This is a genomic window from Actinomyces sp. HMSC08A09, assembly GCF_001807465.1.
GTDB classification, from domain to species: domain Bacteria; phylum Actinomycetota; class Actinomycetes; order Actinomycetales; family Actinomycetaceae; genus Actinomyces; species Actinomyces oris.
Window position 1 is genome coordinate 52,424 of the sequence record NZ_KV789159.1, and the last position, 42,267, is coordinate 94,690.

The 42,267-nt window shown below is 71.3% G+C and carries 35 protein-coding genes; 12 read left to right on the forward strand and 23 right to left on the reverse strand.

Annotated elements, in window-relative coordinates:
* Window positions 1–64 precede the first annotated feature (64 nt).
* The 4 genes from HMPREF3165_RS12360 to ilvA form a co-directional block, all read right to left on the reverse strand.
* Complete coding sequence (locus tag HMPREF3165_RS12360) at window positions 65–1,015, reverse strand: PDDEXK family nuclease (protein ID WP_070513948.1); 951 nt, start codon at window positions 1,013–1,015, stop codon at window positions 65–67.
* Window positions 1,016–1,133: 118 nt separating this feature from the next.
* A complete protein-coding gene (locus HMPREF3165_RS12365; RefSeq protein ID WP_070513949.1) occupies window positions 1,134–3,128 on the reverse strand; it encodes an ABC-ATPase domain-containing protein in 1,995 nt (664 codons plus the stop codon).
* A 143-nt stretch (window positions 3,129–3,271) separates the two neighbouring features.
* Window positions 3,272–3,826 carry an NADPH-dependent FMN reductase gene (locus HMPREF3165_RS12370; RefSeq protein WP_003787469.1) on the reverse strand — a complete coding sequence of 185 codons (555 nt, stop codon included), beginning with the start codon at window positions 3,824–3,826 and terminating at the stop codon, window positions 3,272–3,274.
* 204 nt (window positions 3,827–4,030) lie between these two features.
* Window positions 4,031–5,596, reverse strand: a complete 1,566-nt coding sequence (gene ilvA / locus HMPREF3165_RS12375; RefSeq protein ID WP_070513951.1) for a threonine ammonia-lyase, biosynthetic — start codon at window positions 5,594–5,596, stop codon at window positions 4,031–4,033.
* A gap of 148 nt (window positions 5,597–5,744) precedes the next feature.
* Here ilvA and HMPREF3165_RS12380 point away from each other — a divergent pair, with 148 nt between their 5' ends.
* The 3 genes from HMPREF3165_RS12380 (at window position 5,745) to HMPREF3165_RS12390 (ending at window position 7,114) form a co-directional block, all read left to right on the forward strand.
* Window positions 5,745–6,104, forward strand: a complete 360-nt coding sequence (locus HMPREF3165_RS12380; protein ID WP_370991914.1) for a type II toxin-antitoxin system RelE/ParE family toxin — start codon at window positions 5,745–5,747, stop codon at window positions 6,102–6,104.
* Window positions 6,101–6,424, forward strand: coding sequence for a helix-turn-helix domain-containing protein (locus HMPREF3165_RS12385; protein WP_003787474.1), 324 nt, complete (start codon window positions 6,101–6,103; stop codon window positions 6,422–6,424). Before HMPREF3165_RS12380 ends, HMPREF3165_RS12385 begins: the two co-directional genes overlap by 4 nt.
* Before the next feature lie 156 nt (window positions 6,425–6,580).
* Window positions 6,581–7,114, forward strand: a complete 534-nt coding sequence (locus HMPREF3165_RS12390) for a DUF4242 domain-containing protein (RefSeq protein WP_009407354.1) — start codon at window positions 6,581–6,583, stop codon at window positions 7,112–7,114.
* A 158-nt stretch (window positions 7,115–7,272) separates the two neighbouring features.
* Here HMPREF3165_RS12390 and HMPREF3165_RS12395 read toward each other — a convergent pair whose 3' ends face one another.
* The 8 genes from HMPREF3165_RS12395 to HMPREF3165_RS12430 form a co-directional block, all read right to left on the reverse strand.
* Window positions 7,273–9,018, reverse strand: coding sequence for an ABC transporter permease subunit (locus HMPREF3165_RS12395; RefSeq protein WP_256275310.1), 1,746 nt, complete (start codon window positions 9,016–9,018; stop codon window positions 7,273–7,275).
* Window positions 9,015–10,571: an ABC transporter substrate-binding protein gene (locus tag HMPREF3165_RS12400; protein ID WP_070513954.1), complete on the reverse strand. Its 1,557-nt coding sequence runs from the start codon at window positions 10,569–10,571 to the stop codon at window positions 9,015–9,017. Before HMPREF3165_RS12400 ends, HMPREF3165_RS12395 begins: the two co-directional genes overlap by 4 nt.
* A gap of 63 nt (window positions 10,572–10,634) precedes the next feature.
* Window positions 10,635–11,585, reverse strand: a complete 951-nt coding sequence (locus tag HMPREF3165_RS12405; RefSeq protein ID WP_070513956.1) for an ABC transporter ATP-binding protein — start codon at window positions 11,583–11,585, stop codon at window positions 10,635–10,637.
* On the reverse strand, window positions 11,582–12,433 hold the full coding sequence (locus HMPREF3165_RS12410; RefSeq protein ID WP_070513959.1) for an ATP-binding cassette domain-containing protein: 852 nt from the start codon (window positions 12,431–12,433) through the stop codon (window positions 11,582–11,584). The genes HMPREF3165_RS12405 and HMPREF3165_RS12410 overlap by 4 nt, the downstream gene beginning before the upstream one ends.
* An 82-nt stretch (window positions 12,434–12,515) precedes the next feature.
* A complete protein-coding gene (gene ilvD, locus HMPREF3165_RS12415) occupies window positions 12,516–14,402 on the reverse strand; it encodes a dihydroxy-acid dehydratase (RefSeq protein ID WP_070513960.1) in 1,887 nt (628 codons plus the stop codon).
* A gap of 257 nt (window positions 14,403–14,659) precedes the next feature.
* The gene (locus tag HMPREF3165_RS12420; RefSeq protein ID WP_070514005.1) at window positions 14,660–15,163 is read right to left on the reverse strand and encodes a DUF2992 family protein; all 504 of its coding nucleotides are present in this window, start codon (window positions 15,161–15,163) and stop codon (window positions 14,660–14,662) included.
* A 365-nt stretch (window positions 15,164–15,528) separates the two neighbouring features.
* Entirely contained in the window at window positions 15,529–15,936 is a 408-nt protein-coding gene (locus HMPREF3165_RS12425) for an FKBP-type peptidyl-prolyl cis-trans isomerase (protein ID WP_070513962.1), read from the reverse strand.
* A gap of 190 nt (window positions 15,937–16,126) precedes the next feature.
* Window positions 16,127–17,104, reverse strand: coding sequence for a Bax inhibitor-1/YccA family protein (locus HMPREF3165_RS12430; RefSeq protein ID WP_070513964.1), 978 nt, complete (start codon window positions 17,102–17,104; stop codon window positions 16,127–16,129).
* A 437-nt stretch (window positions 17,105–17,541) separates the two neighbouring features.
* Here HMPREF3165_RS12430 and HMPREF3165_RS12435 point away from each other — a divergent pair, with 437 nt between their 5' ends.
* From HMPREF3165_RS12435 to HMPREF3165_RS12450, 4 genes are all read left to right on the forward strand, one after another.
* Window positions 17,542–18,513 (forward strand): ABC transporter ATP-binding protein, encoded by a 972-nt coding sequence (locus HMPREF3165_RS12435; protein WP_070513966.1) that lies wholly within the window; start codon window positions 17,542–17,544, stop codon window positions 18,511–18,513.
* 67 nt (window positions 18,514–18,580) lie between these two features.
* Window positions 18,581–19,483, forward strand: a complete 903-nt coding sequence (locus HMPREF3165_RS12440) for an ABC transporter permease (protein ID WP_070513969.1) — start codon at window positions 18,581–18,583, stop codon at window positions 19,481–19,483.
* Window positions 19,484–19,520: 37 nt separating this feature from the next.
* A complete protein-coding gene (locus tag HMPREF3165_RS12445; protein ID WP_256275311.1) occupies window positions 19,521–21,422 on the forward strand; it encodes a sensor histidine kinase in 1,902 nt (633 codons plus the stop codon).
* A complete protein-coding gene (locus HMPREF3165_RS12450) occupies window positions 21,404–22,141 on the forward strand; it encodes a response regulator (protein ID WP_020991814.1) in 738 nt (245 codons plus the stop codon). Before HMPREF3165_RS12445 ends, HMPREF3165_RS12450 begins: the two co-directional genes overlap by 19 nt.
* A gap of 11 nt (window positions 22,142–22,152) precedes the next feature.
* Here HMPREF3165_RS12450 and pth read toward each other — a convergent pair whose 3' ends face one another.
* The 3 genes from pth to HMPREF3165_RS12465 form a co-directional block, all read right to left on the reverse strand.
* Window positions 22,153–22,755 (reverse strand): aminoacyl-tRNA hydrolase, encoded by a 603-nt coding sequence (gene pth, locus HMPREF3165_RS12455; protein ID WP_070513971.1) that lies wholly within the window; start codon window positions 22,753–22,755, stop codon window positions 22,153–22,155.
* A gap of 99 nt (window positions 22,756–22,854) precedes the next feature.
* Complete coding sequence (locus HMPREF3165_RS12460; protein ID WP_070513973.1) at window positions 22,855–23,466, reverse strand: 50S ribosomal protein L25/general stress protein Ctc; 612 nt, start codon at window positions 23,464–23,466, stop codon at window positions 22,855–22,857.
* A 391-nt stretch (window positions 23,467–23,857) separates the two neighbouring features.
* The gene (locus HMPREF3165_RS12465) at window positions 23,858–24,445 is read right to left on the reverse strand and encodes a hypothetical protein (RefSeq protein ID WP_083303324.1); all 588 of its coding nucleotides are present in this window, start codon (window positions 24,443–24,445) and stop codon (window positions 23,858–23,860) included.
* 252 nt (window positions 24,446–24,697) lie between these two features.
* On the opposite strand from HMPREF3165_RS12465, the gene HMPREF3165_RS12470 reads away from it, so the two are divergent.
* Entirely contained in the window at window positions 24,698–25,195 is a 498-nt protein-coding gene (locus HMPREF3165_RS12470; protein ID WP_070513975.1) for an NTP pyrophosphohydrolase, read from the forward strand.
* A gap of 100 nt (window positions 25,196–25,295) precedes the next feature.
* On the opposite strand, the gene HMPREF3165_RS12475 is transcribed toward HMPREF3165_RS12470, so the two are convergent.
* From HMPREF3165_RS12475 to HMPREF3165_RS12500, 6 genes are all read right to left on the reverse strand, one after another.
* Window positions 25,296–26,168 (reverse strand): type I 3-dehydroquinate dehydratase, encoded by an 873-nt coding sequence (locus tag HMPREF3165_RS12475; RefSeq protein WP_070513976.1) that lies wholly within the window; start codon window positions 26,166–26,168, stop codon window positions 25,296–25,298.
* Window positions 26,165–27,190, reverse strand: coding sequence for a Ppx/GppA phosphatase family protein (locus HMPREF3165_RS12480; protein WP_070513978.1), 1,026 nt, complete (start codon window positions 27,188–27,190; stop codon window positions 26,165–26,167). The genes HMPREF3165_RS12475 and HMPREF3165_RS12480 overlap by 4 nt, the downstream gene beginning before the upstream one ends.
* 55 nt (window positions 27,191–27,245) lie before the next feature.
* The gene (locus tag HMPREF3165_RS12485) at window positions 27,246–27,761 is read right to left on the reverse strand and encodes a DUF501 domain-containing protein (RefSeq protein ID WP_070513980.1); all 516 of its coding nucleotides are present in this window, start codon (window positions 27,759–27,761) and stop codon (window positions 27,246–27,248) included.
* On the reverse strand, window positions 27,758–28,450 hold the full coding sequence (locus HMPREF3165_RS12490) for an FtsB family cell division protein (RefSeq protein WP_070513982.1): 693 nt from the start codon (window positions 28,448–28,450) through the stop codon (window positions 27,758–27,760). Before HMPREF3165_RS12490 ends, HMPREF3165_RS12485 begins: the two co-directional genes overlap by 4 nt.
* A gap of 234 nt (window positions 28,451–28,684) precedes the next feature.
* Window positions 28,685–29,971 carry a phosphopyruvate hydratase gene (gene eno / locus HMPREF3165_RS12495; protein WP_070513984.1) on the reverse strand — a complete coding sequence of 429 codons (1,287 nt, stop codon included), beginning with the start codon at window positions 29,969–29,971 and terminating at the stop codon, window positions 28,685–28,687.
* A gap of 210 nt (window positions 29,972–30,181) precedes the next feature.
* Window positions 30,182–31,075, reverse strand: coding sequence for a hypothetical protein (locus HMPREF3165_RS12500; protein WP_070513986.1), 894 nt, complete (start codon window positions 31,073–31,075; stop codon window positions 30,182–30,184).
* Window positions 31,076–31,578: 503 nt separating this feature from the next.
* Here HMPREF3165_RS12500 and HMPREF3165_RS12505 point away from each other — a divergent pair.
* The 3 genes from HMPREF3165_RS12505 to HMPREF3165_RS12515 are packed head-to-tail and all read left to right on the forward strand — an operon-like array spanning window position 31,579 to window position 34,291.
* The gene (locus HMPREF3165_RS12505; RefSeq protein WP_070513988.1) at window positions 31,579–32,529 is read left to right on the forward strand and encodes a hypothetical protein; all 951 of its coding nucleotides are present in this window, start codon (window positions 31,579–31,581) and stop codon (window positions 32,527–32,529) included.
* Window positions 32,526–33,617 (forward strand): hypothetical protein, encoded by a 1,092-nt coding sequence (locus tag HMPREF3165_RS12510; RefSeq protein WP_070513989.1) that lies wholly within the window; start codon window positions 32,526–32,528, stop codon window positions 33,615–33,617. The genes HMPREF3165_RS12505 and HMPREF3165_RS12510 overlap by 4 nt, the downstream gene beginning before the upstream one ends.
* Window positions 33,614–34,291 carry an ABC transporter ATP-binding protein gene (locus tag HMPREF3165_RS12515; protein ID WP_070513991.1) on the forward strand — a complete coding sequence of 226 codons (678 nt, stop codon included), beginning with the start codon at window positions 33,614–33,616 and terminating at the stop codon, window positions 34,289–34,291. Before HMPREF3165_RS12510 ends, HMPREF3165_RS12515 begins: the two co-directional genes overlap by 4 nt.
* 34 nt (window positions 34,292–34,325) lie before the next feature.
* Here the strand turns inward: HMPREF3165_RS12515 and mfd are convergent, their stop codons facing one another.
* The gene (gene mfd / locus HMPREF3165_RS12520; RefSeq protein ID WP_070513993.1) at window positions 34,326–38,075 is read right to left on the reverse strand and encodes a transcription-repair coupling factor; all 3,750 of its coding nucleotides are present in this window, start codon (window positions 38,073–38,075) and stop codon (window positions 34,326–34,328) included.
* A gap of 10 nt (window positions 38,076–38,085) precedes the next feature.
* Window positions 38,086–39,459 carry a hypothetical protein gene (locus tag HMPREF3165_RS12525; protein WP_070513995.1) on the reverse strand — a complete coding sequence of 458 codons (1,374 nt, stop codon included), beginning with the start codon at window positions 39,457–39,459 and terminating at the stop codon, window positions 38,086–38,088.
* 511 nt (window positions 39,460–39,970) lie between these two features.
* On the opposite strand from HMPREF3165_RS12525, the gene HMPREF3165_RS12530 reads away from it, so the two are divergent.
* On the forward strand, window positions 39,971–42,217 hold the full coding sequence (locus tag HMPREF3165_RS12530; protein WP_070513997.1) for a chain-length determining protein: 2,247 nt from the start codon (window positions 39,971–39,973) through the stop codon (window positions 42,215–42,217).
* The last annotated feature ends 50 nt before the right edge of the window (window positions 42,218–42,267 follow it).

Consider the following 42,267-nt stretch of genomic DNA (forward strand, 5'->3'; position numbering starts at 1 on the left):
GCGGCTCCGGGTCGTTTCTGAAGTTTTGGTCGAAGTGTGTGAGGGAGTAGGAGGGAGGAGGGGCTCACCAGCGTCGGCCAGTAGGCCTGACCCCGGCAGCGGCCAGTCGTCGCAGCATCTGCGCCCCGGCGTCACCCCAGGCCTGCGCCCACGTCCAGCGGGCCACCGCCAAGCCCGAGGCCCGCAGCGCGTCCTCCCGGAGCTTCTCACGCCACACAACATCCTCCGGGTCCTTCCCGAAAGAGGCCGACCGGTACTTGACCCGACCGTCGAACTCCCCGACCACCCCATGATCCGGCCAGTAGAAGTCCAGGATGTAGAGCTCCGACCCGACCCGCACACTGACCTGCAGCTCCGGCCTGGGAAGCCGGTGCTCCCACATGCGCACGCGGGACATCGACTCGCCCGGCGACTCGGAGCGGCCGTCGGCCAGACGCACAGCCTGCCGAGCACGAGGACCGCCACCTGCCGTCTCGGGCAGACGCTCCAGCGCCTCTTGCAGTCCCTCCGCGGAGCACAACCCGTTGTTCAGGGCCGCATCCATGGCGGCGACTCCCGCCATGAGGCCGTTCCACCGAGCCAGGTCAATGAGCGCGTCCGGCAGTGCGACGGCGAGATGCCCGCCCACTCTGACGACCTCAGTGCCGGGGCGACGCACGTGGCGCCTCAGCAAGGAGGTCCGTACCCGGCCAGGGTGCCCGTCCACGACCTCCACCCGGCGCAGGACCGTCCCCACCAGTGGCAGCCCGTAGGCGGCGACGGCGGAGGCGCCCGCCAGCATCAGGTCCTCGCCGTACTTCCGGTGCGCCGCCTCGAGCAGCAGCTCGTAGCGCTCCATCCACGCAGCCTCCTGCCAGGCCGCACGAGGCGCGTAGACGCCGGCGGCGACGCGCAGCCAGTCGTGGCTGAGGTCCGGGCGCGCGCACGCGGCGCCGTCGAGACCGGTCTCGTTCCACATCAGCGGGTGCAGGGCCCCGCCGTCGGACAGGGGCGGGGAGGAGATCGTGGTGGTCATGCCCCCATGCTGCCCGCAACGCCCCAGCCCTCACTCAGTCCGCTTGCCGTCCTGTGGAAACAGGGCGCCGACGACGCAGTTGTGGACACCGAGATCGCCGATCACTTCGACCGAATCTTCAGAATCGACGCGGCTCCGGGTCGATTTTGAAGTTTTGGTCGAAGTGTGTGTGGAGGGAGGCCAGCTCGAGCTTGCGGTAGCGGCTGACGGCCGCGGCGACGTCGACCATGCGGGGGCGCACGAGGAAGGCGGGCCGCTCGCGCTCGTCGGTCAGGGCGTCCAGGCCCTCGTCGTCGAGCAGGGCTTCGAGGTCGTCCAGGCACTCGCGCAGCGGGGATACCCCGTCGAAGCGTTGCTCCAGCAGGGCGCGCAGGGCGTAGGCGATGGCCTCGGCCTGCCCCGGATCGGTGACGCCGCCGACGTCGGAGATGTCGATGTCCTCCCGGTCAAGGACCAGGGTGGAGGTGCCGTGGGCGCGGGTGCGCACCGGCCCCCGGCGGGTGCGCGGCGGGGCGGGCTCGGGGACGCGCTGGCGCGGCTCGGCGAAGTCCTCCAGGCCGGTCAGGGGCCGGGGCTGGCCGGCGACGACCCGGCGGGCCTGCTCGGTGACGTCGCGCAGGTGGTAGGCGTCCATGAGCAGGACCCGGTCGGCCACGTCCAGGTAGTCCCCGGAGCCGCCCATGACCATGACCGTGGAGACGCCCCTCCTGCGGAACAGCGCGGTGATGCGGTCCACCAGGGGCGTGATGGGCTCGCGCTCGGCGGCCACGAGCTCGCGCATGCGCGAGTCGCGGATGAGCAGGTTCGTGGCGGAGGTGTCCTCGTCCAGCAGCAGCGTCGTGGCGCCGGCCTCGACGGCCTCGATGATGGAGGCGGCCTGGGAGGTGGATCCCGAGGCGTTGCGGGTGGTGAAGGAGGCGGTGTCGCGCCCGGCCGGCAGGTGGGAGATGAAGGGGGTCAGGTCGACGCCGGTCACGGCGCGCCCGTCGGCGGCCCGCACCTTGACGGCGTCGGGGACCGTGGCGACGAGCTCGCGCCCGTCCCCGGGCACGTGCGGGTAGACGCCGCGCTCAATGGCGCTCAGCAGCGTGGACTTGCCGTGGTAGCCGCCTCCGACGATGACGTTGACGCCCGCCTCGACGACGGTGCCGCGCACCGTCCCGGCGTGCGGGAGCTCCACCGTGGCGGCCATGGACTCGGGGGCCTGGAGGGGAACGCCGCCGTCCAGGGGATCGTCGCTCACCCCGGAGCGGCGCGGCAGCACGGAGCCGTCGGCGAGGAAGGCCACCCAGCCGTTGCGGGCCACCATCGCGGTCAGGGCCCGGTGGTCCTCAAGAGTGGCGACGTGGCGCACGAGCCGGTCGCCCCGCTCGCCGGTGAGGTCCATGGCCTCCTCCAGCTCGCGCACGAGGTCGCGCCCCACGATCCGGGAGGCCTCGTGGCCCTGGATGGAGCGACCCTGGGCGGGCAGGGCCAGGCGGGCGCGGACCTCCAGCACCCAACCGGCCCCCTCCTTCTTCTCCTCGGGGCGCAGGATGATGCTGGAGCGCTGCAGGATCTCCTGGCCCGGGGAGGCGATGGACAGCGCCGTGCCGCGGAAGCCCGCGTGCAGCTCGCGGGTGAGGAAGTCACCCACGGCCAGGCGGCGGTCTGCGTCGGCCAGCAGGTCGGCCTCGTCGAGCAGCTCCAGGCCGTGCAGGTCAGTGGGCACGTCCACATGGATGCGCGTGGGCGGGGCGTAGGGGTCGGACTGGACGCGATCAATGTGCAGGAACCAGCCGGCGGGCGCCCGGTAGCGTCCGACGATCGCCTTGTAGGCGGCGTAGGAGCGTCCGTCGAGGGCGTGGAGGTGGCCGACGAGGTCTGCCAGGAGGCCGTCGCGGGGCTCATCGTCATAGACACGGCGCGAGCGGCCGCCCTCGCCATCCCGGTAGCCTCGGCCGCTGCCGGAGCCTCCCCGGTAGCCTCGGTCTCCTCCGCCGCCGCCTCCCGAGTTACCTCGGTAGCCGCGGTAGCCTCGGTCGCCACCGCCGGAGCCTCCCCGGTACCCGCGCTCGCCGTATCCGCCCCTGTCGTCCCGGCGGGAACCGCCTCGCTCGCTGCGCTCAGTCATGGGGAAACCCTACCCACCCGCCATACCGCTCCCGCCAACCCCGGCACGAACGACGTCGCCGCCGGAGCACCCGCAGGTGCCGCCGACGGCGACATAATGGACTGGCGTCCTCCGGCTCAGCCGAACGACCGAGCTCGACGTCCTCAGCGCAGGGAGGCCAGGGCGTCGGAGTGGGCGACGACGTCGCGCACCATGGCCGGGACCTCGGCGTCGTGGAAAGCGGCCGGCGAGAAGGCGCCGTCGGCGAAGTCGGTGTTGAGCGAAAGGAACACGTTGGAGGCCACGACGGTGGCACCCATGCCCTGAAGGATCTGCTGGAGGTGGCTGACGGCGCGGATGCCGACGCTGTAGGAGTAGCCGACCACGCCCACGCCCTTGTTGGCCACGGCGCCGGGCTGGAGGAAGTCGATGGCGTTCTTCAGGGCGCCGGGGATGGAGAAGTTGTACTCGGGGGTGACGAAGATCAGTGCGTCGAAGGACTTCAGGGCCTCATCGAAGGCGGCGCCGGCCGGGTCGCTGGGGACGGCCATGCGCGGGGGGATCTCCTCGGCGAACAGGGGCAGGTTGAAGGAGGCGATGTCGACGATCTCGGCCTCAACGCCCTCGATCTCGTTGGCCTGGTCGACCACCCACTGGGCGATGGTGCCACCCACGCGGTTGGGGCGGACGGAACCGACGACGACGGCAAGACGGGTCATGTTTCTCTCCTGGTCGAGATGAGCCGGGGCGGGGTCAGCGTCAGGCGAAGACTCCGATGGCGCACCCGGCCGCGACAATTGATTTACCAACAACCTTATGGGAGTTTCGACAGAACGAACTCCCCCTTATTGCATGATACCGGCCACAATGCCCCGTCTCCGCCCTTCCGGTGAGGGCACATGGAGCCGCGAACTCGTCACGGACTATCGGGCCAGGAAGAAGCGGAAGGCGGGGTCGGCGGTCTCCTCGTTGTAGGAGTAGCCGAGGCGGTCCATGTGCTCGGTCAGCTCGACGTCGTCGGGCCCGGCCGCGAAGGCGCACAGGATACGGCCGTAGTCGGCGCCGTCGGTGCGGTAGTGGAACAGGGTGATGTTCCAGCGGGTGCCCAGCACCTCAAGGAAGTGAGCCAGCGCCCCGGGCGACTCGGGAAAGAGGAAGGAGAAGAGGCGCTCGGGCACGCCAGGGGTGGCGCGCCCACCAATCATGGAGCGCACGTGGACCTTGGCGAGCTCGTCGTCGGTGAGGTCGATGACGTCGTAGCCGGCCTCCTCCAGGTCCGCCACGATCTCGGCGCGCTCCTGGCGCCGGGCGATGCGCACACCCACGAAGATGCGGGCGGGGTCGGTCTCGGCACGGGCCGCGGAGAGGCGGTAGTTGAACTCGGTGACCGAGCGGGCCCCCAGGACCGAGGCGAAGCGCAGGAAGGAGCCCTGCTCCTCGGGGATGGTGACCCCGAGGATGGCCTCGCGCTGCTCACCGATCTCGCTGCGCTCGGAGATGTAGCGCAGCTGGTGGAAGTTGAGGTTGGCGCCGGACAGAACGAAGGCGAGGCGCTCGCCGGACAGGTGGTGCTCGGCGACGTAGCGCTTGAGTCCCGCCAGGGCCAGGGCGCCGGAGGGCTCGGAGATGGCGCGCACGTCGTCGAAGATGTCGCGCACGGCGGCGGAGGTCTCGTCGGAGGAGACGGTGACGACGTCGTCGAGCAGGGCCCGGCACATGCGGAAGGTCTCCTCGCCGATGCGGCGCACGGCCACCCCTTCGGCGAACAGGCCCACGTGGTGCAGGGTGATGGGCTCCCCGCCCAGTAGGGCGGCCTTGAGGCAGGCCGACTCCTCGTGCTCGACGCCGATGACCTTGATCCCGGGCATGAGCTGCTTGATGAGGACGGCGACGCCGGCGGCCAGCCCGCCGCCGCCCACAGGTACGAAGACGCGGTCGAGGTGGGCGTCCTGCTGGATGAGCTCCAGGCCGATGGTGCCCTGGCCGGCGATGACTCGGGGGTCGTCGAAGGGGGCGATGTAGGACAGGCCCTCGGCCTCGGCCAGGCGGGTGGCCTCGGCCTTGGCGGCGTCGAAGTTGTCCCCGTGGAGGCGGACCTCGCCGCCCAGGGCGCGAACGGCGTCGACCTTGATCTGAGGGGTGACGGTGGGCATGACGATGATGGCGCTCATCCCCAGCAGGGCGGCGGAGCGGGCCACGCCCTGGGCGTGGTTGCCGGCCGAGGCGGTGACGACGCCGCGCTCGCGCTCGGCCGGGCTCAGGGAGCGCATGGCGTTGTAGGCGCCGCGGATCTTGAAGGAGTGGACGGTCTGGAGGTCCTCGCGCTTGACCTCAACGGTGTTGCCCAGGCGGGCCGACAGGGCCGGCATCTCCTGCAGGGGCGTGTGCTCGGCCGCCTCGTAGACGGGGGCCTTGAGGATCTCCCGCAGGTAGCGGGCGCTGTCCCAGGCAGGGGTTCCGTTGCTGCTGACGCTGTCGAGCTCATTCACGAGTGACAGCGTAACGGGCAAGGCGCCGCCCGGCTCAAGCCGGTGGTGGCGCGCGCTGATCGCGATGCCCTGGCATCTCCGAGGCAGGTGGCACCGCCAGAACAGACATCCTCTAGAGAGGATATCATCTTGATGATATAGTCATGGCGTGAGTGTGAGGTGGTCGATTGAGTTCTCCGAGGAGGTGCGCATCTGGTATGCGGGACTGACTCCCACCGGCAAGGCCTCGACAGACCGGGTCCTCGAACGGCTTGCCCTGCAGGGCAATCTGCTCCGCATGCCACACTCCCGACCACTCGGTGACGGGCTACATGAACTGCGGTTCTCCTGCGAGAACGTCAACCGCCGCATCACGTACGTGTTCGACCCGGACCGCCGAGTCGTCACTCTCACGACGTTCCGCAAGCAACGTCAGAACGAGCGAACCGAGGTCCTGCGCGCCAGACGAGCGCAAGCCGCTCACGAGGCCAGTCGGCACGCTGAAGAGAAGAACGGGAGAAGATCATGAGCACCGCCACAAACAGCTCCACCGTCACCACCTCGTGGGAGCAGATCAGGCAGGAGTCGCTGGCCGCCATGACCGAGGCCGAGCGAGCCGAGTACAACCGGGCTGCCATCGAGACCGAGGCCCGCCTCCAACTTGCCGAACTGGTTTACAACGCACGTGCGGCCGCAGGAATCTCCCAGACAGAACTGGCCCGACGCGCAGGAACACGTCAGTCCGTCATCTCTGCGATTGAAAACGGAGCTCAAGCGCCCGGTGGCGTCATGCTCGCACGTATCGCTCACGCCCTCGGTGGAACTCTCGGGATTCACGTCGCCGCCTAATACATACGTCATGCTCCCACCTCCTCATCGGGTCTCACGATGCTGCGCCATACGATGTGTCCGCAGAGCGAGCAGGTCATCAGTTCACCGGAGCCGGCGGGAATAATTCGGCTGGACCGCAAGGTTGGTATGCACACCCTACGGAAAGGAGCCGCCATGTCGCTCCAGCTCTTCGAGCTCGTCCCCACCACCCCGTCGCGCGAGGCCGCCGAGGCCCTCATCGCGCAGGTCTCCCAGGCCGTTGAGGCCGCCGGCGCCTCCGTCCTGGAGTCGCAGGTCACCGCCAGTCACGAGCGCATCTTCACCATCGTCGAGCTCGGCTCCGACGACGTCGCCGCCCTGACCGAGGCCGTCCGGTCCGCTGCGGCCGACGCCGAGGTCACCGGCCCCGACGAGGTCCGCCTCGTGGGCGCCGAGCTGGAGGACGTGCGCGCCCTGGCCCGCAAGGCCGACTACCTCGTGGAGTGGGACATCCCCGAGGAGATCTCCATGGAGACCTACCTGGCGCGCAAGAAGGCCAACTCCCCCAAGTACGCCCAGGTGCCGGAGGTGAGCTTCCTGCGCACCTACGTGCGTGAGGACACGGTCAAGTGCCTGTGCTTCTACGACGCCCCCGATGAGGAGGCCGTGGTGCGCGCCCGCGAGGCCGTCTCCACCCCGATCGACCGCCTCCACGCCCTGGAGGGCTGAGGTCCCGGTCCGCTGATGAGGCGGGCGCCAACCCATTGCGCGGTTGGCGCCCGCCTCGTTGTCTGTGCCCGACGGCGCAGCCCTCGCGCCCGGCCTGGGCCGGGCCGGAGCCGGGCCGCTGCCACCGGGCCTCTACGGCTCCTGCGGTCTCTGCGGTCTTAGCGCCGCATGCTGCGGGAGGCGGCGACCGATGTGATCGACAGGACCACGAGGGCGGCGGCGGGCGTGGCCACGGCCCAGGGGGCCCGTTCGATGTAGGGCAGCGCGTCGGACAGGACCAGTCCCCACTCCGGTGCGGGGCTCTGGGCGCCCAGGCCGAGGAATCCTAGGGCGGCCAAGGCCAGGGCCTTGCCGGGCAGCCTCAGGGCCGCGTGGCGCGCCAGGGGGCCGACGACGGCGGGCAGGACCCGGGTCAGGGTGATCCGCACGCGTCCCTCCCCCAGGACCGGGGCGAGGAGGACGTCGGGGCGCTGCCGGTTCTCGGCGACGAGTCCGGCGGCGTGGGAGGCCAGGGGCGCCCAGCCGACGCCGGCCACGGCGATGGCGGCGCCCGTGGCGCTGGGCCCGGAGACGCCGGCGACGATGAGGCCGGCCAGGATCGGCGGGGCGGCGTTGGCGACCTCAATGAATCCTGTGGCCGCCCGCGGCGCCAGCCCCACCAGCATGGCGATGACGAAGCAGACCACCGTGACGATGACGGCGCCGCTCACGGTGGACACGGCCCCGTGAGCCACCCGTGCCAGCACGTCGCGCCCGAGCGAGTCGGCGCCCAGTGGGAGGGCGGCACTGGGCTGCGCGAGCTTGTCCGCGACGACGGCGTAGGGGTCGCGCCGAATCCCGACGGCCACCATGAGGGCCAGCAGGGCGGCACCGCTGACGGCGATGACGCGGGCGGCCCGCCCCGGGTGCTCCACCGGGGGCGGCGCCGTGAGACCGCCCGCCCCGGCGGCCCGCCCCATGAGGAGGCGCCGGACCGCTCCGGCGATGACGCCGGCGGCCAGCGCCAGGGCGAGCAGCAGCAGGATCTGGGCCTGAAGGGCCGGCACGTCCTGGGCGGAGGCGGCGTCCAGGAGCTCGCGCCCCAGCCCGGGGATGGCGAAGATCTTCTCCACGGCGACCGCGCCGCCGGTCAGGGCGACGACGACGAGCGCCACCTGCCCGGTCAGTGGTGCCAGGGCCCGCCGCAGGACGGCTCCGGCCAGGGTCCGGCCACGGATGCCGGCGGTGGACCAGGTGGCCACCCAGCGTTCGGAGAAGGTGGCGGTGACGGCGTCGGAGACGAGTCCGCCGAGGTAGCCGCCGGTGGGCAGGCCCAGGCTGAGGGCCGGCATGATGACCTTCTCGGGGCTGCCCCACCCGAAGGGCGGCAGGATCCTGAGGTAGACGGCCAGGACGAGCATGAGGATCGGGGCCAGGAGGTACTCGGGCAGGGAGATGAGGATCGCGGAGGCGGCTCCGCCGCGGGGCCGGGGTCGCCCTCGCAGCCCGTCGCGCAGGGCGGGCAGGACCAGGGCTGCGGCCACGATGACTCCGACGCCGAGCGCGGCGACCATGAGGCTCAGGGAGACTCCGAAGGCGTCCACGGCGTCCGGGCCGACGTCGGCTCCGGAGACCCAGGAGCGGCCCAGGTCGCCGCGGGCCACCCCGGCCAGCCAGTGCCCGATGACGTGGAGGGGGCCGCCGTCGATCCCGATGCTCGTGCGGATGGAGTCCAGGATTTCCGGTGTGGGCTCCCGGTCGGAGGAGGTGGCGCGCAGGATCGTCAGGGCCGGGTCCTTGCCCGAGAGCCAGGGCAGCATGCCCACCAGGCCGACGAGGCAGGCCAGGGCGAGCAGGCGCGAGATGCCGGTGACAAGGTCGCCCGTGCGCAGGCGCCCGGCGAGCCGGGTGAGCACGCCGCTCACTTCTTCACGGTCGTGGCCGAGGTGATGAGGGCGCGCTCGCCCGGGTCTCGCTCGGCGCCGGTGACCCCGGAGGCCTCGCCCTGGATGACGCGCTCATGGGCGAGCGGGATGGCGGCGCCGGAGGCGAGGATGGCCTGCTCGGCAGCCATGATGGCCTTGCGACGCTCGTCGCCGGGCTGCGCGGCGGCGGCCTTGGAGATGGCGGCGTCGACCTTCTCATCGTGCAGGCCGCTCATGGAGAAGGAGCCGGAGGAGGAGAAGTCGGCGGTCATGTAGGCGACGGCGTCGCCGGAGTCCTGGACGGTGGAGCGCGACACGAGGACGGCGTGGAACTTGCCGGCCATGGCCTCGGACTCGATCTGGTTGTACTCGCGGACGTCCTGGGTGACCTTGAAGCCGGCGGCCTCGAGCTGCTGGGCCAGGAGGGGGACCATCTCGCCGAGCTCGGGGCGGTCGGTGTAGGAGGCCAGGGTGATGGCGGTGCCGGCGGGGACGGTCCCGGCGGCGGTGGCGCCGGGGACCTTGCCGGTGGCGGCTGCGCCCGTGGCTCCGGGGTAGGTCTCCTTCTTCCAGGCGCGCAGCTCGGCGGCCCAGGGCACGGCCGGCCCCAGGAGTCCGACGGGAGAGTCGGCGTGGCCCTCGAAGACGGTCTTGATGAGGGCGGCGGGATCGACGGCGTTGCGGGCGGCGGCGCGCAGGGCGGGGTCGGCGAAGGGGCCGGAGCGGGTGTTGAGGTAGAGGGTGGAGGTGCGCGGGGTGGCTACCTCGTGGAGAAGGTTCTTGTCGATGTTGCCGACCTGGGCGACGGGGACGGCCTCGACGATGTCGGCGGTGTCGGTGCGCAGGGCGTTGGCGCGGGCGGCGCCGTCGGGAACGTAGGTGACGTCGATGCCGGGGGCGGTGGCCTTCGTGCCCCAGTACGTGTCGTTGCGTTCCAGGGTGGCGCCGGAGGAGCCGTTGGCCTGCTTGAGGATGAAGGCGCCGGTGCCGTGGCCGACGGGGTCGATGGCGCCGTCGGCGGAGCCGGGGTAGGCGGCCGGGGACAGGATGACGAGCTGGGGACTGGACAGGCGCTGCGGCATGAGGGGGTCGGGGGCCGCGGTGGTCAGGAGGAGGTCCTTGCCGTCGGCCTTCGCGGTGAGTTGGATTCCGTCCAGGACGCGTGGCGGCTTGGCGGCGGTGGCGGCGAAGGTGAGGGCGGCGGCCGCGTTCTCGGCGCTCAGGGCGGTGCCGTCGTGGAAGGTGACGCCCTCGCGCAGGGTGAGGCGCCAGGTGGTCTCGCCCTCGCGCTTCCAGGAGGTGGCGAGCAGCTCCTGGGCGTCGCCGTCGGCGTTGAGCGTCGTGAGGCCCTCAGCGCAGGACCACCGAGTGAGCTTGAGGCCGTCGTTGGTGAGCGGGTTGAGCTTGCTCTCGGGGGCGTGGAACATGGCCAGGCGGATGCGGCCGTCGCCCGAGGAGCTGCGCGAGCAGGAGGCGATGGCGGCGGCGCCGGCTCCGACGCCGAGGGCGGCGAGGACCTGGCGGCGGGTGACGGCGGGGGTGGGCATGGACATGGATGCTCCTTCGGGCCTGTGTCGGAGTGTCAGCTGTCGGGGTGTCATCGGTCGGGGAGGTCGTCAGTCGGTGGCGGTCGGCAGGGTGGGGACGGCGTCGCGCAGGGCGCGGGTGGCCGGGTGGGCGGGTTCGGTCAGGAGGCGGCGCATGGGGGCGTCCTCGACGATGGCGCCGCCGTCCATGACCAGGGCCCGCTGGCAGACGCGGGCGACGGCGGCCAGGTCGTGCGACACCACTAGCAGGGCTGGGGCGGGCACGGCGCAGTAGCCAGCTGGGGCGGGCACGGCGCCGGAAGCAGCTGGGGCGGGCACAGCGCCGGAACCAGCCGGGGCGGGCTCAGGCTCACCACTCGCGCCGGACTTGGCGGGGGGCGTTCCCTCACCGCTCGTGTCGGCGTCGGGGCCAGTCTCGGGGCCGGCCTCGATGGCGGCGAGCAGGTCGAGGGTCTGGCGGCGCAGGGCGGGGTCGAGCCCGGAGACCGGCTCGTCGAGCAGGAGGTAGCGCGGGGACAGGGCCAGGGCCCGAGCGATGGAGACCCGCTGCGCCTGGCCGCCGGAGATCTCGTGGGGCCGGTTCTCCCAGATCTCGCGGTGAATCTCGAGGCCCTCCAGGATCTTCCGGGCTCGGCTGACGGCCTCCTCGCGGTCGCGCACCACGCCCAGGGTGCGCAGCGGAGTGCTCACCTGCGCCAGCACTGAGCGGCGCGGGTGGAGGGTGGCGGCGGCGTCCTGGGGCACGTACTGCACCGCCCGCCGGAAGGCCCGCAGCACTCGGACTCCGCCTCGGCGCACGGGGCGGCCGTCGAGCAGGATCTCGCCGGCGTCCTCCGGGCCCGGGGAGTCGAGCAGCAGCAGGGCACGCAGCAGCGTCGTCTTGCCGCATCCTGAGCGTCCGATGAGGGCCACGTTCTCCCCCGGCTCCAGGCGCAGATCCACGCCGCGCAGCACCTCTCGCCGCTCGCCGCCCGCCCCCGGGTGGGAGCGCCTCAGTCCACGGGTCTCAAGCCCGCTCATGCGGCGGCTCCCGCTGCGGCCAGGGCCCCGTCGATGGTCTCCTCGGCGCCGGCCTCGCACATGGCGGCCGTGACCGGGTGTGCGGGGCGGGTCAGGACGGCGAGGGTCTCCCCCGACTCGATGATGGCGCCGTCGTGGAGGACGGCGATGTTCTCGCAGATGGCGGCGGCGGGCAGGTCGTGGGTGATGAGGAGCAGGGCGGGGGCCTGGGGCAGGCTGGTCAGGGAGCTCAGGAGCCCGAGGATCTCGGCGCGGGCGACGACGTCGAGGGCGGTGGTGGGCTCGTCGGCGATGATGAGGGCGGGTTCGGCGGCCAGGGCCAGGGCCAGGCTGACGCGCTGGCGCTGGCCTCCGGAGAGGCGCCCGGGGACGCGGTCGGCGAAGGACTCGTCGAGCCCGACGGCGTAGAGGTAGTCGGTGGCGCGCTGGCGGGCCTCGTCCCGGCTGCGTCCGGCGGCCTGGGAGGCCAGCGCGATCTGGCGGCCGACCGCGATGAGCGGGTGCAGGGCTGTGGAGTGGTCCTGTGGGACCAGGGCGATGCGGCTGCCCCGGGGGCGCAGGGCGGCGGGCAGACCCAGCAGGTTGACGCCGCCGTCCTCACCTCCCGCTGGGGAGCTCACGCTCGGGTCGCTGCCTGCGTCAGCGTCATCGGGCTCAACGGTCAAGGAGCCGGCCACCTCCAGGGAGGACGGGAGGATGCCCGCGAGCGCGGCGCAGGTGAGGGACTTGCCCGCTCCGGAGGCGCCGACCAGGGCGGTCCGGCTGGCGGGCGCGAGGCGGAGGGCGACGCCGTTGACCAGCGTCGTGCTGCCGGATCGCACCACCAGCGATCTGAGAACGATTGTCACACGCAAACCCTAGGTGCGAGTGACAACGATTTTCAAATATGCAGTTGGTCAACCCGGGCCGGCCCCTCCGGCCCTCGTCGGGCTACTTGATCCCGAGGCGCTTGAGGTCGCGCACCGCGCCCAGGTCGGCGCTGGTGGCGAGCATGGCGTAGGCGCGCAGCGCCGCGGAGACCTTGCGGGGGCGGTCCACGTGCGGGGTCCAGGCGGCCTCGCCGCGGGCCTCCTCCTCGGCGCGGCGGCGCTCGATCTCCTCCTCGCTCAGGCGCACGGAGATGGCGCGGCGCGGGATGTCGATGTCGATGATGTCGCCGCTGCGCACCAGGCCGATGAGCCCGCCGGCCGCCGCCTCCGGGGAGACGTGGCCGATGCTCAGCCCAGAGGTGCCCCCGGAGAAGCGCCCGTCGGTGAGCAGGGCGCACTCCTTGCCCAGGTGCATGGACTTGATGTAGGTCGTCGGGTAGAGCATCTCCTGCATGCCGGGGCCGCCGCGCGGTCCCTCGTGGCTGATGATGACAACGTCGCCGGACTTCACCTGCTTGCCGAGGATCCCGGCGACGGCGTCCTCCTGGGACTCGAAGACGACGGCGGGCCCGGAGAAGGTCAGGATCGACTCGTCCACGCCGGCGGTCTTGACGATGCAGCCCTTCTCGGCGATGTTGCCGAAGAGGACGGCCAGGCCGCCGTCGGCGGAGTAGGCGTGCTCGATGTCGCGGATGCAGCCGGCGGCGCGGTCGGTGTCGAGGGACTCCCAGCGGGAGGCCTGGGAGAACATCTCGGTGGTGCGCACGCCGGCGGGGGCGGCGAGGTAGCCGGTGCGGATCTCCTCGCTGACCTGGGAGCCGGGGACGCCGTCGGGGCCGGGGCGGGCGATGTCGTAGGCGGCGAGCTCCTCGCCCAGGGTGGTGCCCAGGACGTTGGAGGTGGTGGTCTCCAGCAGTCCGCCGCGGTCGAGCTCGCCGAGGATGCCGATGATGCCGCCGGCGCGGTGCACGTCCTCGATGTGGTAGAGGTTCGTCGAGGGCGCGACCTTGGCCAGGTGGGGGACCTTGCGCGAGAGGCGGTCGATGTCGGCCATGGCGAAGTCGACCTCGGCCTCCTGGGCGGCGGCCAGCAGGTGCAGGACGGTATTGGTGGAGCCGCCCATGGCGATGTCCAGGCTCATGGCGTTCTCGAAGGCGGCCTTGGTGGCGATGGAGCGCGGCAGGACGGAGGCGTCGTCGTGCTCGTAGTAGGCCCGGGTGATCTCGACGATCTGGTGGCCGACGCGCTTGAAGAGCTCGCCGCGGTCGGCGTGGGTGGCCAGCAGGGTGCCGTTCATGGGCAGGGCCAGGCCGAGGGCCTCAGTGAGGCAGTTCATGGAGTTGGCGGTGAACATGCCCGAGCAGGAGCCGCAGGTGGGGCAGGCCAGGCGCTCGATGGCGCTGATGGTCTCGTCGGAGACAGTGGGGTCGGCGGCGTCCATCATGGCGTCGATGAGGTCGAGCTTGCGGGTGGTGCCGTCGGCGGCGGTCATCTTGCCCGACTCCATGGGGCCGCCGGAGATGAAGATGGTCGGGATGTTGAGGCGCAGGGCGGCCATGAGCATGCCCGGGGTGATCTTGTCGCAGTTGGAGATGCACACGAGGGCGTCGGCGCAGTGGGCGCTGACCATGTACTCCACGGAGTCGGCGATGAGGTCGCGGCTGGGCAGGGAGTAGAGCATGCCGTCGTGGCCCATGGCGATGCCGTCGTCGACGGCGATCGTGTTGAACTCCTTGGCCAGGCCCCCGGCCGCCTCGATCTCGGTGGCCACGAGGCGCCCGACGTCGCGCAGGCCCACGTGTCCGGGGACGAACTGGGTGAAGGAGTTCGCGATGGCGATGATCGGCTTGCCGAAGTCGGAGTCCTTGACACCGGTGGCGCGCCACAGTGCACGGGCGCCCGCCATGTTGCGGCCGTGGGTGGAGGTGGCGCTGCGGTACTGCGGCATGAGCGATTCCTTCTCGGGCAGACGGACTGGAACGGCGTCGCAAGGAGCCGGCCTCAGGGGGTGGCCAGCGCTTCACGACGCCGTGTTGCCATAGCGTAGCCCTCGTTGGCTTCGGACGCCGCTTCGCTTCCTGTCCCTGAGACGCGCTGAGACGCACTGAGACGCGCAAGGCCACCCCCGGCACGGTCTCGGGCCGGCGTCCCGCACCCGAGGAGGGCCTCGCTCACCGCCACGATTTGCGGAACACCGGGCTTGCGTCACCGGCCGCGGTGACGGCGCTTGGCCCGCTGACGACGGCGCGCCCAGTCCTCGTCCGCCTTCTGGCGACGCCGCCGGCTCCGGTCACGGGAGGCACGGGTCGCGGTCTCCTCGCGGGCAGCGGCCAGGGCGGCCTGCGCAGCGGTGGACGGACGCGCCCGGGCAGCCTCCTTGGCGGCCTGCCGTGCGGCGCGCTTGGGGTTGGGGCGAGGGGCCGACGATGAGCCCGCCGACCGGGAGGCCGGTACCGGAGGACAAGCAGCGGCTCGGTCGATGAGGGCCCCGCCGTGAATCAGGAGGAAGTCGTAGAGCTCGACGTCGCTGGGCTCGGCCCCGAAGACGTGCCGCGCCGCCCGCACCGTGCCGCCTTGGTCATTCACCTCGGCCCCACGACGACGTTCGTGGAGCTCAAGAACACCGACCCAGAAGCGGCCGTCGAAGGAGAGGGTGAACTGGGCTGAGATGCTGGCGGGGACGCCGGTCTGGATGTCTGAGGCGGGCATGTTCGGCATGGAGGCTCCTGCGGGTGCGATTGATCGCACCCGGTGCAGCAGGAGTCCCCGTGACGGCCGATGACCGGCCTCCCCGAGGTGACGAACGCCTGGTTGTTGCTCGCCCACGACAAGATCGGGGCGGGTCCGGGGTCTGCGGCCCCGACGGCGTCATCCGGACTTCCTCCGGACCGTGCAGTTCGTGCTACCGGGTGTGGCGCGAGCGCGCCGCCCCCAGGCTAGCGCAGTGAACGCCGCCCCGGGGCACCGCATGCAGACGCGCGTTCGCACGGTAGGGCTCCAGGACGCACTGTCAGGGTGCAGTGTCCTGGGCGCCTACCGTGCGAACGCGCGGTCAGTGGCTCAGTGGGCCTGACTCACATGACGCCGAGGATCTCCGTAACGAAGACGAGGGTGTCGCCGCCGCGGATGCCGGCCTGCGGGACGCCGTGGTCGCCGTAGCCGAGCTCGGAGGGGATGGACAGCAGCAGGCGCGAGCCGACGCGCTGGCCCACGAGGCCGTCGTCCCAGCCGCGGATGACCATGCCGACGCCGACCTGGAAGTTCAGAGGCTGGCCGCGGTCGTAGGAGTTGTCGAAGACGTCGCCGCCCCAGATCTGGCCCAGGTAGTTGGCCACAATCGTGTCGCCGGCCTCGATCACCTGGCCGTCGCCGGCGTCGAGCACCTGGACCTGGAGCCCCTCGGGGGCCTCGGTCCCGGGGAAGGTGAGTGTGGGCTTCGTGCCCTTGGCGCCCTCGACGGAGGGCATGTTGGTGTTAATCATGCGGCGAGCCTACGTGAGGCCCCCGGTTGGACGCCGCAGCGAGCCTCGGCCCAGCGCGAACCCGGCGAGCGGGGCGGCACCGCCGGGCCGGCGAGCACGCAACTGGGGCCGGGACGCATCAGCTGCGTCCCGGCCCCAGCCGAGGTGGTGGCGTCAGGCCGGACCGGACGAACCGGGCCCGGCCCCGCGCTCAGTCGCGGAAGTAGCTCAGCAGGCGGAGGAACTCCACGTAGAGCCACACGAGGGTGACGACCAGACCGAAGGCCCCCGCCCAGGCGTAGCGCTGGGGCAGCCCGTTGCGGACCCCGTTCTCAATGGACTCGAAGTCGATCGCCAGGAAGAAGGAGGCCAGGATGACCGCGAGGATTCCCAGCGGGACTCCCAGCGGGATCCCCATGATGGTCAGGGAGCGCAGGCCCCAGGCGCCAGTGGTCATGCCGGTCATCATGAGGGCGAAATTGATGAGGCTGAAGATCATGTAGCCGAAGGTGGCCACGACCACCACCCGACGGAACCTGCCCTGAACCCGGAAGCCGCCGAAGGAGTAGGCCGCGAGCATGGCACCGAAGGTGGCCAGCGTCGCGAGCACGGCCTGGACGACGATCCCCTCGTAGCGGGCCTCCATGATGCCGGAGAAGCCACCCAGCAGCAGTCCCTCGAAGGCCGCGTAGGCCAGGATGAGGGCCGGGGAGGGCTCCCGCTTGAAGCTGTTGACCAGGCCCAGGACGAAGGCACCGACGGCACCGGCGAACACCGCCATGGCGCCCAGGCTGAAAGTCGCCTCATCGGAGCTGGTCACCAGGCTCCAGGACAGGGCGCCCGTGGCCAGGATGACGGCGAACATGCCGGCGGTGCGGATGATGACGTCGTCGTAGGTCATGCGGCGCATGTCCGCGTTGGTGGCCGACGGCGCCTGGTACTGGGCCTCCAGGCCGGCCATCTGCTCGGGACTCACCTGGCCGTAGCCGGCAGCCTGCTGACCGTACTGGTTGGCGGTCTGACCGTACTGGCCGTACTGCTGGCCGTAGCCGACGGCCTGCTGGCCGTACTGGCCGGCCTGGTAGCCGGGCATCGTGGGGTAGCCGTTGGGCGTCTGGGCCGGGGCGGCCCCGGGCGCATGGCCGCCTTCCTGGAAGGCGGTGCTTCGGCTGAAGAAGGGGTTGGACATGTTCCTCTCATCCTCTCTGAGGGGGCTGGGACCGTCGGCCCGGGGAGGCCGCCGCTCGCAGTCCGGTCCGGCCGTCGAGGACCGGCACCCGAAACTGCGCATATTATGCGCAGCCCCCGCACGGTCAGGGGAACCCTTTTCCCTCACAACGTAGCCATCTGGGGAGAGATCCCCACTGCGCGTCGGACGCCGTCGACTCCTCGGTGGCCTCCGACGGCTCGCATCGACCGATTGGTTCTCATCCTCCAGGAGGACCCCCTCCCCCTGACGGACCCGCCCCGGCCGGCCCCGGGTTCCTCACCTCGGCCGATTCACCGACGACGGCGCACTCCTAGGCTGGAGCCATCCGGTTGCTCCGTGGGAGCAGCCCCTTGGAAGAACCACGGCGAACCGCCCACCCACCCCTGGCCAGAGGCCCACGTCGAAGAGAGAACATCATGATCGAGGCAGTCAATCTCACCAAGCGTTATGGCAAGAAGACGGCGGTGGACAACATCTCCTTCACCGTCGAGCCCGGCACCGTCACCGGCTTCCTGGGCCCCAACGGGGCGGGCAAGTCCACCACGATGCGCATGATTATGGGCCTGGACAAGCCCACCAGCGGCAAGGTCACGATCAACGGGCGCCCCTACCGGCAGCTGTCGGCCCCCTTGTGCGAGGTCGGTGCCCTGCTGGACGCCAAGGGCCTGCACGGCTCGCGCAGCGCCCGCAGCCACCTGCGCCAGCTGGCCGCCTCCAACGGCATCCCCGCCAAGCGGGTCGACGAGGTCCTGGACATCACCGGCCTGACCTCGGTGGCCAAGAAGCGCGTCAAGGGCTTCTCCCTGGGCATGGGCCAGCGCCTGGGCATCGCGGCGGCCCTGCTGGGCGACCCCGGTGTGCTCCTGTTCGACGAGCCCGTCAACGGCCTGGACCCCGAGGGCGTCAAGTGGGTGCGTGAGACCTGCCGCCGTCTGGCCGGCGAGGGCCGCACCGTGTTCATCTCCTCCCACCTCATGAGCGAGATGGCCCAGACCGCCGACCACCTCCTGGTCATCGGCCGCGGCCGGATCCTGACGGCCGGCCCAGTCAACGACGTCATCGCCTCGGCCACCACCGACCGGGTGCGCGTGGCCTCCCCTCAGGCCACCCAGCTCGCCGAGCTCCTGGCCTCCCGCAACCTGGCTGCCCAGCCCGTGGCCCCCAACGTCCTGGAGACCACCGCGACCACCGCCGCCACCATCGGCGAGCTGGCCGCCCAGGGCGGCATCGTTCTGCACGAGCTCACCACCATCCGCGCCAGCCTCGAAGAGGCCTACATGACTCTGACCAGCGACTCCGTGGAGTACCGCACCGACCCCGCCTCCCAGGCCCAGATGCAGCAGACCCGGGTGCGCCAGGCCGTGCCGCAGGGCTCCGCCCGGGGCTGAGGCCCGCACGCCAGCGCGCCACGCCCGCCATCAGAAGCTCCATCCGTCTCACTCCAGAAGGCCAGCCATGAGTACTCACAGCCCCGCACACGCCTCCGCCGCCCCAGCCAGCCCCGCCCCGGTGCGCACCGCCGTCGGGACCGCCCCCGCAGGCCCCGCACCGCACCCAGCGCGCTCCCGCATCCAGGGCCGCCAGACCCTCCTGCGCTCCGTGCGCGCCGAGTGGATCAAGTTCTGGTCCCTGCGCTCGACCTGGATCACCTCCTTCATCACCGTCGCCCTGACCGTTCTGTTCGGCGCCGGCCTCACCTCCGTCCTCGGACGAACCGAGGAGTACCAGGACACGGCGAAGAACCTCATCACTCAAGGCCTGACATTCGGGCAGGTCGTGGTCGCGGTCCTAGGAGCCCTCATCATCACCGGGGAGTACTCCTCCGGACAGATCCGCTCCTCCCTGGCCGCCGTCCCCAAGCGCGGGCAGCTCTTGGTGTCCAAGGCAGTGGTCCTGGCCATCGTCTCCTTCCTCCTGGGGTCGGTGTCCGTGTTCCTGTCCTGGGCGATCTCCAAGCCCTTCATCGGTGAGCACGCCGGCTCCCTCACCGACTCGCACTACATCGGCTACATCTGGGGCTCGGGCCTGGTCTTCGCCACCATCGCCCTCCTGGCTCTGGGACTCGGCTTCCTGCTGCGCTCCACCGCCGGCACCATCACCGTCATCGTCTCTCTCCTGTTCATCATCAGCGGCCCCCTCCAGCTCGCGGCCAGCAAGTGGCCATGGATCTTCAAGATCATCGGCTGCCTGCCCAGCACCGTCGCCGAGGCCGTCTCCGACCCGTTCCAGCGCACCACCGAGTGGGGCGGGCAGGGAGCCCAGTTCCTCACCCACGGCCAGGCCATCGCGGTCTTCGCCGCCTGGGCGCTCATCCCGCTCATCACCGCCTGGTTCGTCTTCTCCCGGCGTGACGCCTGAGCGGGCAACTCCCCCACCGTCAGCCGGAGGCGAGCCCATGTCAGCCCCCGCGTCCTCTCAGCAGGCCTCCGGCCCCGCCTCGCCCCACGAGGGTCCCGGCGCCCCTCCTGCCTCTTCAGCAGCCGACGTCCCCGGCGGCACAGCCGCGTCGGTCATGAAGAGCCGGGCGGGCGCCGGGCTACCCGCGGCCCTGACCGACCCCGCGCTCCTGCACCGCCTCATCCGCTCCCTGCCGGCGTCGTCCTTACCCGATCCGACGCTCCCCGCCTCCGGCAGCGACGGGAACCGTCACCGTCCCCGTCCTCGAAGGCGGGCGCCTCAGCCGCACAAGTCGACGTCGATCACGACCCCCTGGAATGACACACTGAGCCCTATGTCCAGCCAGCTGCCAGCCCCTCAGCCCGGCCGTCCAGCCACCAACGCACCCACCGAGGACGACGTCGAGCTCCCGCCCGAGCCGCGGGGCCTGCTGCGCACACTCAGCCGGTGGTACCACCGCCATCCGACGATCATCGACATCTCCATCGCTGCCGGCGTCGTCGCCTACAGCCTCATCGTGGCTATCCCGCTTCTCCTGCGCCCAAGCAGCCCGGCGAGAACCTATCCCATCCTGCCTCTGGCGTTGATCGCGATCGCACTGATGGGGGTCGCGCTGTCGCTTCGCCGGCGCTTCCCCCTGTGGTGCTGGGCCGCCATCCTCCTGATCCCGGAGACGTATCAGTTCGCGGTGCTGCAAGCCTTCCACCTCACTACGGAGCAGCTGATGTACGCGGCCATCGGCATCAGCGGCATGGGACTGATATCAATCCCCATCGCCTTGGGCGCCGTCGCCTCGCACCGCAAGCCGTCCGCCGCATGGACCGCGGGGGGCATCTCCCTGGTGGTTCTCGTCATGGACGTCGTTCTGACGAATCCTGGCCTGACGGTTGGGGAGATCCTGCGCAACGCCGCCATCCTCATTCTCCTCATCCTGGTCGGCATCCTGGTCGGCTTCAATACCCGCTCCGCCCGCCTGCGGCTCAAGGCCATAGAGCTCCGCTCGGCCCGGATGGCCCTGGCCAGCGAGCAGGCGGTGCTGCTGGCGGCTGCTGAGGAGCGCAGTCGCATCGCCCGGGAGATGCACGACGTCGTCGCCCACTCCCTGGCCGTCATGATTACGATGGCCGACGGCGCCGCCGCCATCGTGGAGCGCGATCCAGCCACGGCCAAGCAGGCCATCGAGACCCTGGCCGAGGCCGGACGCAGCGCCCTGGCCGACACTCGCCGCCTGGTGGGGGTCCTGCGGGAGGACCCCTCGGTGGCAGCAGAACAGGCCCCGCAGTCCCCGGAGCCGCCCGCACCCTCGGGAGAATCGCCGTCGTCGGCCCGCCAGCACGAGGTCCGCGACCTGCCGGTGCCCGAGTTCGCCCCCCTGGGGACGGTGACGCCGGTCGAGCCCAGCGTCCCCATCGCCAACCTGCGCCAGCAGGCCACCGACGGCGCGGGCGACCGCTCCCGCGGAGACCTGCCCCTGGCCCCCTCCCCCGAGCAGGCCGATATCACCGAGCTCGTCAAACGCTTCGTGGCGGCGGGGGTGCCGGTCACCTACCGGTGGGTGGGTGCGGCGCTCCCAGCGGACAAGGCCCTCCAGCTCACCGTGTTCCGCATCGCCCAGGAGGCCCTGACCAACGTGCTGCGCTACGCCCCGACGACACCGGCCGTCAGCGTCGACGTCGAGCGGCACAATGGCACCGTGGTCCTCACCGTGGACAACGAGGCCGCCCCCGGCACGCGCCCGATGCACGGATCCGGAAAGGGGCTGATCGGCATGCGCGAACGCGCTTCGGTCTATGGTGGGACCGTACAGGCCGGCCCGACACCCACGGGTTGGCGAGTCCGCGCGGTCCTGCGCTGGGACGAGCATGACGAAGGGACTTTCTCATGGCAGACGCCCCTGTGAGCAGCGGTGATCCTCTCCAGCCCGACGAGCCTGAGCGCCCCGGCGAGGTCCGCGGCCCGGTCAGCGTCGTGCTCGCCGACGACCAGGCGCTCATGCGCATGGGCTTCCGCATGGTGCTGGAGGCCGAGGAGGACATCACCGTCGTCGGCGAGGCCTCCGACGGCACCTCCGCCCTGGCCCAGGCCAAAGCCCTGCACCCCGACGTCATCCTCATGGACGTGCGCATGCCGGGGATGAACGGCATCGAGGCCACCGAGCGCATCGCCCAGGAGTGCCCGAGCACGCGCGTGCTCATCCTGACCACCTTCGACCTGGATGAGTACGCCTTCGCCGGGCTGCGCGCCGGGGCCTCCGGCTTCCTGCTCAAGGACACCCGGCCCACCGAGCTCGCCGAGGCGATCCGCACCGTGGCCTCCGGGGAGGCGGTCGTCTCGCCGCGCATCACCCAGCGGATGCTGGAGATGTTCGCCGGCTCGCTGCCGAGCTCGGAGGCGCCGGCCCAGTCCTCCTCGGATCCGCGGATCGACTCACTGACCCCGCGCGAGAAGGAGATCCTCGTGCTCATGAGTCAGGGCATGTCGAACGCGGAGATCGCCGCGCACCTGGTCGTCTCGGCCACCACCGTCAAGACCCACGTGGGCAACGTGCTCGCCAAGCTCGACGTGCGAGACCGGGTCCAGGCCGTCGTCGTCGCCTACGAGACCGGCCTCATGGCCTGAGGACCTGGCCCTCAGCGGGGGGCATGGAGACGCTGCTGGGCGTCGTCGAAGCCGACCGTGACGACTTGCTCGACGGCGTCAGCGGCCTGCTCCAGGGTGACGCCGAGGTCGGCGCGCTCACGGCCGGGGAAGTCGGACAGGACGAAGTCGGAGGGGTCCTGGCGGCCCGGCGGGCGGCCGATGCCTATGCGCAGGCGCGCGTAGTCCTTGGTGGAGACGGACTTGCTGATGGAGCGCAGGCCGTTGTGACCGCCTTCGCCGCCGCCGCGCTTGAGGCGCAGCTCGTGGGCGGGCAGGTCGAGCTCGTCGTGGATGACGAGCAGGCGGCTGGCGGGGTCGATCCCGTAGTAGGAGACGAGCCCGGCCACGGGGCCGCCGGAGAGGTTCATGAGCACTGAGGGCTCGGCCAGGATGACGCGGGGGCCGGGGGCTCCGCCGGGCATCATGCCCAGCCTGCCCTCGGCCACGCGGGCGCGGGCCTTCTTGTGTTGGGAGAACCGGGACCCGGTGCGCTCGGCCAGGACGTCGAGCACCATGTAGCCGACGTTGTGGCGGTTGCGGGCGTACCGGGTCCCGGGGTTCCCCAGCCCGACGACGAGCCAGGCCTCACTCATGCGCCCCACCCCGGGGTGAGCCCGGCGCGGGCGGCACGGGTGGTGCGGGAGGCGCCTGCCGGCGCGTCGTCATGGCTGGACATGTCAGTCACGCGCGATTCACTCGGCCTCGGCCTCGACGGCGGCCTCAGCGGGGGCGTCCTCGGTGACCTCGGAGGCAACGGCGTGCTCGTTGGCCACGTTGACCACGGCGGTCTCGGCGTCGGCGACGGCCTCGACACCCTTGGGCAGGGCGATGTCGGCAAGGGTCAGGACGGTGCCGGCGGCGACGCCGGTGACATCGACCTCGATGGCCTCGGGCACGGAGACGGCCGGGGCGGAGACCATGACGGTGGCGGCCTCGATCATGTGAATGGTGCCGGGGGCGGCCTCACCGATGACGGTGACCGGGACCTCGACGTCGACGCGCTCGTTGCGGTCCACCAGGAGGAAGTCGACGTGCTGCACGCCGGGGCGGATGGGGTGGCGCTGCACGTCCTTGGCCAGGGCCAGGAGGGTCTCGCCGCCGGCGATGTCCAGCTCGACCAGGGCGTTGTCGTTGCTGCGCAGGGCCAAGCGGGTGGCGTGCTCCTCGAGCAGGAGGTGGCGGGGCTCGGTGCCGTGGCCGTAGACGACGGCGGGGACCTGGCCGGCGCGGCGGGCCTGGCGGGCCGAGCCCTTGCCGAACTCGGTGCGGTCCTGGGCCTTGAGGGTGATGGCGTTGTTGGCCATGTGGCTCTCCTTGCGGATGAGGCGGGGCCCGGTGCCCCGCGGCTGATGGTGGTCCGGCTGGGCGCGACGACGCGCAGTACCGCCAGGTACCACCACGTCGATCACGGATGCGCGCCGTGCTGGCGCGTCCCTCGCCGGGGCAACGTGGGCAAGACTACGGCATGGGCGGGGCGCGCGAACAGCCGCGCAGCCGGTGAGGCGCCCCACCTGGCGGGTCCGGTGGGCTGGCAGGCCGGCAGGCCAGCAGGGCCAGTCACAGGCAACGAGCCCCCGCAAGGCCGGACCGGCTCGCGCGATCGATCCTTAGGTCGCGCGGTCGAGGGTTGAAGGCACGACCTCGCGACCTACCCTACGAACGCGCGGGCCGCAGGCCTGCAGCCGCTCAGCCGCGTCACGTATGCCATTCCCTCGCGATGAGGATCAGGAGGTTGACGTCAGCGCAGATGGCGACCTGCTCGGTGTCAAAGGAGGGCGACTCGAAACGGCTCGGGTCATCCTGCATCATGTGCTCGATGTCGAGGATCGCATCGGCCTTCTCCTTCGGGACCGTGGTGAAGACCTTTCCCTCGGGGACGTACTGGCGCAGGTCGGGGTAGATCCCCGGGAGCGGATCGGCTTTCCCACTCGATGCCTCGACGAGGGCCCGGCTGCTGGCGGGATCGAGGGTCATCACCCCGTGCACCCATAGCGGGCGGTCCTGTGGGGGCAGGACCTCACGTTTCTCCTGCCAGTACTGCATGACCCAGTGAGCCGAGGAGATGGTGACGCCCGGCATGCGTCTGTCGAGGCGCCCCAGGTCGGTACGGATCTCCAGCGTCACGGGGACGTACTCGGCGAAGCTCGCGAAACGACCATCCGACGTCGGCGTCGCACTCGACCGCGACCGGCCGGCCTGCGCTGGGGCGCATCCACCCAGCGCCAGTGCCGTTCCACCGGCGAGCCCCATGCCGACGACGTCGCGCCGCCCGTGCTCGGCCATGCCCGCCTCCTTCGCTCCCGCCTGCGACCAGGCCCGTCGCAAGACACCGCGGGTGCAGCGAAGACTACTCGCGCCGTGCAGCCGGAGGCCCGTGCTCGCGGCGGCCGGAGGCGGGCACTTGTCCCCATATCCCAGCCATGTGGACACTCAACGGGTGGGGAACTGAGATCATCCGCAGGACAACGGCCCCGAGCCCGCCAGCGCCTCACAACGCCGGCAGCACTCCCGCACCCGACTACCAGAGAGCAGACCATGAGGTACTTCGCCGAGTACATCGTCGGCAGGAACGGTCCCATCGACGTCTTCCTGCAGCCCCAGACCCCGCAGCTCGTCGCCGATGAGGTCGCCCGCAAGCTCACTTCACCCGCCTACCTGGACGGCACAAGGCACTTCGCCGTCGTGGTGTGGGCACTGCCCGAGGGAACGTCGCACATCGACGAGGTTCCGGAGTCCTCCCCGGCGCGAGCCACCTTCATCCAGTGCGGCGGCTCGGCGGCCGCCATGAGCGTTGAGATCCGCGTGACCCACGAGGACGACTCCTACGAGCACTACACCGTGGCCCGCGAGCCCGTCGCCGATCCTGGAGCGTGGACCACGATCACCTGGGACAACGGGGGTCCCGAGCCCTTCTCCCTGCGTCTGCACCCTGAGGAGGTCTTCACCGGCGAGCAGGCAGCCTCCGTCTTCCGCGCCTACATCGAGGATGGTGCCCTTCCGCCCGCGCGGCTCCTGCGCAGGCTCGACGTCTAACTCGCGCCGGCTCCGCGCGTTCGTACCGTAGGTGCCGGGATCGTACCCTTACCCCTCGACAGCGCGACCTACCCTACGACCGCGCGGGCACGGACATCGATCAGACCCGCAGCAGCTCCAGGCAGCGGCGCACGTCCTGGATCGGGAGCTGGCCGGGTGCGGAGGCCCGGGCCTGCCCCTGCTCGTCGGGGACGACGGCGAAGGTCAGCGCCGACCCGAAGGTCGGCGCCACACGGCTGACCGCCCCGAGCGCCCCCATGGACATGGCCGCCACGGGCACACCCAGGCCGCTGCGCGCCCCCGCACCCGCCGTGGCCCGCGCGCACACTCCCAGGAGGCGGGCGACGTCGTCGGCACTGGTGGGCCACACGGCGATCTTGGCCAGGTCCGCGCCCTCGCGGGCCATGCGGGCCAGGACCTCCTCGAGGACCTCATCGGCGGGGGGGGCCTCGAAGTCGTGGAAGGAGGCGACGACGTCGATACCCAGTGCGTGGGCCTGCTCGCAGACCTGAGGCAGGCAGCCGCGCTGGACCTCGACGTCGATGGCGGCCGGGCGGCGCTCGGGCGCCCAGTCGGCGAGCCCGTCGAGGACGGAGCGCAGAAGGGCGCCGTAGGAGGCGTCGTCCAACTGGGCCCGGCCCCCCTCGGCGGCGGTGCGGCAGGTGAGCAGCACCGGGGCGCCGGCATCGGCGTCAGCACCGTCGGCGGCAATGGCCTCCCCCAGCCCCCGCAGGCAATCCAAGACCTGGGCGGCGGCCGCGGCCGCGTCCAGCGGGTCGGGGGCGGCCAGGGCGCCAGCCTCCTCCAGCAGGTCCACGCGCAGCTCGAGGACATCGGCACCGGCGTCGACGGCGCTGCGGGCCTGGGTCCGCGCCTGGGTGAGGCTCGGCCCGGTCAGGGAGACGGCCACGGCGGGCAGGCCGCCGGGGCCGGGGATGCTGCGTCCGCGCCAGGTCAGCGACGTCGCGCTCACGCCGGGGTCCCTTCGGCCGGCCCCGGCTCGGGCACGAGCGACAGGGCGATGCCGTCGAGGATGTCGTAGAGGCTGGTGGTGACGTGCGCTAGCGGGCGCCCGGCGGCGGCGGTCCGCTCCACGACGCGGGTGACGACCTCGCTCCACACGAGAGCCCCGGCGGCGATGACGTCGCGGCGGCCGGGGGCCAGGTAGCCCCAGGAGGCGCGCTGCTCGGGCGTGGAGTGGATGATCGCCTCGCAGGAGGCCAGGACCGCCTGCGGGCTCAGCTCGGCGCCGTTCAGGGCCTGCGGATCGAAGGCCTGAAGGTTCAGGGCGTGGGCGGTGACGGTGGTGATGGTGCCGGCCAGGCCGACCAGCCGCCCCGGGGCGGACAGGTCGACAACCCGCTCGGCCTCATCGAGCAGGCCGCGCACCTCGGCCCGGGCCGCAGCCTCAGCCTCGGGGGTGACGCCGGCCGCCAGGAAGCGCTCGGTGATACGCACGCTGCCGGTGTCCAGGCTGATGGCGGCGCTGGGCTCATCCACACCCAGGACCAGCTCGGTGGAGCCGCCCCCGAGGTCGACGACGAGCCGCGGCGCCGGCTCGCACTCCCCCGGCTCCGGCGTGCCCTCCTCTTCACCGGCGCCCAGGAGCGAGCCGGTGAAGGACAGCCGGGCCTCCTCCTGGCCGCTGACGACCTCGGGATCAATGCCCAGCAGGCGCCTGACCCCGGCCACGAAGTCCTCGCGGTTGCGGGCGTCGCGGGTGGCGGAGGTGGCCACGAAGCGCCGCACGTCGCCCCCGGGGACGACGCCCAGCTCGGCGCAGTCGGCGGCGTAGGAGGCCACGGCCGCCAGGGTGCGCTCCAGGGCCTCGGGGTCGAGCAGGCCGGTGCGGTCCACGCCCTGACCCAGGCGCACGATCTCGTTGCGGCGGCGCAGCACCTCCAGGCGGGGGCGCCCGGAGTCGTCACGGTGGGCCTCGGCGATGAGGAGGCGGATGGTGTTGGTGCCGCAGTCGATTGCGGCGACGCGGGTCATGGTGGCGGCCTCCTGGGCTCGGTCGGGAAGGGAAGGAGCAGGGCGTCCCTGCCGCTCAGCAGGAGCAGCGCTCAGGATCCCACAGTCCGCGCTCGCGCAGGGCCTCCAGCGTGCGGTCACCGATGGGGTTGATGCCGGCTCCGGCGGCCAGGGTGTGCCCGAGCAGGGCGTGGAGGCACTTGACGCGCGTGGGCATGCCGCCGGCGGAGACCCCCTCGATCTCGGGGACCTGCCCGAGCTCGGCGCGACGGGCCAGGTAGTCGTCGTGGGCGGCGGCGTAGGCGGCGGCCAGCTCGGCGTCGTCGGCCAGCGCGGCGTTGAAGGTCTCCATGAGGTGCTCGGCCTCCAGGGTGGAGCAGCCCTTCACGGCGGCTGGGTGGGTGAGGTAGTAGCTGGTCGGGAATGGGGTGCCGTCGTCGAGGCGCGGGGCGGTGCGCACCACGGTGGGGCGCCCGCACACGCAGCGGGCCGCGATGGCGACGACTCCGCGCGGTACCCTCCCCAGCTGCTCGGCCAGGGCCTCGAGGTCGGCCGACGACACCGGCTCCTGCGTCTGGGGCGTGGGGCTCACGGGGTCTCCTTCGTCTGCGGGGTGACGGCCGGTTTCGGTGTGGTCTTGGGCGGATCCGACGGCGTCTGGTTGGGCTCCCCGGTCGGCAGCTCCTTCTGGGCGGGGTTGAGGGTCTTGCCGTCCGTCCCACCCTTCGATCCTGCTGGGGCGGTGCTGTTGGCCTGGCCGGCGGCCCGCGAGGAGTCCCGGAGCTCCTCGTACCAGGGGGCGTCCGGGGAGCCCGGGGTGGCCCCGCCGCCGGCCTCGGTCTCCTTCATGGAGTCGGCACCGACGACGACGTAGCTGGTGTCTCCGGGCATGACGTAGCCGAGGCGCTCACGGACCTGGGAGCGCACGTAGGTGTCGTCCTTCCACTGGGCCAGCTCATTCTCCAGGGTGGTGGAGGTGTCGGAGGCCTCCTTGATCCTGTCGACGACGGCGTCGTACTGGGCCTGCTGGGACAGGTAGGCGCGCAGGGAGGTGAAGATGACGACGAAGGCCAGCAGGCACACGACCGCCAGGATGACGACCCGGGGCGGCAGGGTCCGCTCGGGCACCGCCGTCGGCAGGCCCCGCTGCCGGGAGCCGGACGAGCCGGAGCCCGACCCGGCCGCGGAGGCCGCCCTCTCGGCCGGTACCTGGCGGGGCCGGGCGCCGCCGGCGACGCGGCGCGTCCCGGACTGGCTGGAGGAGGGGCGGCGTGGAGTCATACCGGCATCCTGCCTCACCAGGGCACAGGAGACAGCGCACCCCACCGGGCGCGTTGCTCACGCTTCGGTCATGGCCCGCCCCTCACGGCCATGCTGCGGCACTGCTCCGTAGACAACGCTTCGGGGCAGGCGGGAGAACCCGTCTGCCCCGAAGCGGTGGGGTGCGTCGTCGTCGAGTCGCGGCTGAGGCGTCGCGTCAGTCAGCGGCTCGACGTCGGCAGGTCGCTGTCAGGCTCAGGCCTGGAAGCGGGGGAAGGCGCCGGCGCCGGCGTAGACCGCGGCGTCGCCGAGGGCCTCCTCGATGCGCAGGAGCTGGTTGTACTTGTTGACGCGCTCGCCACGGGCGGGGGCGCCGGTCTTGATCTGACCGGAGTTGGTGGCCACGGCCAGGTCGGCGATGGTGACGTCCTCGGTCTCACCGGAACGGTGGGAGGTCATCGTCTTGTAGCCGGCGCGGTGGGCCATCTCGACGGCCTCGAGGGTCTCGGTCAGGGAACCGATCTGGTTGACCTTGACCAGCAGGGCGTTGGCGGCGCCGAGCTTGATGCCCTTGGCGAGGCGCTCGGGGTTGGTGACGAAGAAGTCGTCGCCGACGATCTGGACCTTGTCGCCGATCTGCTCGGTGAGGTGCTTCCAGTCGTCCCACTCGTCCTCGGAGAGCGGGTCCTCGATGGAGACGATCGGGAAGTCGGTGATGAGCTGCTTGTAGTACTCGACCATCGAGGCGGTGTCCTGGGCCTCGCCCTCGAACTGGTAGGTCTTGGTCTTGTCGTCGAAGAACTCCGAGGAGGCGACGTCCATGGCCAGGGCCACGTCCTTGCCGGGCTTGTAGCCGGCCTTCTCGATGGCCTCGACGATGAGCTCGAGGGCCTCGCGGTTGGAGTCGAGGTTGGGGGCGAAGCCACCCTCGTCGCCCAGGCCGGTGGACAGGCCGCGGTCCTTCACGACCGCCTTGAGGGCGTGGTAGACCTCGGCGCCCATGCGCAGGGCCTCACGGAAGGTGGGGGCGCCGATGGGGGCGATCATGAACTCCTGGATGTCCACGTTGGAGTCGGCGTGGGAGCCGCCGTTGAGGATGTTCATCATGGGCACGGGCAGGACGTGGGCGTTGGGGCCGCCGACGTACTGGAACAGGTCCAGACCGGCGGACTCGGCGGAGGCCTGGGCGGCGGCCAGGGAGACGCCGAGGATGGCGTTGGCGCCGAGCTTGCCCTTGTTGGGGGTGCCGTCGAGCTCGATCATGAGCTGGTCGAGGCCACGCTGGTCGGCGGCGTCGAAGCCGATGATCTCGGGGGCGATGATGTCGTTGACGTTGTCGACGGCCTTCTCCACGCCCTTGCCGCCGTAGCGGCCCTTGTCGCCGTCGCGCAGCTCAACGGCCTCGAAGGCACCGGTGGAGGCGCCCGAGGGGACGGCGGCGCGAGCGGAAGCACCGTCCTCCAGGAGGATCTCGACCTCGAGGGTCGGGTTGCCACGGGAGTCGAGGATCTCGCGGGCGTGAACGTTCTCGATGAGGGCCACTTGGTGCTCCTTGCTGAGGGGATCGTGATGCGGTCGTCGGCGTCGGGCACGCTCGCGCGCGACTGCCGAATGCAGGATCAGCCTAGCGGGCCGACTCCCCCACCACGAGGGCCATGGTCCTGAGGATTGCACAGTGTTCACGCCCGGCGAGAAACACTGGACGACGGCGGTCCCTGGGTTCCGCCGTCGTCCTGGGGGCTCTGCGCGGCCCTACTGGCCGCTGGTCTCGGGCTGCTCGGCGCCCTGGCCGGCCTCGCCCGCAGCACCGTCGCCCTGACCGGTCTGGCCCTGCCCGTCGGTCTGGCCGGAGTCGGCGGGCTGCTGTCCGCCCTGCTGGGGAGCCTGTTGCTGAGGCTGCTGCTGTTGCTGGCCACCACCCTGCTGCTGGGGAGCCTGTTGCTGGCCACCCTGCTGCGGGGCTTGCTGTTGTGGGTCCTGCTGCTGTTGCTGGGGAGCCTGCTGCAGGCCACCGCCGAAGGGGTTGTTGCCGGCTTCCAGACGGGGATCGGTTCGGGTCAACCAGGTCTGAGCCTTATTCGAGTAGCGCGGGGAGAGGTCACCGTCCAGCGTGCCGCGAACCTTGTCCAGGTCGGCGAGCGCGACCTTCCCCTGCTGCCCAGCCTGCTCCGGGTGCTGAGAAAGCTGCTGGTACTGGCCGTTCAACAAACTCGCCCGCAGGTAGGTGAGCGTTTCCGGCTTGCGGGGCTGGAAACCCAGCCGCTCCTTGACCAGCTGCACGATCTGCGCGTCAGTGACAGTCAGGCCATGGGCCTGGCCGACCTCAACCAGAACAGGGGCCTGAACGAGGCCGTTCACGATCTCAGACCGATTCACACCCTGACGCACCAGGTTCTCCCAACCGAGTGCGGAGTCCAGCTCCTTGACCACGACGTCGACGTCCTTCTCACTGACGACCACGGAGTGGCGGGCCCCGTCCAGGCCGGTGTAGTGCATGTCGGCCACCTGACCGGGGTGGTCGGAGCAGCCGGCGAGCGCCCCGACGGCAAGGAGGAGTGCAGCGCTGGCGGCGAGGACGCGCGTGCGTGCGGCAAGGCTTCGGGTCACGGTCTGCTCCTGGAAGGGGACGACGCCGGAGGGCGACATGGTGTCACAACATTTCTGCCCCAGACCCTACCGTTCCACCTGCGACGACGCACGCAGCCGGTCCGCCGCCGCCCACCGGCGCGGTTCCGGACATCCTGCACACGTGCTGCACGAAGGTCGGTCTACTCCACGAGGGCGGGGGTCTACTGGTCGGGGGTTGTGCGTACTGCACGATGGCCCCAGCTGCGTGGAGTAGACCCATCCCTCCCCTAGTAGCCCCCGACCCTCGTGCAGTGGCCAGCGGTTGCGCGAGCGGTTTCGGCACGGCACCGTGGATATATGTGAGATAACGGCTGGTCGGCCGCATTCTGTTCACACGTCTGCCATCTGCCCATCAGCATGCGGGGTAGCCACCAAGGAGGTACTCGCTCATCAGCCCACCCACCAGAGTCGCCGGCTGCGAGGATCGCAGCCTGTCCGCTCCCCGCCTGGCGAGCGCAAGAGTCAGATTCCTCCCTCATGTCGGCAGGTCGGCAGGCGGGGTACTGTCAGTCGTTTACGGGATGCTGGTCGCCTTCCTGGCTCTGGCGGTGCTGTGGTGGGGTCAGACTCGGTCAACCGCTACCTACGGCATGCCTGGGCCGACGACGACCCTCACGCTGTCCAGCTCGGCTCGCTCCACAACCGAGGAACAGCAGCTCACGGCCGCCCGACGACTGCAGGCACTTCTCACTGAGGAGGGCGTCAGTATGGTCAAGACCTCTCAGGGCGATGGTGACCCCATCCTCGTGGTCCTCGACCCCAAGCAGCGCATCGACTGGACCGGCCCACTGAATACCGATTCGCGCCCCGGTCTCTTCGCGATCCACGGGACCTATTCGGGCACTGTGTGGAGGGCACGTGGACAGGCTCCGCTGGCACCTCCCGGGCGCACCGTACTCGGCACCGTGAGCGTCCCGGGAGTCACGCCATCGACCAGCAGTCTTCAGTTTGTAGAGCCGCTTGGTAGCGCGCCGTTGGGCACCGGCCAGCTGCTCCTGGGGACCACGGACCCGGCCTTGATCGCACGTGTCGGCTCTGTGCTGGAGGAGTCCGGGCTGACAGTCGAGAGCACCCGGCGGCAACCGGCACTGGTGTCACTGGTGCGCGACTCAACAGTGGCCATGGCCGCACTGTTCGCCGCTCTGGGGATCGTCTGCACCGTCATGTCCCTGGCACTGTCGCTGCCTGAGCAACGCGAAGAGATCCGGCTGCGTCGCCTGATCGGCGCCACCGAGGCGGCACTGGTCCGCGAGCGCTGTGGCCGGGAGCTGCTTCGGGTCATCGCGGGGACCGCAGTCGGAGCGTTGGGAGCAGGCGCTGCGACGGCGTTGGTCGCCCAGGCTCCTCCCGCACTGCCGGAGCTGGGGGTCCTGGCCGTGGGGGCGGTGGTGGGCGGAGCCGTGTTGTGGATGGCACGCCGGCTCACCTTCGCCATCTGGTTGCATCTCGAGCTCAGAGGTGTCGGAGCATGATCCACACCGAGATCGCGGGCGCTCTGGGCACCGCATGGCGCCACCGTGGGAGCACCGCGGGTATCGCTCTCATGTTCACGCTGGTCAGCGCCATCCTCACCATGACACTGGCCGAGGTGATGACCCAGTCGTCAGTGGTCATGGCGGCCCAGCGTCTGCGCGAGCTCGACGCCACCACCTTCACGCCCTACTACCTCGGCGATCTGGACAACGATCCGAGTACTGGTTTGATGGAGGACCTGGGTGATCGCATCGCCTCAGGCTCCGCTTACACGATGATCCTCAGCAACGTGGAGGTCGGCGACCCTTCCTTCGCCGGAGGCAATCCAGTGGTGATCGTCGTCGGGCAGGCCGCTCAAAACGCCATGACCGGAGCCAGGCTCTGCTCGCCAGCGCCCTGCGCCATGGTTGGGGATCAGGTCCCCCATCCCGTGGACGGACCGCTGCACGTCGGAGGTCGCAGCGTGCCGGTGGCGGGCCGAACGCCGTCGTCGGCCTCGCTCTTCGACCCGGCTGCGGTGGGAATCGACCTGGACAGGTCGGTGCTGATCGCGCTGCCGCCCTCGAGCCTGGATCACCTGGATGGCACCGAGCAGGAGGAGGCCGTGTGGCGCACGGTTCTGCTCTCCGCCACCGACGACGACACCGAGCAGTTCATCACGGCTGCCAGGCAGGACCGGCTGGCTCTGGTCCCGCACCGGTTGGCCGCCGATCAGTCCGAGCGCTTCCGCACGCTGGTGGTATGGGCTGCCATGCACGGCGTCGGCTTGCTGGGGCTGACTGCCCTGGTCTCGATCGCCTACGGCGCCTCCATTCGGTCGGTGCTGCGACGCGAACGAGCCGACCTGCTGCTGCGTCATCTCTATGGCGCGACGTCGGCTCATCTCACCATACGCCTGGCGGCCTTCCTAGCCGTCAGCATGCTGGTGCTTCCGGCTCTGACGCTTCTGGCCTTGGCGGCCAGCACTCTGTTGAGGGGCGCCGCAGCGGCAGCCGGGGGTGCCCTCCTCGTCATCTACCTGGTCTTTGTCGTGGCGACGGTCCGCCGTGTGCGATTCGAGTTCGCGCGATCCGGGGCAGTCCGATGACGCGGGCCTTGGAGCTGATCGAGGTCAGCGTCGACTACCACCGTGGCGGTCAGCCGGTCCACGCACTCGACTCGGCGTCGCTTGCCATCGGCCGATCCGAGTCGGTAGCGGTGATGGGGCCCTCCGGGTGCGGCAAGTCAACCCTGCTGGGCGTGCTGGCACTGACGATCCCACCGACCTCCGGAAGCGTCCTCGTCAATGGCGTCCCCGCTCCCTCCAGCCCGGATGGGCGAGCCCGGACCCGTAACCGCTTACTGGGCCTCATCCCTCAGAGCGGCGCGGTCATCGACCATCTGAGCGTGCTGGCGAATGTCTCCCTTCCCCTGGAGTACAGCAGGCCCCGCATCAGGCGCAGGGTCAGGCACGAGCGAGCCAAACAGGCCCTGGCCGACGTCGGGATCGGCTGGGCCGAGGCGACCACACCCCCGCGGCTCTCAGGTGGGGAGCGTCAGCGGGTGGCCGTCGCGCGAGCCCTGGTCAACCGGCCGCACTGCATCCTGGCCGACGAGCCCACGGCGTCGCTGGACTCCACCACCGCCCTGGGGGTCACGTCACTGCTCATCTCCCAGAGCACTCGTCACGGCGGCAGCCTCATCATCGCCACGCACGATCCACGGGTGGCTGAGGCCTGTGACCGGGTCCTGACCATGCAGGACGGCCGGATCACCGGTTGAGACGATCAAGCTCCCCTAGTCATTAGCACGTGCGTCAGCGGCGTTTGCGGTAGGTGGTGGCCTCGGTCTCGTAGGAGGTGTCGCCCTGGACGACGGCGCGCAGGAGCACCTCGGCCCACCGCACGACCTCCTCGCCGGACAGGGCCGCCCCGCCCATGCGGTTGGTGCCCGGCGCGGGCACCACGATGGTGCGCGTGGCGGGCTTCAGCACGGTGCCCGGGTAGAGGCGGGTGACCTTCATGCGCGCCGACTCGGGCAGGTCCACCGGCGCGAAGCGCACCGACTTGCCCTGGGCGACGATCTCGCGCACCCCCAGCTCGGCGGCCAGGGCCCGCAGGCGTGCCAAGGCCGCCAGGCGGGCAGTCGCCTCGGGCACGGGCCCGTAGCGGTCGGTCAGCTCCTCCAGGACGTCGTCGACCTGCTCCCCCGAGCGCGCCGCCGCGAACTTCGTGTAGGCCTCCAGGCGCAGACGCTCGTGGGGGATGTAGTCCTCGGGGACGGTGGCGTCCACAGGCAGCTCGATGCGCAGCTCGACGTCCTCCTCATCGCCCTCCTCGAAGCCGATCGCGTCGGCGCCGGCCTTCCCGGAGCGGGCCAGGGCCTTCTTGTAGGCGGCCACGGCCTCGGAGACCATGCGCACGTAGAGGTCGAAGCCGACCCCGGCGATGTGCCCGGACTGCTCGCCGCCGAGCAGGTTGCCCGAGCCACGGATCTCCAGGTCCTTCATGGCCACCTGCATCCCGGCCCCCAGGTCGGTGTTGGTGGCGATGGTGCGCAGGCGCTCCAGGGCCGTCTCGGTCAGCGGCTTGTCGGAGGGGTAGAGGAAGTAGGCGTAGGCCCGCTCTCGGCCGCGCCCCACGCGCCCGCGCAGCTGGTGGAGCTGGGACAGGCCCATGCGGTCGGCGCGGTCGACGATGAGGGTGTTGGCGTTGGACACGTCCAGCCCGGTCTCCACGATCGTGGTGCACACGAGCACGTCGGTCTCCTTGCGCCAGAAGGAGTCGATGACGGCCTCGAGCTGGTGCTCGTTCATCTGCCCGTGGGCGGTGGCCACGCGCGCCTCGGGCACCAGCTCGGCCAGGCGCGCGGCGGTGGCGTCAATGTCCTCGACCCGGTTGTGGACGAAGAACACCTGCCCCTCACGCAGCAGCTCACGGCGGATCGCGGCGGAGACCTGCTTGGTCTCGTAGGCGCCCACGTAGGTCAGGATCGGGTGGCGGTCCTCGGGCGGAGTCGCCAGGGTGGACATCTCGCGCAGGCCGGTGACCGCCATCTCCAGGGTCCGCGGGATCGGGGTGGCGGACATGGACAGGACGTCCACGTTGGTGCGCAGCGCCTTGAGGGTCTCCTTGTGCTCCACCCCGAAGCGCTGCTCCTCATCGATGATGACCAGGCCCAGGTCCTTAAACCTCACCTGGCCGGTGATGAGGCGGTGGGTACCGACGACGACGTCGACACTCCCCTTCTCCAGACCCTCAAGGATCTTGGCGGACTCGGCGGCGTCCTGGAAGCGGGACAGGGCCGCCACGGTCACCGGGAAGCCGGCGTAGCGCTCGGTGAAGGTCTCGGCGTGCTGGCTCACCAGCAGCGTGGTGGGCACCAGGACCGCGACCTGCTTGCCGTCCTGGACGGCCTTGAAGGCGGCGCGCACGGCGATCTCGGTCTTGCCGTAGCCGACGTCGCCGCACACGAGCCGGTCCATCGGCTGGGCCTTCTCCATGTCGGCCTTGACCTCGTCGATGGTGGAGAGCTGGTCGGGGGTCTCGGTGTAGGGGAAGGCCTCCTCCAGCTCGGTCTGCCAGGGGGTGTCGGGGCTGAAGGCGTGACCGGTGGTGGCGGCGCGGGCGGCGTAGAGGCGCACCAGCTCGCCGGCGATCTCGCGCACGGCCTTGCGGGCCTTGGACTTGGTCTTGGCCCAGTCGGCGCCGCCCATCTTGCTCAGGGCGGGGCTGTCGCCGCCGACGTACTTGGTGACCTGGTCCAGGGCGTCGGTGGGAACCAGGAGGCGGTCGCCGGGCTGGCCGCGCTTGGAGGGCGCGTACTCGATGACGAGGTACTCGCGGGTGGCCGAGGAGCGGGGCCCGCCCACGGTGCGCCGACTCAACTCGATGAAGCGCCCCACCCCGTGCTGGGCGTGGACCACGAGGTCCCCGGCGTGCAGGGACAGGGGGTCCACGGAGCGGCGGGTGCGACGGGCCGGCAGGCTGCGGCGCTCCCGGGGGCCTGCCGAGGCCCGCCCGGTGAGGTCGGACTCGGCGATGAGGGCCAGGCGCAGGCCCTCGGCGAGGAAGCCGTGGCCGGCGCTGGCCTGGGTGACGCGCACGACGCCGTCGCCTGGACCCGCCGTCGGGGCGCCAGCCGAGGCGTCGGTCTCGTCGGCGGGGGCGGCCGGGTCGGGAACCCAGTCACTGTCGCGGCCGAGCTCGCCGACCTCCGAGAGCTGGTCGACGATGCGGGCGGGGACGTCGCCGTCGCCCAGGAGCTGGGCCATGCGCCGGCCGGGTCCGGGCCCGTCGGTGGCCACGACGACGGTCCAGCCCTGGCGGGCCATCCGTCCCAGGTCGGCCACGGCCCGCTCGAGCTCGCCGCGGTAGGTGTGGGGGTCGCTGAGGTCCAGGCGGGTGGTCTCGGGGCCTGCGGCCAGGGCGGTGAAGGACCACCAGCCTCGGTTGGAGGACAGGGCCAGGGCCCGGGCCTCGGCCAGGTGGGCGAAGGCGGCGGCGGACAGGTCGACCGGTACTGTGCCGCCGGAGGCCGCCGAGGTCCAGGCGGCGGCGAGGAACTCGGTGGTGGTGGCGGTCAGGTCCTCGGCGCGCTTGCGCACCCGCTCGGGCTCCAGCAGCACCGTGAGCCGGTCACCGACGAGGTCCAGCAGCGGGACCATCTTCTCAACCAGCACCGGGGCGAGGGACTCCATGCCCTCCACGGCGATGCCCTGGCTGATCTTCTCCAGCATGTCGGCGGCGCCGGGGACGGCGTCGGCCAGGGCGGCGGCGCGCTCGCGCACCGCGTCGGTGAGGACCAGCTCGCGGCAGGCGGTGGCGGTGACGGCGCCCAGCGTCTCGATGGTGCGCTGGTCGGCGACGGCGAAGGAGGAGACCTCGTCGATCTCGTCGCCGAAGAAGTCCACGCGCACGGGCCGGGGCTCGGAGGGCGGGAAGACGTCGAGGATGCCGCCGCGCACGGCGTACTCGCCGCGGGACTCGACCATGTCGACGCGCGTGTAGGCGGCGGCCTCCAGGCGGCGGGCCGTCTCCTCCAGACCGACGGTCAGACCGGGGGCCAGCTGGACGGGCTCGAGCTCACCGAGGCCGGCGATGACGGGGGCCAGCAGGGCGCGCACGGGGACGATGAGGACGCGGATCACCCCGCCCTCCTCAGGGTGGGCCAGGCGGCGCAGGACCGACAGGCGCTGGGCGACGGTGTCGGCGCGCGGCGAGAGGCGCTCGTGAGGCAGGGTCTCCCAGGCGGGCATGACGGCGACATCCTGCGCCGGCAGGTAACTGCGCAGCGCCAGGGCCGTCTCCTCGGCCTCGCGACCGGTGGCGGTGACGACCAGCAGGGGCGTACCGGAGGCCTCGGAGGAGCCGGCCGCCGGTACGTCACCGCCGGCGACCCGGTGGACGCCCTCCTCGCCCAGGGCCATGGCGGCCAGGACGGCGGGTCGGGCGCCCGGCGCCACCACGAGGCTGCGGTCGGTACGCGAGCGGGAGGAGGCGGCGCGAACGGTGCGGGCGATATCGGCGTCGGCGAGCAGCGGAGGCAGGAGCGCAGTCAGGAGCACGGCCGCGAGTCTAGTGACTCCCCGTCCCGGAACCACCGGTGGGCCGGGCCGATCGGCCGATGAAGGCCCGGCGGACCCAGTCCCCGCTGCGGACCTGGTTCCAGGGGTTGGCGTGCCCGGCGACGACGCCCACGCCCCCACCCGTGGTCTTGTTGCGGCTCTCCAGCAGGACGGAGACCTGCGCCGAGGCGGCCATGCCGGCGATGAGCCACACAACTGTGCCGATCTGGGTGATGAAGGCGACCGTGCCGTAGGCCGGGATGAGGCTGAGCAGCGCGATCTGCGCGGGGTTGGAGCGCTGGACGACGGCCCTGAAGCCGTAGACCAGCAGCCCCACCATGACGAGCACCACAGGCATCCACCCGAAGCGCAGCGCGGTCAGGAGCAAGTGGTTGTCGATGGAGCTGTAGCCGCCCCAGGCCACCGAGTCCCCTACCTTCTGATAAGAAGAGGACAGTCCCAGCGGCTTGAGCTGGCGCACCAGGACGAGGATGTCGCCGCGGTAGCCGGCGGAGTCCTCCTGCTCGCGGCCGGCCGAGTCGAAGACGCCCAGGACGTAGGGCAGCAGCACGCTGCCCACAGCGACCAGCACCATGAGGAAGCTCATCCGCCACAGGGCGGGGATGTTGATATGCACCTGCATGAGGCTGAGGATGACGGCGATGACGGCGCAGGCGATCGCCGAGCGGGAGAAGGTCGGGATGGTCGCCCCCAGGACGAGGGCACCGGCCGCGATCCGGTAGCCGGGCCTCCACCGCGCAGCCAGGATGAGCGGGATCCCGGCAGCCAGGCACACCCCCAGAGCGATGGGGTGACCGAAGGCCCCCTCGACACGGGTGAAGCTGCCCCGGGCCAGGGGCGGTGCCCACTCCTCGTAGAGGTTGTTCTCAATGGCGATGTAGCTGAAGGGGTTGATGGTGGTGACAGCCTCGAACAGCGCCAGCACGGCCACCACGATCCACACGATGGCCAGGACCTCCGCCACTCGCCGCAGCCCGAGCCGCTCCACGAGCAGCCGTCCGGCGAGGTAGGCGGGCAGGGCACCGAAGACGACGTCGGACAGGACGTAGTTGAGCGGCGAGCCCGCGGCGACGGACAGGCCCACCAGGCACCAGGCGGTGGCGACCATGAAGTCACCGCTGGTCAGCCGCCACGAGAAGCCGGGCAGGAGTGCGAGGACCACCAGGAAGCAGGCCAAGGTGGCCGGAGGCACATTGGGCTCGAAGGGGATCATCACCCACACCGGCACGAAACCGATGGCACCCATGACCAGTGCGGCCCCGGCGATGGGGCGGCGGTGGATGCGGTCAGCCACAAAGATGAGGACCGCCAGGGCGACGCCCACCATAGGGAGGACGATGAACAGGGTCCTGGCGAAGGACATCGTTCCTCCCTTGTTGTGTCGTGTCCACCGTGATGTCACGGCAGTCGAGTCGGTGGTCGGTCGGTGGTCGATAGGTGGTTTGTCGGCGGCCGGCCGGCCGGACGGCAAGCCGCCACCGGACCGCTGTGAGAAATGCCCGGGAAGATGCTGGGAGGGCCTCGGCGGCCCTGACCAAGGTCAGGACCGACCGGAAGAAATCCGTCGACGTCGTCCCGATTGGGCCGACCCCGACGTCTTCTTCACTGTGGGGACGGGGGTCCTCAGGACCCTCACCCATCACACGATTCCAGTGAAAGACTCACCACATCGCCCGCTCCCCCACGTCTGAGGATTCCAGGCGTGGCCGGGGGCGCAGCGAAGGCTACTACAGTCACCGAGACCTGAGCGTGATCTTACAGTTAGGGTTGGGCCGTAGCCTTTCAGCATCCGCCGGGCCACACGGCCCACGGTGCCCGACGGGCCGCCGGTATCGACCAGATCCAGATCTTCCCCAGACCAGATGAGGAGCAGCGTGCAGCCGTCGCAGATCCTTCACGCCATCCGCAGGAACCTAGTCGCCTGCCTCGTCATCCTGCTCGTATGCATCCTGGCCGGGCTGGGAGTGGCCCTGTCGACGACGCCGGTGGCCATGGCCACCACGACTCTGGGCATCCAGCCCAAGTCCAAGGAGACCCCCTCCTTCTCCACCCAGGCCAAGGACCTCATGCCGACCCTCGTGGAGCTCTCCACGAGCCCGAAGGTCCTCGAGCCGGCGGCGGCCAACCTGAACATGGACACCACCGACCTGTCGGACGCGCTGACGGTCACCAACCCGCCCGAGACCCTGGTCCTGTCCATCACCGCCAAGGCCAGCAGCAAGCAGAAGGCCGTCGACATGGCCCAGGCGACGGCCGACTCGCTCAACAAGGAGCTCACCTCCGGCGAGCTGCTGGGCAAGCAGGCCCTGGGCATGACGACGAGCACCACCTCGCCCGCCACGCCGGCCAACACCACCATGGAGCGACCCGGCGCCCGGGCCGCGGCGATCTCCGGACTGCTGCTGGGGCTTCTGGCCTCCGTCTCCTACGCGATGTTCCGTCACCGGCGCGACAGCGGCCACGGCGCCGACAGAGGCGCAGAGATCCGCCCCGGGCGCACCGCGGCCACGCTGAGCGCCCTGAGGCAGAAGACCTCGGACCTGCTGCGACCGAGCCAGCCGCCCGCGCAGCCTCAGGTGCAGGCGCAGCCGCCCTACCAGTATCAGCAGCTCCCGGCCCAGTCTCCGGTCCCGGCCTCCCCCGAGGCCTCCGTCATCCCGGCCCCCGGCGCCATGGCCCCGCAGGCAGCCCCCGCCTCGATGCCGTCCCCCGCTTCCGCGCCCATGCTGCCGGGCTCGACGTCGGCCCCAGTACCGGCCTCTCAGCCGACGGCCTCATCAGCACCGGCCCCGACCTTCCCGGCCCCGCAGTCGCCCCAGTCGCCCCAGCAGACGACCGCCATGCCCGCGATCTCCGACTCCGCGAACCTGGCCGCCCAGCCGGTGCCCTCCGCCCAGGAGCCGACCCACGCCCCGGCGCCGCTGTCGTCGCCGGCCTCCCCGATGCCGACGTACTCCCCCGCCTCGCAGAGCCCCGTCTCCATGAGCGCGGCGCCGCTGTCGTCACCCTCGGCGGCCTCCGTCTCCGCTCAGTCCTCGGTACAGCCCTCCGCCCCGGACCCGGCACACAGCTTCACCTCCGGCATCACCTCCGCCATGCAGCGCCAGCAGGCCGACCTGCCCGCCCCGGGCGCCTCGTCCGAGACCATCTCGGCCGAGACCATCTCGGCCGGGACCGTCTCGTCCCAGTCGGCCTCCGAGACCAGCGCCTCTTACAGGCACGCGCCGTTGCCCCCTCCGCTTCCCACCCCCGCCGACCTGACGGTGCCGGCCTCCCCGTCGATCGCTGTGCAGCCCTACACGGCCGCCCCGACTTCCGGGAGTCACCGTTTCCCGGGCGCACCCGACGGCCCCACTCGGCGCAGCACCGCCCTGCCCACCGGACAGACCGTCTCAGGCTCCTCAGCCTCCCCGGCCTCCTCCGCCCCCTCGGCGGGACCGTCCTACCAGTACCCGCCGGCTCCGACGTCGGCCCCGGCACCAGTCACCTCGTCTGCCGGCTCCCCTGCCTCCACCACGCCGGCCACCGGGCGCCGGCGCGTCTCAGCGCCGACGTCGAGCTCCGCGCCGAGCACGCCCGTCCGACGGCGCATCACCTCGCCCTCGGCGGATCGCTCGGTGTCATCGGCCGGCTGGCAGGATGCCTCCGCCCTGCCGACGACGACGGGCCGACGCCGGGCCCAGCCGACCTCGTCGGCCCCCGAGCCCCCGGCCGCCGCCGAGGTCTCACGCGTCGCGGCGCGCACGCAGGACTCGGCCTCCGAGACCAACTCCCCCTCCCCTTCGACGTCGATGCGTCAGCAGGCGCCCTCGCGCCGGCAGACCCTGGCTCGACGCCGGCGGATGTCCAAGCCGCGGCTGACTCTCGTGACGCCGCTGTCCGAGGAGTCCTCCATCGAGCAGACCCGCCATCTCACGCCGGTGTCGGCGTCAACGGGTGGACGCCACCGCAGTCCTGATCGGCCGGACGCCCCGCCGCCGCCTCCGCCGCCGTCGATCCAGCCCAGTCAGCAGATGGCCTCGGCGTCGTCGGCCTCCTCGGCCCGGCACACAGCCTCCGCCTCGGCTGCCTCTGCGGCCTCGGCCGGTCGCCGCAGGCAACCGACGCGCCGCTCCTGGTGAGCCGGCTGCCGGCACCAGCGTCAAGGGCGGGTCCGATGCTCAAAGCATCG

What these genes read in the sequence shown, in the direction of transcription:
- HMPREF3165_RS12360 (WP_070513948.1), bottom strand. Translation starts at nt 1,015, where the DNA reads ATGACCACCACGATCTCCTCCCCGCCCCTGTCCGACGGCGGGGCCCTG.
- HMPREF3165_RS12365 (WP_070513949.1), bottom strand. Translation starts at nt 3,128, where the DNA reads ATGACTGAGCGCAGCGAGCGAGGCGGTTCCCGCCGGGACGACAGGGGC.
- HMPREF3165_RS12370 (WP_003787469.1), bottom strand. Translation starts at nt 3,826, where the DNA reads ATGACCCGTCTTGCCGTCGTCGTCGGTTCCGTCCGCCCCAACCGCGTG.
- HMPREF3165_RS12385 (WP_003787474.1), top strand. Translation starts at nt 6,101, where the DNA reads ATGAGCACCGCCACAAACAGCTCCACCGTCACCACCTCGTGGGAGCAG.
- HMPREF3165_RS12390 (WP_009407354.1), top strand. Translation starts at nt 6,581, where the DNA reads ATGTCGCTCCAGCTCTTCGAGCTCGTCCCCACCACCCCGTCGCGCGAG.
- HMPREF3165_RS12400 (WP_070513954.1), bottom strand. Translation starts at nt 10,571, where the DNA reads ATGTCCATGCCCACCCCCGCCGTCACCCGCCGCCAGGTCCTCGCCGCC.
- HMPREF3165_RS12405 (WP_070513956.1), bottom strand. Translation starts at nt 11,585, where the DNA reads ATGAGCGGGCTTGAGACCCGTGGACTGAGGCGCTCCCACCCGGGGGCG.
- ilvD (WP_070513960.1), bottom strand. Translation starts at nt 14,402, where the DNA reads ATGCCGCAGTACCGCAGCGCCACCTCCACCCACGGCCGCAACATGGCG.
- HMPREF3165_RS12420 (WP_070514005.1), bottom strand. Translation starts at nt 15,163, where the DNA reads ATGCCCGCCTCAGACATCCAGACCGGCGTCCCCGCCAGCATCTCAGCC.
- HMPREF3165_RS12425 (WP_070513962.1), bottom strand. Translation starts at nt 15,936, where the DNA reads ATGATTAACACCAACATGCCCTCCGTCGAGGGCGCCAAGGGCACGAAG.
- HMPREF3165_RS12430 (WP_070513964.1), bottom strand. Translation starts at nt 17,104, where the DNA reads ATGTCCAACCCCTTCTTCAGCCGAAGCACCGCCTTCCAGGAAGGCGGC.
- HMPREF3165_RS12435 (WP_070513966.1), top strand. Translation starts at nt 17,542, where the DNA reads ATGATCGAGGCAGTCAATCTCACCAAGCGTTATGGCAAGAAGACGGCG.
- HMPREF3165_RS12440 (WP_070513969.1), top strand. Translation starts at nt 18,581, where the DNA reads ATGAGTACTCACAGCCCCGCACACGCCTCCGCCGCCCCAGCCAGCCCC.
- HMPREF3165_RS12445 (WP_256275311.1), top strand. Translation starts at nt 19,521, where the DNA reads ATGTCAGCCCCCGCGTCCTCTCAGCAGGCCTCCGGCCCCGCCTCGCCC.
- HMPREF3165_RS12450 (WP_020991814.1), top strand. Translation starts at nt 21,404, where the DNA reads ATGGCAGACGCCCCTGTGAGCAGCGGTGATCCTCTCCAGCCCGACGAG.
- pth (WP_070513971.1), bottom strand. Translation starts at nt 22,755, where the DNA reads ATGAGTGAGGCCTGGCTCGTCGTCGGGCTGGGGAACCCCGGGACCCGG.
- HMPREF3165_RS12460 (WP_070513973.1), bottom strand. Translation starts at nt 23,466, where the DNA reads ATGGCCAACAACGCCATCACCCTCAAGGCCCAGGACCGCACCGAGTTC.
- HMPREF3165_RS12465 (WP_083303324.1), bottom strand. Translation starts at nt 24,445, where the DNA reads ATGGCCGAGCACGGGCGGCGCGACGTCGTCGGCATGGGGCTCGCCGGT.
- HMPREF3165_RS12470 (WP_070513975.1), top strand. Translation starts at nt 24,698, where the DNA reads ATGAGGTACTTCGCCGAGTACATCGTCGGCAGGAACGGTCCCATCGAC.
- HMPREF3165_RS12480 (WP_070513978.1), bottom strand. Translation starts at nt 27,190, where the DNA reads ATGACCCGCGTCGCCGCAATCGACTGCGGCACCAACACCATCCGCCTC.
- HMPREF3165_RS12490 (WP_070513982.1), bottom strand. Translation starts at nt 28,450, where the DNA reads ATGACTCCACGCCGCCCCTCCTCCAGCCAGTCCGGGACGCGCCGCGTC.
- HMPREF3165_RS12500 (WP_070513986.1), bottom strand. Translation starts at nt 31,075, where the DNA reads ATGTCGCCCTCCGGCGTCGTCCCCTTCCAGGAGCAGACCGTGACCCGA.
- HMPREF3165_RS12505 (WP_070513988.1), top strand. Translation starts at nt 31,579, where the DNA reads ATGCTGGTCGCCTTCCTGGCTCTGGCGGTGCTGTGGTGGGGTCAGACT.
- HMPREF3165_RS12510 (WP_070513989.1), top strand. Translation starts at nt 32,526, where the DNA reads ATGATCCACACCGAGATCGCGGGCGCTCTGGGCACCGCATGGCGCCAC.
- HMPREF3165_RS12515 (WP_070513991.1), top strand. Translation starts at nt 33,614, where the DNA reads ATGACGCGGGCCTTGGAGCTGATCGAGGTCAGCGTCGACTACCACCGT.
- HMPREF3165_RS12525 (WP_070513995.1), bottom strand. Translation starts at nt 39,459, where the DNA reads ATGTCCTTCGCCAGGACCCTGTTCATCGTCCTCCCTATGGTGGGCGTC.